At 71.9% G+C, this 51722-nt stretch carries 56 protein-coding genes, 2 pseudogenes and 1 riboswitch; of the genes and pseudogenes, 26 read left to right on the top strand and 32 right to left on the bottom strand.

All coding sequences use genetic code 11. The features are described from left to right. Window positions 1–972 (bottom strand): NAD(P)H-binding protein (locus ACXVGS_RS07640; RefSeq protein WP_458536798.1); only part of this gene is annotated, 972 nt, incomplete at its 3' end. Between the two features lie 121 nt (window positions 973–1093). On the opposite strand from ACXVGS_RS07640, the gene ACXVGS_RS07635 reads away from it, so the two are divergent. The 3 genes and pseudogenes from ACXVGS_RS07635 (at window position 1094) to ACXVGS_RS07625 (ending at window position 3299) form a co-directional block, all read left to right on the top strand. Next, window positions 1094–2383 carry a thymidine phosphorylase gene (locus ACXVGS_RS07635; RefSeq protein WP_458536797.1) on the top strand — a complete coding sequence of 430 codons (1290 nt, stop codon included), beginning with the start codon at window positions 1094–1096 and terminating at the stop codon, window positions 2381–2383. Window positions 2384–2468: 85 nt separating this feature from the next. Next, window positions 2469–2825: pseudogene (locus ACXVGS_RS07630) on the top strand (GNAT family N-acetyltransferase); the annotation flags it as partial. A gap of 123 nt (window positions 2826–2948) precedes the next feature. Further along, complete coding sequence (locus ACXVGS_RS07625) at window positions 2949–3299, top strand: hypothetical protein (protein WP_458528986.1); 351 nt, start codon at window positions 2949–2951, stop codon at window positions 3297–3299. A 67-nt stretch (window positions 3300–3366) separates the two neighbouring features. Here the strand turns inward: ACXVGS_RS07625 and ACXVGS_RS07620 are convergent, their stop codons facing one another. Genes ACXVGS_RS07620 through ACXVGS_RS07605 form a run of 4 tightly spaced genes read right to left on the bottom strand, consistent with a single transcriptional unit; the run spans window position 3367 to window position 4903 of the window. Then, entirely contained in the window at window positions 3367–3585 is a 219-nt protein-coding gene (locus tag ACXVGS_RS07620) for an NUDIX domain-containing protein (protein WP_458528987.1), read from the bottom strand. A 42-nt stretch (window positions 3586–3627) separates the two neighbouring features. Further along, entirely contained in the window at window positions 3628–4314 is a 687-nt protein-coding gene (locus ACXVGS_RS07615) for a hypothetical protein (protein ID WP_458528988.1), read from the bottom strand. A gap of 2 nt (window positions 4315–4316) precedes the next feature. Then, entirely contained in the window at window positions 4317–4631 is a 315-nt protein-coding gene (locus tag ACXVGS_RS07610; RefSeq protein WP_458528989.1) for a hypothetical protein, read from the bottom strand. Further along, a complete protein-coding gene (locus ACXVGS_RS07605) occupies window positions 4628–4903 on the bottom strand; it encodes a hypothetical protein (RefSeq protein WP_458528990.1) in 276 nt (91 codons plus the stop codon). Before ACXVGS_RS07605 ends, ACXVGS_RS07610 begins: the two co-directional genes overlap by 4 nt. Before the next feature lie 118 nt (window positions 4904–5021). Between ACXVGS_RS07605 and ACXVGS_RS07600 the strand changes: the two genes are divergently transcribed. Continuing rightward, window positions 5022–5693, top strand: coding sequence for a TetR/AcrR family transcriptional regulator (locus tag ACXVGS_RS07600; protein WP_458528991.1), 672 nt, complete (start codon window positions 5022–5024; stop codon window positions 5691–5693). Between the two features lie 126 nt (window positions 5694–5819). Here ACXVGS_RS07600 and ACXVGS_RS07595 read toward each other — a convergent pair whose 3' ends face one another. Then, window positions 5820–7091 carry a M48 family metallopeptidase gene (locus tag ACXVGS_RS07595; protein ID WP_458536796.1) on the bottom strand — a complete coding sequence of 424 codons (1272 nt, stop codon included), beginning with the start codon at window positions 7089–7091 and terminating at the stop codon, window positions 5820–5822. A gap of 393 nt (window positions 7092–7484) precedes the next feature. Between ACXVGS_RS07595 and ACXVGS_RS07590 the strand changes: the two genes are divergently transcribed. Then, window positions 7485–7859: a hypothetical protein gene (locus ACXVGS_RS07590; protein ID WP_458536795.1), complete on the top strand. Its 375-nt coding sequence runs from the start codon at window positions 7485–7487 to the stop codon at window positions 7857–7859. 91 nt (window positions 7860–7950) lie between these two features. Here ACXVGS_RS07590 and ACXVGS_RS07585 read toward each other — a convergent pair whose 3' ends face one another. Both ACXVGS_RS07585 and ACXVGS_RS07580 read right to left on the bottom strand, forming a co-directional pair. Next, window positions 7951–8154, bottom strand: a complete 204-nt coding sequence (locus ACXVGS_RS07585; protein ID WP_458528994.1) for a hypothetical protein — start codon at window positions 8152–8154, stop codon at window positions 7951–7953. A gap of 256 nt (window positions 8155–8410) precedes the next feature. Continuing rightward, a complete protein-coding gene (locus tag ACXVGS_RS07580) occupies window positions 8411–9406 on the bottom strand; it encodes a PP2C family protein-serine/threonine phosphatase (protein WP_458528995.1) in 996 nt (331 codons plus the stop codon). Between the two features lie 830 nt (window positions 9407–10236). Here ACXVGS_RS07580 and ACXVGS_RS07575 point away from each other — a divergent pair. The 4 genes from ACXVGS_RS07575 (at window position 10237) to ACXVGS_RS07560 (ending at window position 14081) form a co-directional block, all read left to right on the top strand. After that, window positions 10237–10434: a hypothetical protein gene (locus ACXVGS_RS07575; RefSeq protein ID WP_458528996.1), complete on the top strand. Its 198-nt coding sequence runs from the start codon at window positions 10237–10239 to the stop codon at window positions 10432–10434. A gap of 70 nt (window positions 10435–10504) precedes the next feature. Beyond that, window positions 10505–12277 carry a SulP family inorganic anion transporter gene (locus ACXVGS_RS07570; protein ID WP_458536794.1) on the top strand — a complete coding sequence of 591 codons (1773 nt, stop codon included), beginning with the start codon at window positions 10505–10507 and terminating at the stop codon, window positions 12275–12277. A 305-nt stretch (window positions 12278–12582) separates the two neighbouring features. After that, window positions 12583–12936 carry a cupin domain-containing protein gene (locus ACXVGS_RS07565; protein WP_458528998.1) on the top strand — a complete coding sequence of 118 codons (354 nt, stop codon included), beginning with the start codon at window positions 12583–12585 and terminating at the stop codon, window positions 12934–12936. A 5-nt stretch (window positions 12937–12941) separates the two neighbouring features. Continuing rightward, on the top strand, window positions 12942–14081 hold the full coding sequence (locus tag ACXVGS_RS07560; RefSeq protein WP_458529039.1) for an adenosine deaminase: 1140 nt from the start codon (window positions 12942–12944) through the stop codon (window positions 14079–14081). A gap of 103 nt (window positions 14082–14184) precedes the next feature. Here the strand turns inward: ACXVGS_RS07560 and ACXVGS_RS07555 are convergent, their stop codons facing one another. Both ACXVGS_RS07555 and ACXVGS_RS07550 read right to left on the bottom strand, forming a co-directional pair. Then, entirely contained in the window at window positions 14185–14694 is a 510-nt protein-coding gene (locus ACXVGS_RS07555; RefSeq protein WP_458528999.1) for a PepSY domain-containing protein, read from the bottom strand. Window positions 14695–14847: 153 nt separating this feature from the next. Continuing rightward, window positions 14848–15669, bottom strand: a complete 822-nt coding sequence (locus ACXVGS_RS07550; protein WP_458529000.1) for an RDD family protein — start codon at window positions 15667–15669, stop codon at window positions 14848–14850. 43 nt (window positions 15670–15712) lie between these two features. On the opposite strand from ACXVGS_RS07550, the gene ACXVGS_RS07545 reads away from it, so the two are divergent. The 9 genes from ACXVGS_RS07545 (at window position 15713) to ACXVGS_RS07505 (ending at window position 24545) form a co-directional block, all read left to right on the top strand. After that, window positions 15713–16708: a stage II sporulation protein M gene (locus ACXVGS_RS07545; protein ID WP_458535851.1), complete on the top strand. Its 996-nt coding sequence runs from the start codon at window positions 15713–15715 to the stop codon at window positions 16706–16708. Window positions 16709–16848: 140 nt separating this feature from the next. Beyond that, the gene (locus ACXVGS_RS07540; RefSeq protein ID WP_458529002.1) at window positions 16849–17172 is read left to right on the top strand and encodes a YciI family protein; all 324 of its coding nucleotides are present in this window, start codon (window positions 16849–16851) and stop codon (window positions 17170–17172) included. Beyond that, a complete protein-coding gene (locus tag ACXVGS_RS07535) occupies window positions 17169–18401 on the top strand; it encodes an RNA polymerase sigma factor (protein ID WP_458531736.1) in 1233 nt (410 codons plus the stop codon). Before ACXVGS_RS07540 ends, ACXVGS_RS07535 begins: the two co-directional genes overlap by 4 nt. A 136-nt stretch (window positions 18402–18537) precedes the next feature. Next, window positions 18538–18652, top strand: a riboswitch (SAM riboswitch). Between the two features lie 258 nt (window positions 18653–18910). After that, window positions 18911–19486, top strand: coding sequence for an NADPH-dependent FMN reductase (ssuE, locus tag ACXVGS_RS07530; RefSeq protein WP_458533228.1), 576 nt, complete (start codon window positions 18911–18913; stop codon window positions 19484–19486). Then, window positions 19486–20514 carry an ABC transporter substrate-binding protein gene (locus ACXVGS_RS07525; protein ID WP_458529005.1) on the top strand — a complete coding sequence of 343 codons (1029 nt, stop codon included), beginning with the start codon at window positions 19486–19488 and terminating at the stop codon, window positions 20512–20514. The genes ssuE and ACXVGS_RS07525 overlap by 1 nt, the downstream gene beginning before the upstream one ends. Next, window positions 20511–21356: an ABC transporter ATP-binding protein gene (locus ACXVGS_RS07520; protein WP_458536793.1), complete on the top strand. Its 846-nt coding sequence runs from the start codon at window positions 20511–20513 to the stop codon at window positions 21354–21356. The genes ACXVGS_RS07525 and ACXVGS_RS07520 overlap by 4 nt, the downstream gene beginning before the upstream one ends. Then, on the top strand, window positions 21356–22249 hold the full coding sequence (locus ACXVGS_RS07515; protein WP_458529007.1) for an ABC transporter permease: 894 nt from the start codon (window positions 21356–21358) through the stop codon (window positions 22247–22249). The genes ACXVGS_RS07520 and ACXVGS_RS07515 overlap by 1 nt, the downstream gene beginning before the upstream one ends. A gap of 38 nt (window positions 22250–22287) precedes the next feature. Continuing rightward, the gene (locus tag ACXVGS_RS07510) at window positions 22288–23646 is read left to right on the top strand and encodes an LLM class flavin-dependent oxidoreductase (RefSeq protein WP_458529008.1); all 1359 of its coding nucleotides are present in this window, start codon (window positions 22288–22290) and stop codon (window positions 23644–23646) included. After that, window positions 23643–24545 carry a TauD/TfdA dioxygenase family protein gene (locus ACXVGS_RS07505; RefSeq protein WP_458529009.1) on the top strand — a complete coding sequence of 301 codons (903 nt, stop codon included), beginning with the start codon at window positions 23643–23645 and terminating at the stop codon, window positions 24543–24545. The genes ACXVGS_RS07510 and ACXVGS_RS07505 overlap by 4 nt, the downstream gene beginning before the upstream one ends. Window positions 24546–24639: 94 nt before the next feature. On the opposite strand, the gene ACXVGS_RS07500 is transcribed toward ACXVGS_RS07505, so the two are convergent. Both ACXVGS_RS07500 and ACXVGS_RS07495 read right to left on the bottom strand, forming a co-directional pair. After that, window positions 24640–24849 carry a hypothetical protein gene (locus tag ACXVGS_RS07500; RefSeq protein WP_458529010.1) on the bottom strand — a complete coding sequence of 70 codons (210 nt, stop codon included), beginning with the start codon at window positions 24847–24849 and terminating at the stop codon, window positions 24640–24642. Between the two features lie 177 nt (window positions 24850–25026). Then, on the bottom strand, window positions 25027–25344 hold the full coding sequence (locus ACXVGS_RS07495) for an antibiotic biosynthesis monooxygenase (RefSeq protein WP_458529011.1): 318 nt from the start codon (window positions 25342–25344) through the stop codon (window positions 25027–25029). Between the two features lie 127 nt (window positions 25345–25471). Between ACXVGS_RS07495 and ACXVGS_RS07490 the strand changes: the two genes are divergently transcribed. Next, window positions 25472–25768, top strand: coding sequence for a helix-turn-helix transcriptional regulator (locus ACXVGS_RS07490; protein ID WP_141787313.1), 297 nt, complete (start codon window positions 25472–25474; stop codon window positions 25766–25768). 111 nt (window positions 25769–25879) lie between these two features. On the opposite strand, the gene ACXVGS_RS07485 is transcribed toward ACXVGS_RS07490, so the two are convergent. The 8 genes from ACXVGS_RS07485 to ACXVGS_RS07450 form a co-directional block, all read right to left on the bottom strand. Beyond that, window positions 25880–26503, bottom strand: a complete 624-nt coding sequence (locus tag ACXVGS_RS07485; protein ID WP_458529012.1) for a hypothetical protein — start codon at window positions 26501–26503, stop codon at window positions 25880–25882. Between the two features lie 119 nt (window positions 26504–26622). Further along, window positions 26623–27915 carry a DUF58 domain-containing protein gene (locus ACXVGS_RS07480; RefSeq protein WP_458529013.1) on the bottom strand — a complete coding sequence of 431 codons (1293 nt, stop codon included), beginning with the start codon at window positions 27913–27915 and terminating at the stop codon, window positions 26623–26625. Window positions 27916–27973: 58 nt separating this feature from the next. Beyond that, window positions 27974–28951 (bottom strand): AAA family ATPase, encoded by a 978-nt coding sequence (locus tag ACXVGS_RS07475; protein ID WP_458529014.1) that lies wholly within the window; start codon window positions 28949–28951, stop codon window positions 27974–27976. Continuing rightward, window positions 28948–30153, bottom strand: coding sequence for a DUF4350 domain-containing protein (locus ACXVGS_RS07470; protein WP_458529015.1), 1206 nt, complete (start codon window positions 30151–30153; stop codon window positions 28948–28950). Before ACXVGS_RS07470 ends, ACXVGS_RS07475 begins: the two co-directional genes overlap by 4 nt. Next, window positions 30150–30803, bottom strand: coding sequence for a DUF4129 domain-containing protein (locus ACXVGS_RS07465; RefSeq protein WP_458529016.1), 654 nt, complete (start codon window positions 30801–30803; stop codon window positions 30150–30152). The genes ACXVGS_RS07470 and ACXVGS_RS07465 overlap by 4 nt, the downstream gene beginning before the upstream one ends. A 10-nt stretch (window positions 30804–30813) precedes the next feature. Beyond that, entirely contained in the window at window positions 30814–31914 is a 1101-nt protein-coding gene (locus ACXVGS_RS07460) for a glycerophosphoryl diester phosphodiesterase membrane domain-containing protein (protein ID WP_458536792.1), read from the bottom strand. Window positions 31915–31994: 80 nt separating this feature from the next. After that, the gene (locus tag ACXVGS_RS07455; RefSeq protein ID WP_458531732.1) at window positions 31995–32744 is read right to left on the bottom strand and encodes a hypothetical protein; all 750 of its coding nucleotides are present in this window, start codon (window positions 32742–32744) and stop codon (window positions 31995–31997) included. Between the two features lie 104 nt (window positions 32745–32848). Next, window positions 32849–33514, bottom strand: a complete 666-nt coding sequence (locus ACXVGS_RS07450; protein WP_458531731.1) for a uridine kinase family protein — start codon at window positions 33512–33514, stop codon at window positions 32849–32851. 122 nt (window positions 33515–33636) lie between these two features. Between ACXVGS_RS07450 and ACXVGS_RS07445 the strand changes: the two genes are divergently transcribed. After that, window positions 33637–33978 carry a hypothetical protein gene (locus tag ACXVGS_RS07445; protein ID WP_458529020.1) on the top strand — a complete coding sequence of 114 codons (342 nt, stop codon included), beginning with the start codon at window positions 33637–33639 and terminating at the stop codon, window positions 33976–33978. Between the two features lie 76 nt (window positions 33979–34054). On the opposite strand, the gene ACXVGS_RS07440 is transcribed toward ACXVGS_RS07445, so the two are convergent. Genes ACXVGS_RS07440 through deoC form a run of 3 tightly spaced genes read right to left on the bottom strand, consistent with a single transcriptional unit; the run spans window position 34055 to window position 37438 of the window. Then, window positions 34055–34987 carry an aldehyde dehydrogenase family protein gene (locus tag ACXVGS_RS07440; RefSeq protein WP_458529021.1) on the bottom strand — a complete coding sequence of 311 codons (933 nt, stop codon included), beginning with the start codon at window positions 34985–34987 and terminating at the stop codon, window positions 34055–34057. Continuing rightward, on the bottom strand, window positions 34984–36432 hold the full coding sequence (locus ACXVGS_RS07435) for an aldehyde dehydrogenase family protein (RefSeq protein WP_458529022.1): 1449 nt from the start codon (window positions 36430–36432) through the stop codon (window positions 34984–34986). Before ACXVGS_RS07435 ends, ACXVGS_RS07440 begins: the two co-directional genes overlap by 4 nt. 19 nt (window positions 36433–36451) lie before the next feature. After that, window positions 36452–37438 carry a deoxyribose-phosphate aldolase gene (gene deoC / locus ACXVGS_RS07430; protein WP_458529023.1) on the bottom strand — a complete coding sequence of 329 codons (987 nt, stop codon included), beginning with the start codon at window positions 37436–37438 and terminating at the stop codon, window positions 36452–36454. Window positions 37439–37527: 89 nt separating this feature from the next. Here deoC and ACXVGS_RS07425 point away from each other — a divergent pair, with 89 nt between their 5' ends. Further along, a complete protein-coding gene (locus ACXVGS_RS07425; RefSeq protein ID WP_458529024.1) occupies window positions 37528–38178 on the top strand; it encodes a PH domain-containing protein in 651 nt (216 codons plus the stop codon). A 56-nt stretch (window positions 38179–38234) separates the two neighbouring features. Next, the gene (locus ACXVGS_RS07420) at window positions 38235–38567 is read left to right on the top strand and encodes a TfoX/Sxy family protein (RefSeq protein ID WP_458529025.1); all 333 of its coding nucleotides are present in this window, start codon (window positions 38235–38237) and stop codon (window positions 38565–38567) included. 78 nt (window positions 38568–38645) lie between these two features. On the opposite strand, the pseudogene ACXVGS_RS07415 reads toward ACXVGS_RS07420, so the two are convergent. Continuing rightward, window positions 38646–40379: pseudogene (locus ACXVGS_RS07415) on the bottom strand (phospho-sugar mutase). A 12-nt stretch (window positions 40380–40391) separates the two neighbouring features. Then, window positions 40392–41234, bottom strand: a complete 843-nt coding sequence (locus ACXVGS_RS07410) for a purine-nucleoside phosphorylase (RefSeq protein WP_458529027.1) — start codon at window positions 41232–41234, stop codon at window positions 40392–40394. 123 nt (window positions 41235–41357) lie between these two features. On the opposite strand from ACXVGS_RS07410, the gene ACXVGS_RS07405 reads away from it, so the two are divergent. Both ACXVGS_RS07405 and ACXVGS_RS07400 read left to right on the top strand, forming a co-directional pair. After that, complete coding sequence (locus ACXVGS_RS07405; protein WP_458529028.1) at window positions 41358–42206, top strand: polysaccharide deacetylase family protein; 849 nt, start codon at window positions 41358–41360, stop codon at window positions 42204–42206. A 53-nt stretch (window positions 42207–42259) separates the two neighbouring features. Then, window positions 42260–43534: a YncE family protein gene (locus ACXVGS_RS07400; protein WP_458529029.1), complete on the top strand. Its 1275-nt coding sequence runs from the start codon at window positions 42260–42262 to the stop codon at window positions 43532–43534. A gap of 75 nt (window positions 43535–43609) precedes the next feature. Here the strand turns inward: ACXVGS_RS07400 and ACXVGS_RS07395 are convergent, their stop codons facing one another. The 5 genes from ACXVGS_RS07395 to ACXVGS_RS07375 all read right to left on the bottom strand — a co-directional run bounded on the left by ACXVGS_RS07395 (window position 43610) and on the right by ACXVGS_RS07375 (window position 49386). Beyond that, a complete protein-coding gene (locus ACXVGS_RS07395; RefSeq protein WP_458536791.1) occupies window positions 43610–45205 on the bottom strand; it encodes an alpha/beta hydrolase in 1596 nt (531 codons plus the stop codon). 222 nt (window positions 45206–45427) lie between these two features. Beyond that, window positions 45428–46504, bottom strand: a complete 1077-nt coding sequence (locus ACXVGS_RS07390) for an ABC transporter ATP-binding protein (RefSeq protein WP_458529031.1) — start codon at window positions 46502–46504, stop codon at window positions 45428–45430. After that, the gene (locus ACXVGS_RS07385; RefSeq protein ID WP_458529032.1) at window positions 46504–47355 is read right to left on the bottom strand and encodes an ABC transporter permease; all 852 of its coding nucleotides are present in this window, start codon (window positions 47353–47355) and stop codon (window positions 46504–46506) included. The genes ACXVGS_RS07390 and ACXVGS_RS07385 overlap by 1 nt, the downstream gene beginning before the upstream one ends. Further along, window positions 47352–48179: an ABC transporter permease gene (locus ACXVGS_RS07380; protein ID WP_458529033.1), complete on the bottom strand. Its 828-nt coding sequence runs from the start codon at window positions 48177–48179 to the stop codon at window positions 47352–47354. The genes ACXVGS_RS07385 and ACXVGS_RS07380 overlap by 4 nt, the downstream gene beginning before the upstream one ends. A gap of 49 nt (window positions 48180–48228) precedes the next feature. Further along, a complete protein-coding gene (locus tag ACXVGS_RS07375; protein WP_458529034.1) occupies window positions 48229–49386 on the bottom strand; it encodes an ABC transporter substrate-binding protein in 1158 nt (385 codons plus the stop codon). Window positions 49387–49527: 141 nt separating this feature from the next. On the opposite strand from ACXVGS_RS07375, the gene ACXVGS_RS07370 reads away from it, so the two are divergent. Next, window positions 49528–50925, top strand: coding sequence for an NAD(P)H-quinone dehydrogenase (locus ACXVGS_RS07370; RefSeq protein WP_458529035.1), 1398 nt, complete (start codon window positions 49528–49530; stop codon window positions 50923–50925). A gap of 47 nt (window positions 50926–50972) precedes the next feature. On the opposite strand, the gene ACXVGS_RS07365 is transcribed toward ACXVGS_RS07370, so the two are convergent. Beyond that, window positions 50973–51194, bottom strand: coding sequence for a hypothetical protein (locus tag ACXVGS_RS07365; RefSeq protein ID WP_458531726.1), 222 nt, complete (start codon window positions 51192–51194; stop codon window positions 50973–50975). A 102-nt stretch (window positions 51195–51296) separates the two neighbouring features. Here ACXVGS_RS07365 and ACXVGS_RS07360 point away from each other — a divergent pair, with 102 nt between their 5' ends. Beyond that, window positions 51297–51503: a hypothetical protein gene (locus ACXVGS_RS07360; protein ID WP_458529037.1), complete on the top strand. Its 207-nt coding sequence runs from the start codon at window positions 51297–51299 to the stop codon at window positions 51501–51503. 54 nt (window positions 51504–51557) lie between these two features. On the opposite strand, the gene ACXVGS_RS07355 is transcribed toward ACXVGS_RS07360, so the two are convergent. Next, window positions 51558–51722, bottom strand: a 165-nt coding sequence (locus tag ACXVGS_RS07355) for a biotin/lipoyl-containing protein (RefSeq protein WP_458536799.1), incomplete at its 5' end; no start/stop codon positions are given.

Here is a 51722-nt window from a genome sequence, read left to right as displayed (position 1 = left end):
GCTCGTCAGGGCCAGGTTGCGCATGGCGGTGTCGGGCCTCGCCGTGCGCATCGCCGACCGCACGGCGGTGTCGAAGTCGATGAAGCCGCCGGGCATGTCGACGAGGTCCTGGAGGTCGTTCTCCTTGGCCACGACCTCGTGGACGAGGCTGCCGACGAGCGGCTTGGCCAGACCTGCAGAGATCGGCGTGACGAGCCCGACCCAGTGGCTCGACAGCGACGGGGTCAGCAGCGGCACGGTCTGGATCCGCCGCGGCGACAAGCCGGCCACCCGCGCATACCGCTGCATCATGTCCCGGTAGGTGAGCACGTCCGGGCCGCCGACGTCGAAGCCCCGGTTGACCTCCGCCGGCATCGCGGCCGACCCGACCAGGTAGCGCAGCACGTCGCGCACCGCGATCGGCTGGATCCGGGTGTTGAGCCACTTCGGGGTGACCATCACCGGCAGCCGCTCGGTCAGGTAGCGCAGCATCTCGAACGACGCCGACCCCGACCCGAGGATCACCGCCGCCCGCAGCACCGTCGTCGGCACGCCGCTGGCCAGCAGGATCTCGCCGACCTCGCGCCGGGAGTCCAGGTGCGGGGAGAGCTCCTCGCCCTCGGGGTAGAGCCCGCCGAGGTAGACGATGCGCCCCACCTTCGCCTCGCGCGCCGCCACCGCGAACGTGCGCGCCGTGTGCCGGTCGCGCGACTCGAACCGCCGCCCGGTGCCCAGGGCGTGGATCAGGTAGTAGGCGACGTCGACGCCCTCGAGCGCCTCGCGCACCTGCGCCGGGTCGGAGGCGTCGGCCTTGACCACCTCCACCTGGGCGCGCCACTCGCGGTCGCGCAGCCGTTCGGGGTGGCGGGCCATGGCCCGCACCCGGTATCCAGCGGCGAGCAGCTCGGGCACGAGGCGGCCACCGATGTAGCCGGTCACCCCCGTGACGAGGACGAGCGGGGCGCGGTCGGGCGATCCGTCAGGCGTCGTCATGCGCTCCAGTCTCTCCGATCCCGGCGACGCTGCCCACGGGGGAGCGGCGCGGGACGTGCGGGGCCTACGCCAGCAGCGAAAGGGTGACGACCCGGCATACGGCCTGGGGGATGATGTGCCGGTGAGTGAAGCCTTCGACGCCGTTGATGTCATCGTCGCCAAGCGCGACAAGCACGAGCTGTCCGACCCCCAGATCGACTGGGTGATCGACGCCTACACCCGCGGCGTGGTCGCCGACGAGCAGATGTCCTCGCTGGCGATGGCGATCCTGCTCAACGGCATGAACCGTCGTGAGATCAGCCGCTGGACCGACGCGATGATCCGCTCGGGGGAGCGGATGGACTTCTCCACGCTGTCCCGGCCGACGTCGGACAAGCACTCCACCGGCGGGGTCGGCGACAAGATCACCCTGCCGCTGGCGCCGCTGGTCGCCGCGTGCGGCGTCGCCGTGCCGCAGCTCTCCGGCCGCGGGCTGGGCCACACCGGCGGCACCCTGGACAAGCTGGAGTCCATCCCCGGCTGGCGCGCCGACCTGACCAACGAGCAGATGATGCGCCAGCTCGAGGAGGTCGGCGCGGTCATCTGCGCGGCCGGCGCGGCGCTGGCCCCGGCCGACAAGAAGCTCTATGCCCTGCGCGACGTCACCGGCACGGTCGAGGCGATCCCGCTCATCGCCAGCTCGATCATGAGCAAGAAGATCGCTGAGGGCACCGGCGCGCTGGTGCTCGACGTCAAGGTCGGCTCCGGGGCGTTCATGAAGGACGTCGAGCAGGCCCGCGAGCTGGCCCGCACGATGGTCGACCTCGGCACCGACGCGGGGGTTCGCACGGTCGCGCTCCTCACCAACATGCAGGTGCCGCTGGGCCTGACCGCCGGCAACGCCCTGGAGGTGCGCGAGTCGGTCGAGGTGCTCGCCGGGGGCGGCCCCGAGGACGTCGTCGAGCTGACCCTGACCCTGGCCCGCGAGATGCTCGCCGCCGCCGGGCGTTCGGATGTCGACCCCGCCGATGCGCTCAAGGATGGCCGGGCCATGGACGTGTGGCGGCGCATGATCTCAGCGCAGGGCGGCGACCCCGACGCCGAGCTGCCGGTGGCCAAGGAGTCACACGTCGTCTACGCCCCCGCCGACGGCGTGCTCACCTCCCTCGACGCGCTCCAGGTCGGTGTCGCGGCCTGGCGCCTCGGGGCCGGGCGCGCCCGCAAGGAGGACCAGGTGCAGGCCGGCGCCGGCGTCGAGATGCACGCCAAGCCGGGCGCGACCGTCCGAGCCGGCGAGCCGCTGCTGACCCTGCACACCGACACCCCGGAGAAGTTCGACCGCGCCCTCGAGGCGCTCGAGGGCGCCTACTTCATCGCCCCCGAGGGCTCGCGCCCCGACCTGCTGCCGCTGGTGATCGACCGCATCAGCTGAGGCTTCGTCGCACCGGGAATGGGGGCCAGGCCTTCACGAGGACGGGTTCGGCGTCGGTCCAGATGATGACGTCGACAGCGCTGACGGGTTCGCCAACTGGGTGAGTCGGCTGCGGTCGCTGCCTGCGCGCATGTGGTGGATCGTCGATGGTGAGGCGGTGCTGGGCGGCATTGCCCTGCGCACGGTGACCAACGAGATGGTGGTGCGGCTCGGGCACGTGGGCTACGGCATCCGCCCGTCGGCTCGGGGCCGGGGGATCGCCACCTGGGCGCTCGGTGAGGTGCTTCCCCATGCACGGGCGGCCGGCTTGAGCCGTCTGCTGCTGGTGTGCCTGGACGACAACGTGGGCTCGATCAGGACCATCGAGCGAAACGGTGGGGTCCTGGAGAGGGTGAGCAACGACGGCCACAACCTCGTGCGGCGCTACTGGATCGACCTCTGACCGAGGTGCAGGCAACCTCGTCTGAGCCTTGGTGGACTCACGCCGGCCCGGCGGTGTGTGCAGGGCCGGCCACCCCGTCCGTGCTTATGCTCGACGTGAGAGCCGAGGGCCGGGGAGGGCAACATGCGCGTGGAGGCCGTGGACGAGCGGGACAGCACCTGGGAGGACCATCGACCAGTGTTCCGCGTGTACCTCTTCCACGGCACCGGCAGTGACGAGCCGCCGTGGACCACGAGCACCTTCGACATCCGGGACGCGGACGTCATCGACGCCGTGGGTTGGGCCCAGTCCCACGTCGGCGACGGTGACCTCTATGCCGTGGCCCTTGTCGGGGCGGACGGTGAGGGCCGGCGAGGATTGACGTGGCTGGTTGGGGCCGACGCGAACGACACGCCGCGCACCGGCACCGAGGAGGCCCTGCACCGTCGGATGCGCGAGCTGCGGGACCGTCGCCTCCGGCTGGACGAGCGCTGACCGACGTCGAGGGCATTGATCTGCAGGGTGAGGTCGCCGACCTCGGGGTGGGAGCCCGCCTTGTGCCTCAGAACCCAAGCACGACGATCGGCTGCACCGTGCCGCGCCGGTAGTCATCGATAGGTGCGCTGCCGGCTGACCGGTGCATCGCGCACAGCGGCTTGAGCTCGAAGTCCTTGAAGCCGAGTTCCTCGAGCGCCTCCCGTCCGGCGGCATCGAAGACGGACTCATCCTGCTCGATGTGGCCCGCGGCAGCGGTTGGCGCATGAGCCGCCTGTGAATGCACAGGCGGCTCATGCCGGTCCCGGGTCAAGCCCATGCGCCGGGTTCAGCCGGCAGGGGCCTCTGAGCGTGGCCGCGCCGGCACCATCGCTTGCTCACTCGGTCGGGAGGTGCGGGCAAAGCGGCCGACCACCGCCCAGGCCATCACGATGGTGACGAGGATGACGGTCGGCAGGATGAACCGGTTCTGCGCCATGGGTGTGGCGCCGCCCTCACCGGCGAACATCAGGGGCAGGTTGGCCAGATTGAGGCCGATGAGTGCGGCGAGGAGCTTGCGGTCGCCGCGGTAGTAGGCCCAACACGCCAGGCACAGCGCGGTCTCGACGGCGAAGTCCCACCAGGGGTGGGCCTGCAGGTTCAGGCCCAGGGCGGGGTGGGCCAGCCACGGCAGGACCCGGATGTTCGGCTCGTGCTGAATGACATCGAGGACCAGGTGGCTGGCGAACAGCGATCCCATGACAGCGGCGACCTGCGGGCGGTGGGCCAGGTAGCGCAGCGCGGCCCACAGCACCAGCGCGCCACCCAGGCCGAACAGCAGGCTGTGGCTGTAGGGGATGTGCTCCAGGTGCAAGGTGCCGTGGGCGTCGATGGTGGGGTGCTCGATACCGGCGTAGCTCAGGGCGACCCAGGTGAGCTCGGCGGCCTGGGCGGCGGCCATGAACCCCAGCAGGGACCGGGTGGGGTGGTGGCGCTTGGCGACCAGGGCCAGGGAGGTGTGGGCGGCGGCATACATGGTCAGGCTCCTTCGTGGGGGTGAGGTGTGCTGGTGACGGGGGCGGTCCGGGTGGTGGCGAGCCGGCGATCCTCGGTCTCGATGTCGCCGGGGGTGACTGGGCCTGTGAGCACGTGGCGGAAGTGCTGGAACGACAGGGCCGTGGCCCATGCCAGGGCGGTGACCGCGGCGGTGACCGGGCCGCTGGCGCCACGCGCCACCGTGGTGGCGAGCACAACCAACCCGGCCGCGTAACCGGTCAGGTGGGCGACGAAGTCGCGCCGCCGCTGGATCCGGGTGGCCAGCTCGATCCGGTGGGTGGCGTGGTCGGTGGTCATCGAGACCACCGGCCGTCCGCACCCCGGTGTGAGCGCACGGCGTCGGCAAGCGTGCCGCCGGCTACCAGGCCCAGCACCAGGGCGACCGCGTTCCCGGCTCCCGCCAGGGAGACGCCGGCGTGCGGGGCGGCCGCGATGGCGGCGATGACGGCAGCCGCGCCGGCGATTCCAGCGAGGCCGGCAAAGGGGCCCGGCAGGAGCCGCCACGCGGTCCAGCCGGTCACGCCGACCACCGCGCCGACGACGGCTCCGTAGATGAATGCGATGACCATGCTTCCTCCTCAGGGGGTGGTGCTCCTTTCCTGAGGATGACCTTGAGTCAACGCTGTTGTCAACAGTGTTGACCACAATGTAGGTTAGGTTACGTTGAACGACGCAGGAGGAGGCTCGATGGCACCGAAGAAGCGGGCGACCCGCGCCCCGAGGGGATCGCTGTCCCGGGAGAAGGTCCTGGCCGCCGCGCTGGAGCTGGCCGCCGCCGGGCTGGATGCGGTCAGCATGCGTGCCCTGGGGACGGCCCTGGGGGTAGATCCGACCGCGGTCTACCGGTACTTCCGCACGAAGGACGAGCTCCTGACGGCCATGGCGGACGCGGTGGTCGCCAGTGACCGACCTTTCCCCGAGACGGGGGATCCGGTCCAGGATCTGGAGGAGGCGTTCGTGAACCTGCGCAGGTCGCTGCTGGAGCACCCGGCGCTCGTGCCGGTGGTGGCGCGGCGACCGCCTGCCGGCGAAGCCACGCAGGAAGGCACCGTCAGAGTCATCGGGATCCTGACGGATTTCGGGCTGGACGCGGCTACTGCAGCCGCTGCCTTCCAAGCGTTGCTGTTCTACACACTGGGGCACGCCGTGCTTGAGGCCCCGTACGCCCAGATGGACGCCAACGCCACAGAGCTGGAACGCCAGGAGGTTCGCGAAGATCTGAACAGGGGCCACCCGAAGCGGGCGGCTGTGAGGGACGCGACGGCCCAGCTGTATCGCGACATGGATCGCCAGTTCGAGTACGGCCTCAACCTCATGCTGGTCGGTCTCGGCATGCGGCCCCCACCGCGTCCCGCCTGAGTGCCTCCCCGAGCGCCATCAATCGGCACCGGCGCGGCCGGAGGGCGGCGGTTTGACTCACAACGCCGAACGCGGCCACAGGTCCACGATGGCACCCGAGCCCGATCCGGCCTCGCGGCCGGCGGGTCAGCGGCTCCGCGAGGGCCCCCGCGCTGCGGCCAAGCGGTCCACGGTGTCGGGATGGGTGGCGAACAGCAGGTACTCGATCCGGGGTGGGTGGACATCGGTGATGTTGACCTCGGCCAGGCGCAGCTGCATCGCGGCGAACTCGGCGGAGTCACCGGTCAGCCGCAGGGCATGCCGGTCGGCACGGGCCTCAACCCGACGGGAGACAAGGTTCTGTGCCGGGCCGCTGACCAGGCCTGCCACCGCCACCGCGGCGAGCACCAACCCCATCGCGGTCGGCGAGCCGATGGAGTTCACCCCGGCTCGGCGTAGCAGGGCACCCCACTGCCCCAACAGGTAGAGCGCGACCACTGCCGCCGCTGCCACGATCGCCCCCACCAGCGCGGCTAGTTCGGCGTCCCGGTCCCTGGTGTGGCCCAGCTCGTGCGCGACGACACTGCGTACCTCACCTGGAGGCGCCTCGCGCAGCAGCGTGTCGTAGACCACGATGCGCCGGGTGCGTCCCAAGCCGGACACGTACGCGTTGAGCCCGGTCGTGCGCCGCGACGCGTCCGCGACCAGCACATCGCGCACCGGTATGCCGTCCCGAGCCGCCATCATGCGCAACTCATCACGCAGCGGGCCCGCCGGCATCGGGGTGAACGTGTTGAACACCGGCTCGACCAGAACCGGGAAGACGAACGAGAGCAGGACCACCACGACGGCGGCACCCACGGCACCGAACGCCCACCACCAGTCGGGCACGAGCTGGGTCAGCGTGTAGAACCCGCCGAGCACCACAGCGCCGATCACCGCCCCGACCGCGCATCCCTTGAACAGGTCCGCCGCCCAGCCGCCCCAGTCCTGGGTGGACAGCCCGTAGTCGCGCAGCACGCTGTGGCGCCACGCACTAAACGGCAGTGCCACCAACCACAGCATCATCATGATGACCAGACCGCCCACCAGAGCCTGCGCCAGCCAGTGCCCGCCGAACGGCAGGCCCACCCAGACGACGATCCGGGCACCTGCCGGGGTCAACCCGAGCAGCAGGGGAACCACCAGTCCTACCAGCAGAGAACCGTACGAACTGGGGCGCAGCGCGGCGTGCAGCGCCCGACCTCTGGTGACCACGCCAGCCGGCACGTCGGCCAGCGCCGCCGCTCGCTCGGCGCGGGTCGGGCTGGGCACCCGCCAGGGCACCAGCGTGATCGCCGCGACGGTCAGCACGATGCCGAGCGCGACCAGCGCCACCAGAGCCCACCACGTCGGGGTCAGGCCATCCCTCCCTGTCACCGACAATGCTGGTTCAGCCGCCGCCACAATGCCGAGGTTCGGCAGGTCGACAGGCGGCAGAGTGACGCACAGCTGCCGGACGCTCAGCACGCGCCCGAAGCGCAATCGGAAGCTCAACGGGTGCCACGCTCGCGATCCTGCCATTGCGGACCCGTCAACAGGAGCCACTCTTGACACAGAGGGAGCCAGATCCGGAAGAGCGCAGGCCCGCCGGCTGGCGGCGGAAGGACGCACTCACCGCGGCGGGTCCGCCCGTGGGATGTGCGCCTCGACGGCCGGCTGCGCCGGGTCGATGAGTTGGAAGTGGGTTTTGAGGCACGCCCACGGGCACATGTTGCACACTTGGCACTGCCGGCTCGCGCCGTGAGCTGTGCCGCCGACCGGGGGGACTGCATGAAGCAGCGCGTCGTGAGTGACTCAGCCGACTCTTACCCAGCGACGTTCGTTTCGAAGCCTTGGGGACGCGAGATGATCTTCGCCGAGATTGACGATCTGTATGTGGGAAAGGTCCTGTACGTCGATGCCGGCGAGTCCCTCAGCCTGCAGGTCCACACCGAGAAGACCGAGACGATCTGCGTGATCGCGGGGCGGGGCCGTCTGGAGTTCGGTGCAGACGCCGCCGCACTGGAGTGCGCCACGTCTGGACCGGGTGAAGCCGTGCACCTCGCCGCCGGGGTTCTCCATCGACTCATCGCCGAAGAGGATCTCGTCCTGGCGGAGGTCTCCACGGCCTTCTCCGGCTGCAAAGAGGACATCGTCCGAGTTTGACGATCACTATGGACGCTCGGGGACGAGGGCGCCTTAGGCGGTAGGCCTGCTTTCGCCACCAGGTCGCACGTACTCAGCAGGAGGTCCTCGCCTACGAGGCGAGGAACAGGGCGCCGAACGCGGCCGAGGACCGGACCCGACGAGCGGCCAATCGGCGGTCCATTTCGTCCTCCAGGGCGGTTAGCCAGTGCAGCCGACCGCCTCCGGTTCCGGCATCCTCGACCGCGACCCGAGCGCGCACCAACGCGCGCAGGAGGTCGGCGTCGCTGAAGAGGGATTCGAGCGAGACGGTCATGACAGCCCCCCTGACTTTCTGACGATTCGTCAGAAGGTACTGATGAAAGCGCTACCAGCTCCGAGCCCTTCGATTCACCTTGCGCCATTCTTGAGGAATTCCCAATTTCCGGCTCCGCGGCGCCTCTCGGCGCGGTGCGGTCTTTCCCGACTGACAACGCTCTCGCAATCTCGACCAGCCCTTCTTCTGCCGCCGGGAGCGGCCGCTGGCCATCCGCGAATGACACACGCCAACGGATCCCTCTGGCGCGCGGGTGTCACCCCAACGCGTGGTGGACTGCTTGCTGTTCGACGAGGACCAGGGCCACGTCGTCGTTGATCTGGTGTCCCACGTGATCGGTCAGGTCGCTCAGCAAGCCGTCCAGGGCGTTGCCGAGCCGGCCCGTGCCCAGGGCGGTCGCCCTGTGTGCGAGGGGGAAGAAGTCGCCATCATGGTCGCGGCCTTCCATGATGCCGTCGGTGTAGAAGAGGAGCCGGGCGCCCTCAGGCAGATCGACAGTCACGGGGCACGGTGACGGACCCAGGCCAAGCGGCGGCTCGGGGGCCCCGGTGTCCACCAACCTGCCGGGGTCCTTCCCCGTGAGCAGCATGGGTGGGGGGTGGCCGCAGTTCACCAGGGTGACCGAAAGGTCCTCGTGGAACTCGGCCAGCAGTGCGGTGACGAAGTCCTCGTCCCCCGCCACGGAGGTCACCACGTGGTCCAAATCGGTGGCCACAGCGGTCAGGGACGGCTCCCTGACCGCCGCTTGGCGGAACCCTGCGAGAACGGTCGCGGCCATCTGGACTGCATCCAGCCCCTTTCCCCTTGCGTCACCCACGACCATGCGCACCCCGGCCGGGGTCTGGACCACCTCATACAGGTCGCCGCCGACGAGGGCTTCGTGCGTCGCCGAGACGTAGCGCGCGGCGAAGCCCAGCGAGCCGATCGAGGAGGGCATGGCCGGAAGGAGCGCCCGTTGCGCGGCCTCGGCGATGGCAGTCATGTGCCGCAGGCTTTGTTCGCGCCGGACCCGGACCATGGCCAGCGGGACTGCCAGGGCCCCGATGGCCAGGGTCGTGGCCAGGCGAATCCACCATTCCACCGTGCCCCAGTTGTGGTTCCACAGCGCAGATAGTGCAGCCAGGGCAAAGGCCGCCACGGCCACCGCCGCAGTACGCCTCACCGTGGTCAGGGCGCTGGCCACGATGGCCGCAATGGCGAAGGCGCCGCTGACCACCACAGTGGCTGGCAGAAGTGAGTCGATGAAGACCATGGCGGCCAGGACCCCCAGCGGGATGACCAGGTCGCGCCTCTGAAGCCACCGGCTAGTCGCCATCTCGGACCGCCTCCCGGGAAGCTGCATGTCAACGCGCCACCGCCTCCCGACCATAGCCGGAAGGCGGTGGAGCCGCCTCGGACGCCTTGCTCCTCATTCGCAACTCGCAGCGGCACCCTGGCCTGCTGAGTACCAAGTGCTCACGAGTAAGCGTGAGGTTGCGGCGTCAGTGGCCGCGAGGACACCCTGCGTGAACCTTTCGGCGATCCGTTGATGGCCGGCTGCGTTCGGGTGATCGGTGACCGGGTCAGATGTAGAGGGCAGGCCACGACGGCGGCCACGGTCGAGCAGCACGTGGGTGGATTGTCCTGGCGCATGCCCCAGGCAGGGTCGCGCGGATCGCACGCGGGACGCTGCCCGGCAGCTGGGCGGGCGCTGGTGCGGGGTGCCTGTCCTTCACGCCATCCCTCCTTCCGCGCGGCGAGGAATGCCGTGGGGCGCCGCCAAACGAATTGCAGCGGACCTCGGTCGCGTCGGTGGCGGATCACCCTGCTGGGGTGATGTGCCCGGGGCTCAACCGGATGATCGTGTGCCGGGTGTGTATCGATGGGGGCCCCAAACGAGCTGGACACGGTGATGCTTGCCATCCCATCGTGGGGGCGCGGCCTGTCGGGGCTCAGGCGCCCAGACCGAAGCCCGCCGGACCGGAACGCCGGCTGCCGGGCTTCCGTGGCCCTCTCAACTCCCAAAGGTGCCATCGCGAGAACCGGCACCCAACGCACGCGGGAGCCCTTGTATGTCGCGTCGATGCAGTTCGGAGGTAGCTGATGGGACTTTTCAGCCACGAAGGCCTCTCGCTGGGCTATCGGTTCAAGTACCGCATGAAGAAGATCGGGTTGATCTTCGGTGGCCCGGCCCAGCTGGACGAAGCGCACGACCCCAAGATGCGGCTGAAGAGGGAGAAGGAAGACCGCAGGGAGGCCTGGCACCGCGAGCACGACCCGGACTCCCCGCCCCCGCAGTAGACACCGCGGGCGGCGTGGCGCCGCCCGTCGTTGGGTTGTACGTCGGCAGGCGCAGGGAGTTGTTCCAGGGATGCGAGCTTCAGTTCCGGGTCTCGACCTGGTCCGCCATTACCGTGGCGGTTACCTGCGTGCGGACCTGGTGGCTGGGCTGATCCTCACCGCCCTCCTCGTACCCCAAGGCATGGCCTACGCCGAACTGGCAGGGCTGCCGCCCATCACCGGTCTGTACACCTCGATCATGTGCCTGCTCGGCTACGCCGTGTTCGGCCCGTCCAGGATCCTCGTCCTGGGCCCCGACTCGTCTCTCGGGCCGATGATCGCGGCCACGATCCTTCCCCTGGCCGGTGCTCAAGGCGACCCCAAACGCGCAGTGGCGCTGGCCTCGATGCTGGCCCTGCTGGTCGGCGCGGCCACCACAGTGGCCGGTCTGGGCCGCCTGGGTTTCGTGGCCGACCTGATCTCCAAGCCGACGATGATCGGCTACATGAACGGCCTGGCCCTGACCATCCTGGTGGGACAGCTGCCAAAGCTGTGCGGCTTCTCGGTCGACGGGAGCGGCTTCCTGTCCGAGCTGGCCGGGTTCGCACACGGTGTCCTCGGCGGCGAAGTCGTCGCCGCGGCCCTGATCATCGGCCTGGTCGGTCTCGGCATCATCATGGGCCTCCAACACTGGCTCCCCCGCATCCCGGGAGTCCTGGTCGCGGTCGTCCTCTCGATCGCGGCGGCGAGCCTGTTCGACCTGGCAGCCCGCGGCGTCTCCCTGGTGGGGAAGCTGCCCAGCGGGTTTCCCCCGCTCACCATCCCCAAGGTCGACCTGGCTGACGTCGCTGCCCTCCTGGCCGGCGCGTTCGGAATCGCCTTGGTCTCGCTGACCGACACCATCTCCACCGCGTCCTCCTTCGCCGCCCGAAGCGGGGAGGAGGTCGACGGCAACCGCGAGATGATCGGCATCGGGGCAGCCAATCTCGCCGCCGGCCTCTTCCAGGGGTTCCCCGTCAGCACCAGCGGCTCACGCACGGCAGTGGCGCAGACCTCCGGGGCCAGGACCCAGGTCACGGGTGTCGTGGGTGCGGTCACCATCACCGTGATGCTGCTCTTCCTGCCAGGTCTGCTGCGCAACCTCCCTCAGCCCACCCTGGCCGCGGTCGTCATCGCCGCCTCGGTCAGCCTGGCCGACCTGCCGGGCCTCACCTCCCTGTACCGCCGGCGCCGTACTGAGTTCGCACTCTCGGTCGCCGCGTTCGCCGGCGTCGTGCTCCTGGGCGTGCTCCCGGGCATCGCCATCGCGGTCGCGCTGTCCATCGGCAACGTCTTCCGCCGCGCCTGGTGGCCCTACCACACCACCTTGGGGCGGACACCCGACCTGCCCGGTTACCACGACGTGCACAGCTACCCGCAGGCACAGCAGATCCCCGGATGCGTCATCTTCCGGTTCGACGCACCCCTCTTCTTCGCCAACACCCGGGCCTTCCGCGAAGAGGTGCGGCACCTGGCTGCGTCCGAACCGCGCCCGCGCTGGATCATCATCGCCGCCGAGCCGGTGACCGATGTGGACACGACCGCCGCAGACATGCTCAAGGACCTGGACCAGGACCTGAACACCAGAGACATCAACCTCGTCTTCGCCGAGATGAAGGACCCGGTCCGAGCCAAGATCGAACGGTACGAGCTCACCGGAACCATCAACCCCCGCCACTTCTATCCCACGGTCGACGCCGCGGTCCAAGCATTCCTCGCCAGGCCCACCGACGGCGGTTCCACGCTCCCCACGGCGACCTCCACCGCCCCGGAACCGACGGACCACCCCTCGCCATCCCCAGGGCCGAGCCTTTCCCCTGACTGAGCTCGACGGTCGTCACCACGTGTTTGCGTGCCGCATGACGGACGCGGGATGGACACTGCTCCGATGACGAGGCCTTGAGGTGACTACGGCGCTTCCTGTCTCTGGGCTGTCACCAGACCGGTGCGCGTTTCGTTTGGACCATTCGGTTATCCGCACCCAGGCGAGACTCGGCCCTGCCATCGCGGCGGAAAGATTGCGCCGTTGCCGCCGAGGGGCGGACCGAGGTCCGCCGGGCCCGGACGGCAGGGGAGTGGCACGGCATGCGGCCGTCGCAGCCCCGCTGAGCAGGGAGGTACCGTGACCGGGTGCCCCGACTGATCACCACTCCCACGCGCATCCCCGTCCCCGGCGGCAAGGTCATCGACGAGCACGTCGGCCGGGTCACCACCGGCACCGACGCCGTCTCGGTCGCCCACATGATCGCCCCGCCCCACTGGGACGAGCCGTTCCAGACGCCGGCCTTCGACGAGGTGACGCTCGTGCTCAAGGGCAGCGTCATCGTCGAGCACGACGGTGGCACGACCACGGTCACCGCGGGGCAGTCGATCATCACCCACGCCGGGGAGCGGATCCGCTACTCCACCGGCGACGAGGGCGCGGAGTACGTCGCCGTCTGCACCCCCGCCTTCTCCCCGGACACCGTCGGCCGGGAGGAGTGAGCGTGCTGACCGACGACCAGATCCGGCGCGCCCCCAAGGCCCTGCTGCACGACCACCTCGACGGCGGACTGCGCCCCCAGACGATCATCGAGATCGCCGAAACCGTTGGCTACCAAGGGCTTCCGGCCACCGACGCCGAGGCGCTCGGCCAGTGGTTCCGCGACAGCGCCGACTCCGGCTCGCTCGAACGCTACCTGGAGACCTTCGACCACACCCTGGCCGTGATGCAGACCGTCGACGGCCTGCAGCGCGTGGCCCGCGAGTGCGTGGAGGACCTGGCCGGCGACGGCGTCGTCTACGCCGAGATCCGCTACGCCCCCGAGCAGCACCTGCAGGCCGGGCTGTCCCTGGAAGACGTGGTCGAGGCCGTCAATGAGGGCTTCCGCCAGGGCGAGAAGCGCGCCGCCGACGCCGGGCACCCGATCCGGGTCACCGCCCTGCTGACCGCGATGCGCCACGCCGCCAAGAGCACCGAGATCGCCGAGCTGGTCGTGCGCTACCGCGACCAGGGCGTGTCCGGGTTCGACATCGCCGGCGCCGAGGCCGGCTTCCCGCCCACCCGCCACCTCGACGCGTTCGAGTACCTCCGTCGCGAGAACGCCCACTTCACCATCCACGCCGGTGAGGCCTTCGGCCTGCCGAGCATCTGGGAGGCGATCCAGTGGTGCGGCGCCGACCGGCTCGGCCACGGCGTGCGCATCGTCGACGATCTCAGCGTCGGCGACCTGCCCTACACCGCCGACCCGGCCCGCTTCTCCGCGGCCGACCCGGCCGAGGTCACTCTGGGCCGGCTGTCCTCCTACGTGCGCGACCGGCGCATCCCGCTGGAGATGTGCCCGAGCAGCAACCTGCAGACGGCCGCGGCGGACTCGATCGCCCACCACCCGATCACCCTGCTCAAGCGGCTGAAGTTCCGGGTCACCGTCAACACCGACAACCGGCTCATGAGCGGCACGTCCATGTCCCGCGAGATGGGCCTGCTCGTCGCCGAGGCCGGCTGGACCGTCGAGGACCTGCGCTGGGTGACCATCAACGCGATGAAGTCCGCGTTCATCCCCTTCGACGAGCGGCTCGCCATCATCGAGGACGTCGTCAAGCCCGGGTATGCCGCGCTGCTCGCCGAGGCGGGCACCGCCCCGGCCTGACCGCTCCCCACGCGCACCACCCCGCCGAGCGGGCAGGTCCAGCTCGGCGGGGTCACCCGATGGTGGGGCGCGCGGTCGGTGGGCGAACACGGCGGCCGTCCCGTCAGCCGAGGTGGGTGTCGGGGGTGTCCGGCGCGTCCGGGGTGTCCGGGGCCTCGGGCTGGGTGGCCTCGGCCTGGTCGTGCTGGAACTCGGTCAGGAGCCGGCCGGTGCGGGCGATGACGTAGACCTTGACCTCCGAGCCGTCGCTGCGCACGAGCTTGACCTTCCACTCCGCCCCCGCCGGGCCGAGGTCGGAGTCGACCGAGTCGAGCCGGGCGTGGGTGCTGCGCTCGGCCAGGCTGACCGCCTGCGCGACCGTGATCGCGGCGGGCTGCGTCGCCGGCTTCGCGGCCGACGTGGTCGGGCCCGTCGAGGGGGAGGAGGTGGTCGGCGTGACCGGGGTGTCGGCCATCGCCATGCCGGCGTTGACGTCCTGGACGGTCTGCGCGGCGGTGCTGCGGGTGGGGGCCTGCTGGCCGACCATCGTGGCGGCCACGGTGCCGCCGGTGACGACGACGGCCGCGCCGGCCGCCGCCAGACCGATCCGGAGGGAGTGCTGGGTGAGGTTCATGGGTGGTTCCTTTGCGTCGGGGGCGACCCGGGTGGTCGCTTGCCGCCAACGCTCGTGCAGAACCGCCAGCCCGCAGAAGCCCACCTGGGTGTCCGAAACCCCCACCTCGCCACGACGCTGCCCGGCGTGAAGACGCGGGGAAGCCGCCCGGGGTCAGGCCAGGGTGTCGGGCTGCATGAGGCGCCGGCGCAGCTGGTCCTCGCGCTGCAGCCGCTCGGTGTCCCGGCGGCGGCGGTCGGCGAGGACCGCGGCGAGCACCGCCTCCGGGTGGCTGCCCGGGGGAGGCGGCGGCGCGGCATACCGCAGGACGTCCGTGAGCAGCTCCTGGCTGAGCTGCGTGCGGGCGGCGGGGCTCATCTGACCGGCCCGGGCGAGGAACTGGCGCGTGGCCATGGCGAGGTGGTCGGGCAGCGCCGCCAGGTCGGCGGTGGTGGCCCACGACGCGAGCGGCCACGGCATCTGCGGCGGCGCCACGAGCTGCGGGCGCACCCGCTCGCGCACGACGTAGGTGCCGGCGGCCAGGTCACCGAACCGCTTGCCCTTGCGGTTGAACAGGGCGCACGTGAACGCCGGCGCCATGAACAGCGGCGGCAACCAGATCTCGACCACCCCGATCAGCGCCCGGGTGAGCGCGTGCCGGAAGCCGATCGGGCCGGCGTCGTCGCGCACGGTGCGCAGGCCGGTGGCCGCCTTGCCGAGGCTGCGGCCCCGGGTGAGCGTCTCGACGGTGGTCGGCAGCACCACCATGGCCAGCACCGTGGCCGTCAGGAAGACCGTCGCCGCGACGGCGTCGTCGGCCCCGCTGGTGACCAGGACCGCGAGCCAGAACAGGACGAAGAGCACCACGCCGGCGACGAACAGGTCGAGGGCCCCCGAGAGCACCCGCATGCCGAGGCCGGCGGCGGGCAGGTCGAGGGCGACGGCCTCACCGGTGACGAGGTCGTCCTCGCCGACGCCCAGGGTTGCGCTGTCCACGTTCGCAGCCTAGGGCCACGGCGCTGGCCCTAGGCTGTCCGCCGTGGATCTCGACGCGTTCGTGGCGGCGCACCAGGGGGAGTGGCAGCGGCTGGACGCGCTTGCGCGGCAGCGGCGGCTCTCCGGGGCGGAGGCCGACGAGATCCTCGACCGCTACCAGCGCGTGGCCACGCACCTGTCCGTGGTGCGCTCCGCGGCGCCGGACCCCAGCCTGGTGACCTACCTGTCCTCGCTGCTGGCGCGGGCGCGGGCCCGCTCGGCCGGCACCCGGTCGGTCGCCTGGCGCGACCTCGCGATGTTCTTCACCGACACGTTCCCGGCGGCGCTCTACCGCACCCGGCGCTGGTGGATCGCCACGGCGCTGGCCAACGTGGCGGTCGCCTTCGTCATCGGCTGGTGGCTGCTGGCGCACCCCGCGGTGGAGTCCTCGCTGCTCTCGCCCGCCGAGGTCGACCAGCTCGTCCGGGTGGACTTCGCGCACTACTACAGCGAGTACGCCGCGTCGCACTTCGCGGCGAAGGTGTGGACCAACAACGCCTGGGTCTCGGCGCTGTGCATCGCCTCCGGCGTACTCGGCCTGCCGGTCATCTACCTGCTGCTGGAGAACGTCCTCAACGTCGCGATCATCGGCTCGATCATGGTCCACCACCACCGGGCGTCGGTGTTCTTCGGCCTGATCCTGCCGCACGGCATCCTCGAGCTGACCGCGGTGTTCATCGCCGGGGCGACCGGGCTGCGGCTGTTCTGGTCGTGGGTCGAGCCCGGGCCGCGCACCCGCACCCAGGCCGTGGCCCGTGAGGGGCGCTCGGCCATCGCGGTGGCGCTCGGACTGGCCGCGGTGCTCGCCGTCTCCGGCGTGATCGAGGCGTTCGTGACGCCCTCGCCGCTGCCGACGTGGGCCCGGGTCGGGATCGGCGTGCTGGCCGAGGCGGCGTTCCTGACCTACGTGTTCACCGCCGGCCGGTGGGCGGTCCGACGCGGCGCCACCGGTGACGTGAGCGCCGAGGACGCGGGGGCGCAGGCGCCGGTCGTCGGCTGAGCTGGTCCGCAACGGGCGCGGCATACCGGCTTTGCGCTTGAAGAAGTCCGGATGGCGGTGTCGGATCGGGGCAGGGCTGTTCGTAGCAGGGGTGAGCGGCGCCCGTGAGGGGCGCCCCAGACCACAGGAGATGACCTGAGATGCAGTATCTGGTTTCCGTGATCGACGACGGCACCGGCCCGGACACCGCGACCGAGCAGGCTGCGATCGATGCGTTCAACGACCGGCTCCGGGCCGAGGGGCACTGGGTCTTCGCCGGCGGCCTCGGGTCGCCCGACCCGGCCACCGTCGTCGACAACCGGGGTGGCGAGGCGATCGTCACCGACGGCCCCTTCGTGGAGTCGAAGGAGTACATGGCCGGCTTCTGGATCATCGAGGCCGCGGACCTGGACGTGGCGCTCAAGCTCGCCACCGAGGGGTCGAAGGCGTGCAACCGCAAGATCGAGGTGCGTCCGTTCCTGTGAACCGGACCGAGGTCGGCGAGGCGATCACCCGGGTCCACCACGAGCAGTGGGCGCGGGTGGTCGCCGCCCTGGCCCGGCGCTTCGGCGACCTCGACATCGCCGAGGAGGCGGCGGCCGAGGCGTTCGCGACCGCGGTCGAGCGGTGGCCGGCCGACGGCGTCCCGCCCAACCCCGGCGGCTGGCTGACCACGACCGCCACCCGCAAGGCCATCGACCGGATCCGACGCGAGCACAAGCGGGACGACAAGCAGAAGGAGGCTCAGATGGTGCTCGATGACGACCCGCCCGAGCCTCTCGGCGCCGTCGACGACGAGCGGCTGCGGCTGATCTTCACCTGCTGCCACCCGGCGCTCGCGATGGAGACCCGCGTGGCGCTGACGCTGCGCATGGTCGGCGGTCTGACCATGCCCGAGATCGCCCGCGCGTTCCTGGTGCAGGAGACGACCATGGCCCAGCGGATCACCCGGGCCAAGGCCAAGATCAAGGCCGCCCGCATCCCGTATCGCGTGCCGTCCGCGGAGGACCTCCCGGCACGCGTCTCCGGCGTCCTCGCCGTCCTCTTCCTCGTCTTCAACGAGGGCTACCTGGCGAGCGGCCCCGACACCGACCCCGTGCGTCACGACCTGACCGCCGAGGCGATCCGGCTGACGCGCCTGGTCCGTGCACTCCTGCCGGAGGACGGTGAGGTGGCCGGGCTTCTGGCGTTGATGCTCCTCACCGAGGCCCGCCGCACCGCCCGCGTCTCGTCGAGCGGCGAGCTGGTCAGCCTCGCCGAGCAGGACCGAGGTGTCTGGGACGCGGCGCTGGTCGCCGAGGGGCACCAGCTGGTGCGCGAGCGTCTGGCCATGGGGAGGCCCCCGGGCCGCTACCAGGTCCTCGCCGCGATCAACGCCGTGCACACCTCTGCCCGCGACGTGCGCGACACCGACTGGTCGCAGGTCGTCGCCCTCTACGACCAGCTCGTCCGCCTCGACCCGTCACCCATCGTCGCCCTCAACCGGGCCGTCGCGGTCGCTGAGCTCGACGGCCCGGAAGTGGCACTGGCGGCCGTCGACCGTCTCGCGGACACGCTGGCCGGCTACCACGCCTTCCATGCGACCCGCGCCGACCTGTTGCGCCGGTTGGGCCGCAGCCAGGAGTCCCGCGCGGCGTACGACGCGGCCATCGGGCTCACGGGCAACACCGCCGAGATCGCCTACCTGACCCGCCGTCGCGACCAGCTGGGGTAGTGCCCGCGCGAACCGCATGCGGGTCCTCGCCGTGCCATCGGCCCCGAGCGGGTCGTCCCCGTGCCGGCATCCCAGCATGCGAGAGACAATTCCTACTCATTTGATAGGCGATCCCTGAACGGCTAGTTTCGGGGCAGGTCACGAGCTCCAGCGCACAGCCCCGGCTTGCTGGACGGCAACCCTCTCATTCGCGGTGGGGTGCTCCGGGTGAAGACCTGGCTCCGGTCGACCGACCGGAGCAAGCGCGAGGCTCGATGCCTCCATCGAGGACGGAAACCCATGAGGGCCAAGGGATCTGGGAGCAGCGGGCCACCCTCGCTCTACCCGGCCCGGCGTCGGCACGTCGACCTCCTCCGGGTCTCCAGCGCGCTCTGTCGCCGCTGACCAGAGCAGTCCTCCTCCTCTCGCACCAGCGAGAACCCTTCCCCAGCAACGGCTCTGCGCCGGCCGGCCCTCCGCGGGCCAAGTCGCACGGCCGGCGATGCCCCCTGCCCATGAAAGGACCCCTCATGGCTGTCATAGCCACCATCTCCAGCAGTCCCTCCACCGCCTCCCGCACCGACGGGGTGCTCTCCGAGATCTCCCGGCAGCTGCAACAAGCGGGGCACCTCGTCGCCCCGATCGTCCTGCGGGACCTTCCCGCCGGGCCGCTGCTGCGCGGCGACGCCGACGACCCGGACATCGCCGCAGCGGTGGGCAGCCTCGAGGCAGCCGATGCGGTCGTCGTCTCGACCCCGGTCTACAAGGCGGCCTACGGCGGGCTGCTCAAGACCTTCCTGGACCTGCTTCCGCAGTTCGCGCTGCGCGGCAAGGTCGTCCTTCCCGTGGCCACCGGCGGCACGCCCGCACACGTCCTCGCCGTCGACTACGCCCTGCGACCGGTGCTCGCCAGTCTCGGCCCCAGCAGCATCAGCCCGGGCTGGTTCGTCCTGGCCGGCGAGGTCACCCTCTTCGAGAGCGGCGAGGTGCTGCTCGAGGAGTCGGCGGCGCGGCCGCTGCGCGAGGTGACTGCGGTCTTCCTCGACACCCTCGCCGGACGCACCCTCCTCGGCGCCCGCCCCGAGCGCCGCGAGGCGGTGGCCTGATGCGCGCGCGGACCACGACCCGGCTCCTCGTCCTGACCCTGGGCGGCGCCGCTGCCCTCACGGCGTGCTCCCTGCCCTCCACCGAGGCGGCCGGCTCGGCGAAGGGGCCGGTGACCCTGCGCTACCAGGGCTCGGCCAACAACGTCACCCTGCCCGAGCTCGCCGCCGAGCTCGGCTACTTCCCCACGATCCGGCTCAGGTGGGTCGGCAACACCACCAGCGGACCCCAGGACATCCAGTCGGCCGCGACCGGCCAGACCGACTTCGGGGGCGCCTTCTCGGGTGCCGTCGTCAAGCTGGTCGACGCCGGAGCCCCGGTCAAGGCGGTCGTCAACTACTACGGCTCGGACGCCCGGTCGTTCATCGGCTTCTACGTCAAGGACAGCAGCGGCATCCGCACGGCCCGGGACCTCATCGGCAGGAAGATCGCCGTCAACACCCTGGGCGCCCACGCCGAGGCCGTGATCGACACCTACCTGGAGAAGAACGGGCTCACCCCGGCCGAGGTCCAGAAGGTCCAGCTCGTCGTCCTGCCGCCGAACGACAGCGAGCAGGCCCTGCGGCGGGGGCAGGTCGACGCCGCCGCCCTGAGCGGGGTGCTCCAGGACCACGCGGTCGCCGCAGGCGGGCTGCGCTCGCTCTTCAGCGACTACAGCCTGTTCGGCGCCTTCAACGGCGGACAGTACGTCCTGCGCGAGGACTTCATCGCCCAGCACCCTTCAGCCGCAAGGGAGTTCGTCACCGGTGTCGCGAAGGCGATCGAGTGGGAGCGCACCACCCCACGGGACCAGGTCATCGCGAAGTTCACCTCGATCATCACGAAGCGCGGCCGCAACGAGAAGACCGACAACCTCAGGTACTGGAAGAGCGTCGGCATCCCGTCCCGGGGCGGGGCGATCAGCGACGAGGACTTCACGCGGTGGCAGGCCTGGCTCGAGCAGGCCGGGATCGTGGACAAGGGCGACCTCAAGCCGTCCCGCCTCTACACGAACGCGTTCAACGGCCTCGCGACCGGGGGTGCCCGATGACCTCCGGGATCGAGCTGCGTGGCGTCACCAAGGACTTCGTCGTCAGGCCGGGGCGCGGCGGTCCCGGGACGAGCGTCCTGCGTGCCCTCGAGGACGTCTCCCTGTGCGTGCCACCGGGCGAGTTCCTCACGCTCGTCGGGCCGAGCGGGTCCGGCAAGACCACCCTTCTCGACCTCCTCGGCGGGCTCAGCCGCCCCACCGCCGGCAGCGTGCTCGTCGACGGCCGGGAGGTCACCGGGCCCGGTCTGGACCGGGGCATCGTCTTCCAGCAGTACGCCCTGTTCCCCTGGCGCACCACCCTGGCCAACGTCACGTTCGGCCTGGAGCAGCTCGGGCTCACGCGGCGCGAGCGCACGGAGCGGGCCCGGGAGCACCTCGCCCTCGTGGGGCTCGACGGGTTCGAGGACCGCTACCCCCATGAGCTCTCCGGCGGCATGAAGCAGCGAGTGGCCATCGCGCGCAGCCTCGCCTACCGGCCCGGGATCCTGCTCATGGACGAGCCGTTCGCGGCGCTGGACGCCCAGACGCGCGACCAGCTGCAGGATGAGCTGCTGCGGATCTGGCGGGCCACGGGCACCACGGTCGTGTTCATCACCCACCGCATCGAGGAGGCGGTCTACCTCGGTCAGCGGGTCGCCGTCCTCAGCTCGAGGCCGGGGCGGCTCAAGGCCCTCGTCGACATCGACCTCGGCGACCGCCGGTCCACGAACGACCTGCGTTCCGATCCCGCGTTCGTGCGCTACCGCCACGACGTCTGGACCCTCCTGCACGACGAGGTGCGCCGCGCCCAGGAGGCCGGCCACCTCAAGGTCCAGCCCGACGGCACCGAGAGGGCAGCCTGATGAGCACCGCAACCGTCGACACGACCTCCACCACCGCCGACACCCCGGCTGGCCGCCGGAGCACCCCCGCCCCACCCGGGAGCGGTGCGGCTGCGGCACTGCCCAGACCGCACCGCTTACTGCTGGCCCTGGGCAGGGGAGCCCGGCGTTCGGCGGCCGTGGTGCTCTTCCTCCTGCTGTGGGAGCTCGGCCCGCAGTACCTGCTCGACCCCGCCAGGAAGGTGTTCCTGCCGCCCCTGCACGTGGTGCTGCAGGCGTGGTGGGGCCTGGTCGAGGATGGTCAGCTGCAGCAGCACCTGACCGCGAGCCTCGCGCGCTCGGTCACGGGCTTCGGCGTCGCGGTCGTGGCAGGAGTCGCCCTCGGGCTGGTCGTCGCCTGGTACGACGGGCTGCGCGAGCTCCTCACCCCGCTGCTGGAGCTGTTCCGCAACACCGCCGCGCTCGCCCTGCTGCCGGTCTTCGTGCTGCTCCTCGGCATCGGCGAGACCAGCAAGGTCTCGATCGTCGCCTACGCGAGCTTCTTCCCCGTCCTGCTCAACACCATCGCCGGCGTCCGCACCGTGGACCCGTTGCTCGTGCGAGCCGCGCGGTCCCTGGGCCTGAACAGCCTCCAGCTGTTCCAGAAGGTCGTGCTGCCCTCCGCGGTCCCGACGATCTTCACGGGCATCCGGATGGCCGGCACCGCGTCCATCCTCGTCCTGATCGCGGCGGAGATGGTGGGGGCCAAGGCCGGCCTGGGCTACCTCATCGTCAACGCCCAGAGCAGCTTCCAGATCCCAGACATGTATGCCGGGATCCTCACCGTCTCGCTCTTCGGGCTCGTCGTGAACACCGTCCTGGTGCGTGTCGAGCAGCGCTTCTCCCGCTGGCGCGTGGCCGCCTCCGGTCGCTGAGCGACGTCCCACACCCGTTGGAAGGAAACAGGTTTCGCATGACCAACAGGCAACTCCACCTCAACGCGTTCATCATGGCCAACGGCCACCACGAGGCCGCGTGGCGACACCCCGACGTCAACCCGACCGCGTCGCTCACGTTGCAGCACTACGTCGACATCGCCCGCACCGCCGAGCGTGGCCGCCTCGACTCGGTGTTCCTCGCCGACTCGGTCGCGCTGAACGGCAACGTCCGGCACAACACCCACAGCGCGTTCGAGCCCCTGACGCTCCTGGCCGCGCTGGCCGCCTCGACCCGTCACGTCGGGCTCATCGCGACCGCGTCGACGACCTACAACCACCCCTACTCCCTGGCGCGGGCCTTTGCCTCGCTCGACCACCTCAGCGGTGGGCGCGCCGGCTGGAACATCGTCACCAGCGCCGGACAGGACGAGGCCCGCAACTTCGGCCTGCACGGTCGCCCCGACCACGAGGCCAGGTATGCCCGCGCCACCGAGTTCGTCGAGGTGGTCAGGGCGCTGTGGGACTCCTTCGACGAATCGGCCGTCGTCGCCGACCAGGAGTCCGGTGTCTTCGCCGACACCACCCGGATCAGGACGATCGACCACCGGGGCGAGCACTACGAGGTCCGCGGGCCGCTCAACATCCGGCGTCCCGTCCAGGGCCATCCCCTGCTCGTCCAGGCCGGCTCCAGCGACACCGGCAAGGACTACGCCGCCCGCTACGCCGAGGCCGTCTTCACGGCCCAGCAGACCTTCGAGGACGGGAAGGCCTTCTACGACGACGTCAAGGGGAGGCTGCCGGCATACGGGCGCAGTCCCGACGCGCTGCTCATCCTCCCCGGGATCAGTCCCGTCCTCGGCCGCACCGAGGAGGAGGCCAGGGAGAAGGAGGCCCGCCTCAACGCGCTCATCAACCCGGAGTACGGCGTGGCCCAGCTCTCGGCGATGCTCGACACCGACCTGTCGGCCCATGACCTCGACGGGCCGCTGCCGGACGTCGGCACGACGACCGAGGGCAACCAGAGCCGGTTCACCCTCGTCACCGAGCTGGCCCGGCGTGAGGGCCTGACCATCCGGCAGCTCGTCGAGCGACTGGCCGGCGGCCGGGGCCACCGGGTCCTCGCCGGGACCCCGGTGCAGGTGGCGGACGAGATCGAGCACTGGTTCACCGAGGGTGCGGCCGACGGGTTCAACGTCATGCCGCCGACGCTGCCGGGTGGGCTCGACGACTTCGTCGACCTCGTCGTGCCCGAGCTCCAGCGCCGCGGCCTGTTCCGCACCGAGTACACCGGCACCACCCTGCGCGACCACTACGGCCTGGCCAGGCCGGCCAACAGCCACCTCACCGGCACCACCGACAGCCCCGCCACCACGCAGAAGGAGCACGCAGCATGACCATCACCGCCACCGACCGCGACATCCGGCAGATCACGGGGCGCATCGGCGCCGAGGTCGTCGGCGTCGACATCACCGCCGAGCTCGACGCCGGGACCGTCGGCTTCCTCACGCAGGCCCTGCACGAGCACAAGGCGCTCGTCTTCCGGCAGGCACCGCTCGATGACGCCCAGCAGGAGCGTTTCGCCGCGCACTTCGGGCAGCTCACCACCGCGCACCCGACCGTCGCCTCGGCACCCGGTGTCCCGCGCGTGCTGCCGGTGGACAGCGACCGGGGGGTGGCCAACCACTGGCACACCGACGTCACGTTCGTGCAGGCGCCGCCGAAGGCCACCACCCTGGCCAGCAAGACGGTGCCGCCCTACGGCGGTGAGACGCTCATCGCCAACACCGGTGCGGCATACCGGGACCTGCCCGAACCGTTGCGGCTGCTCGCGGACTCGCTGTGGGCCGTGCACACCAACGACTACGACTACGCCCAGCCGGAGGAGGACTGGGACGAGGCCACCAGGGAGCGGCGCGCCGAGTTCAACTCCATCGCCTACCGGACGGCCCACCCCGTCGTCCGCGTGCACCCGGAGACGGGGGAGAAGGGGCTGTTCCTCGGCGGGTTCGCGCAGCGGATCGTCGGGCTGTCGGTCAGCGAGAGCCGGGACGTGATCCGGCTGCTGCAGGCCTACGTCACCCGGCCGGAGAACGTGGTCCGGGTGTCCTGGGAGCCGGACCAGGTCGTCGTGTTCGACAACCGCATCACCCAGCACTACGCGATCGACAACTACGACGGGCTGCCGCGGCGCCTGCACCGGGTCACCGTGGCCGGCGACGTCCCGGTCGGACTCTCCGGCGAGCGCAGCCGGGTGATCGAGGGGGACGCGTCGCACTACACCGCGCCGGCCTAGTCAAGGTCGAGCACCACGGGGCCGCTGCCGTCTCGGTCGGCAGCGGCCCCGTGCGTCGCCGGGCAGCGGCCGGATACGCGGGGTGACCGGCGGGTCACCCGTTCTCGACCCAGGCCGTCCAGGTATCGGGCAGGTCGGCCGGTTCGAGGTCGTTGACCGTCAGGGCGTAGCGGGCCAGCTCGTCGAGGTCCTGCCCGGCGTAGGCCTGACCCCGCGTCACGACGTTTCCGGACCCGTCAAGCACCCGCCACTGCGTGTGGACGCCGTCGTTCGCGAGCCGGGACTGCTTGGTGTACTGCGCCATGGGAACTTCCTCCGCTGGTGAGCCGCGTCTGTGGTGGTGGTTCAGGCGTCCTGAGGTCGACGAGGAACAGGCCGTTTCCGCCCGCGGCATGTCACCAGCCTGCCAGTGCCCGGGCACCGGGGCGACCTGCAAAAAGTCCCGCCGCGGTTGCGGCGGGACTCGATGTGAGCGGGTGGATCAGTGGGCGAGCTCGACCGGCTTGGCAGAGCCGATGTCGATGGCAAGGTCGCCGACGTAGTTCTTCCGGAGCGCGAAACGGTCCCGGCTGTTGGCCTTCACCCAGTCAGCGGCCTTCGCCGCGGCTGCGTCGGCCTGCGCGTGGGTCTCCCACGTGCTGAGCGAGACGAAGGCCTCCTTGTCGACCTGGGCAACCCCGTAGGACACGAAGCCGTCGCTCTTCTGGAAGAGCGGCGCCATCCCGGTCCTGGCCTGGGCGGCGATCTCGTCGAAGGTGCCGGACTTGATGTCGTAGAGCGCGATGCGTGTGCAACGCATGATGTGCCTTCCTGGTGATGAAGCGGCCTGCGTAACCCGCACGCCGGTTCCACTCATGACAGTACGTCCGATCTGCAAAACTAGCAATAGATTTCCATGATCATCTTTTCAGGTATATTTCCGGGTCATGCCCTGGGGATTCCTGACCAACCACGCCCAGGCGCTGCTGTGCATCGCCCGAGACCCGGGTGTGCGCCTGCGCGAGATCGCCACCACCCTCGGCATCACCGAGCGCGCAGCCTTCGGCATCGTCACCGACCTGGTGGATGCCGGCTACGTGCTCAAGGACAAGGACGGGCGGCGCAACCGCTACCGGATCCAGGGCGACCAGCCGCTGCCCGAGGCCCTGCTCCGCCAGCGGACGGTCGGCCAGCTGATCACCCTCCTCGCCCAAACCGACGCTGGCAGCCGCGACCACGGCTGAAGCGCCGGCATACCGGCTGTGCCGTGAAAGGGTGCGCCCTGCCGCGGCTGCAACCTCGGCAGGGGGCACCCTTCCCCGGCCAAAGCGGTCGACCGGAACGGCCGCGACCGGTCAGGCCATCTCGGGCACGTGCAGGTGCGCGAGCGCGATCTCCATCTCGGCGACGTCGTCGACCGTGGCCCCGGACTCCTGGGCGGCCCGCTGCCGGATGCTCCCCATCTGCTCACGGCTGGCCTCGAGGGCTTCCGCGTTGTCGTAGGTGACCGTCCCCACGGCCCGCCCGGCCTGGCGGTTGATGAGCAGGCTGGCGCTGCAGAAGCCGAAGAGCTCCTGGACGCGGGGGAGGACGACCATCTTGAAGATGTCGGTGGCGCGGTCCGCGCTGGCCGGGTCACCGCTCAGCCAGGTGATGCGGGCACAGGCGCCGCTGGGCGTGGGGTGGTCCCGGTGGACCACCGCGACCTCCCAGGTGTCGACCTCGCTGGGGCCCGCGCCGAGGACCTGCTCGGCCCTGCTGCGCAGTGGGCGGGCCGACTCGGCCGACGCCGTCATGGCGTCCTCGGTCTGCCACGCGGTCGTGGCGATGCAGCGGCCGGACCGGCGGTCCACCAGGACTGACATCCCGACGCACCCGTCGATGCCGCTCACGGCAGGCAGGACCTCGTCGCGGACGACGGTGAGGCCGTCGTCGATCCGGGCCGGGTCCGCCTGCATGCTGCTGGTACGTGCGTGCACGACGCGCTCCTCTGCTCGAGGCAGCGCCCCGACGGCGCCGCCGTCCCCGGCCACGCTTCTCCCCGGGGATGCCCGGGTCAATAGTCACCGTGACGTAGCCCGAGGGACGCCGACGGAGCTCAGAGCAGGCCGCGCGACTTCAGCAGCAGGTAGTGGTCGGTCAGCGCCACCGGCAGGTCCGCCGGCGGGGCGTCCAGGACGTGCACCCCGAGCCGGCCCAGCACCTCGCCGGTGCGCTCGCGCAGCGCGGTCGTACGCTGCGCGGCGGCCGCGTCGTAGACCGTCTCGACGCTGTCGCGCCCGCGGCCCATGCGGGCGAGCTCGGGGTCGGCGACCGAGGCCAGCACCACCCGGTGGTGCCGGGTGAGGGTGGCGAGGGTGGGCAGCAGGCTCTCCTCGACCGCAGCCGGCTCCAGCGAGGTCAGCAGCACCACCAGGGAGCGTCGTCGGCTCAGCCCGCCCACGGCCCCGGCCAGCGCCGACCAGTCGGCCTCCAGCAGGGCCGGCTCCAGCGGCGCCATGGCGGTGACGAGGTCACCGAGCAGCTCGGTGCGCGAGGCGCCGGTCACCCGGGCCCGGACCACGCGGTCCCCGGCCAGCAGATCGACCCGGTCGCCGGCCCGGGACGCCAGCGCTGCGAGCAGCAGCGCGGCGTCCATCGAGGCGTCCAGACGCGGGCTGTCGTCGACCCGGCCGGCCGAGGTCCGGGAGGTGTCGAGCACGAGGATCACCCGCCGGTCCCGCTCGGGCTGCCACGTCCGCACGACGACCCCGCCGCGTCGGGCGGTCGCCCGCCAGTCGATGCTGCGCACGTCGTCGCCGGCGACGTAGTCGCGCAGCGAGTCGAACTCGGTCCCCTGGCCGCGCACCCGCACCGCCGAGCGTCCGTCGAGCTGGCGCAGGGTGGCCAGCCGGCTGGGCAGGTGCTTGCGGGAGGTGAACGGCGGCAGCGCCCGGATCACCCCGGGCACGTCCAACGAGCGCTGCCGGCCGGCCAGCCCGAGCGGACCGAGGCTGCGCACGGTCACGCGGTCGGCGCGCCGGTCGCCGCGCCGGGTGGGGGTCAGCCGGGTCGTGACCCGGGCGCGCTCACCGGCCCGCACCGAGACGGTATGCCGTTCGCCAGCCGCCCCGGCCGAGGGCTGCCAGGCGTCACGGACCACCGCCCGCAGGCGCCGGCGGGTCGGGTTGGTCAGCAGCAGCGTGCTCTCCCCGACCTCACCGAGGCGGACCTGGCCGCTCGGCCGGCGTTCGAGCACCAGCCGGCCGGGGCCGACCGCCAGGGCCAGGTCGAGCCCGACGGCGAGCACGACCACCGCCCACCAGGTGAGGACGGTGGACCCGGTGGGCCAGATCAGGACCGGCACGATCCCGAGCAGGATCGCCAGCGGCGCCCGACCGGTCAGCGCCACGACCGCCGCCCCCCTCCGAGCGGGAGGTGGGCACACGGCATACGGCAGGAGGGCATGGTCAGCGGGGGACGGGCACGGCGGACAGGGCGCTGGCGAGCACGGAGGCCACGTTGACCCCCTCGAGCTCGGCCTCGGGACGCAGCTGCAGGCGGTGCGCCAGCGTGGCCTGGGCGAGCGCCTTGACGTCGTCGGGGGTGACGAAGTCGCGGCCGTTGAGCCAGGCCCAGGCCCGGCTGGTGGTCATCAGGGCGGTGGCGCCACGCGGGCTGACGCCCAGGGCCAGCGACGGCGACTGACGCGTCGCCCGGGCGATGTCGACGATGTAGCCGGCCACCTCGGGGGAGACGGTCACCCGGCGCACCGCCTCCGCGCCGGCGGCCAGGTCCTGCGGCCCGGCGACCGCCTGCACACCGGCCCCGGCGAGGTCGCGCGGGTCGAAGCCCTCGGCGTGCCGGGTCAGGACGGTGACCTCGTCCTCCCGGGGCGGCAGCGGCAGCTGCACCTTGAGCAGGAACCGGTCGAGCTGGGCCTCCGGCAGCGGGTAGGTGCCTTCGTACTCCACCGGGTTCTGCGTCGCGGCCACCAGGAACGGCGACGGCAGCGGGCGGGGCAGCCCGTCGACGGAGACCTGCCGCTCCTCCATCGCCTCCAGCAGCGAGGCCTGCGTCTTGGGCGGCGTGCGGTTGATCTCGTCGGCGAGCAGCAGGTTGGTGAACACCGGGCCCTCGCGGAAGGAGAACTCGGCCGAGTGGGCGTCGTAGACCAGTGACCCGGTGATGTCGCCGGGCATCAGGTCGGGGGTGAACTGCACCCGCTTGGTCTGCACGTCCAGGGCGGCGGCCAGCGACCGCACGAGCAGGGTCTTGGCCACGCCGGGCACGCCCTCGAGCAGGATGTGCCCCCGCGCGAGCAGGGCGATGATCACGCCCGAGACGGCCGCCTCCTGGCCGACGACGGCCTTGGCGACCTCGTGCCGGACGGCCATGAGGGCCTCACGCGCTCGGGTGGACGACGCCACGGTGCTGGTCTCGGTCATGGTCGGCGGACCTCTTTCTCCAGGACGGCCAGCAGCTGGCCGAGGGCGATCAGGGACGAGTCGTCGGCGGGTGGACGGGTCAGCGCGGCGCCCACCTCATCGGTGCGCCGGCCGGTCACCGCCGCGACCGCGGCGGCGAGAGTGGCCGGGTCGGTGCCGCGCGGCAACCCGAGGTATGCCGTGAGCCGGTTCCGGGTGCCGGCCTGAAGCACGGCCGCGGCCCGGGTGCGGTCCCCGGCCTTGCGGTACATGCGGGAGCGGCTGCGGGTGGTCTCGGTCGCGCTGACGACCGCGGGCAGCGGCTCGACGACCAGGCGGCCGAGCCGACGCCCGCGCCACAGCACCAGGGCCAGCACGGCGCTGGCGCCGAGCACCAGGCCGGGCCCGAGCCACCGGGGCAGCAGGGCGTCGAGCGAGGTGGGGTCGGTGACCGGCACGTCGAGGTCGCTGGCGACGTACCACAGCACGTGGTCGGTGCCACCGGTCAGCCGCAGCGCGATCGCGGCGTTGTCCGCGCGCAGGATGCTGCGGTTGGCCAGCGCCTCGGGACTGCCCAGCAGCACGACCCTGGGGTGTGATGCGGACGCGTCCACCGAGGCCATGACGCCGCCGCCGAGGTCGGCGAAGCAGGTGCTGACGCTAGGCGGGAAGTAGTGCCGGGGCAGGTAGACCCGGTCCCCGCCGGAGATCTCCAGGCCACGACCCAGGGAGGGCTCGTCGCAGCCGGCGGGGACCGCGTCCCAGACCGGGCCGGCACGGACGTCGACCGGCAGGCCCAGCCCCTCGGTGACGTCCTGGCCGGGGTCGAGCAGCACGATCGACGACGCCCGGCGGGCGTGGCGGCCGAGGTGTGCCGTCGTGGTGCGCGACAGGCTCGCGGTGCTGGTGACCAGGACCGTGGTGCCGGCGTCGACCCCGGCGTCCAGCAGCTCGGCCTCGGAGCGGACCACGTCGACGCGCACCCCGTGCTGCTGCAGGACCTCGGCCAGCGCGCGGGCGCCGCCCGGGCCGGCGTTGTCGGGGTCCAGCGGAGCCGCGTTCTCCGCGGAGGTGCCGGTGAGCACGGTCAGCACGACCGCGGCCAGCAGGATGAGCAGCCCGATGCCGGCCGCGGCGCGGTGCCGCCGCAGGCGCGCCAGCAAGCCCCCGGGACCGGTGCCGGTGCCCGCTCCGGTCATGGTGCCGGTCTCGACGGTGGTCACGGCGCCACCGCGGGGTCGGCAGAGGTCAGCACCGGGCGGGTGCGGGTCAGCCGTGCGTCGAGCGCCACGACCTCCTCCGCGTCGGCCCGGCCGAGGTGGCGCTCGCCGTAGCGGACGGCGTCGAACAGGTCCGCGGCCCGGCGCAGGGCGTCGACCTCGTCGGGGAAGCGGGGCGCCAGGGCCAGCGCCACCTCGTGGGCGGTGCTGCCGGGGGTGTCCTCCAGCAGGGTCCGGTCGGCCGCCTCGCGGGTCAGCGCGCGGTAGGCGTCGGCCAGGGCGTCGTCGAAGCGGCCCTCGGCCAGCGCGGTGGCGACCCGCGCGCGATACATGGCGGCCGTGGTCAGGGGGTCGGTGAGCACGGCCGCGCCGTGGCCGGGGAGGCGGCGCTCCCGCCGGACCCGGGGCAGGACGAACGCCAGGAGAGCGATGGCCGCGGCGGCGACGAGAGCGGTGACCAGAGGCGACCAGCCGGCCGCGCCCTGGCTCTGCTCGAGCAGCCGGTGCCACTGCTCCTGCAGCCAGTCCGCGAGCCGCTGCAACAAGGGTGCCTGGTGGTGGTACGCCGGCCGGGCCAGCTCCTCGCGCAGCCAGTCGCGGGCCTGCCCGGGGGAGGGCTGGAGGGCACGCGGCAGCAGGACCGGTCGGCTCATGGCTCGCGTCTCAGCCCCGGCGGCCCGCGGCGTCGGCAGCAGCGGCGCGGATCAGCGTGACGTCCAGGCCTTCGAGCCGGATCCGGCGGTCGATGTAGAGCAGGCCGACCACCCCCGCGACGAACGGGGTGGTCAGCGTGCCGGACACGATCTTGCCCAGGTGGGAGGCGATCACGACCATCACCAAGCCACTTTGAAGGTTGTCGCCGGTGGCCGCCATGCCGACGAAACCCACCAGCGAGAAGGGGACCGAGAGCATCGAACCGGCTATCGCGGCGATGACCGACACGAGCAGGATGATGCCGAAGGTGCGCCAGAAGACCCCCCGGGTCAGGGCGAAGGAGCGCCGCAGCGCCGGCCGGACCCCCAGACCCTCGAGGACGATCGCCGGTGCGGCCAGGGCGGTGCGGGTGCTCAGCCAGATCGAGCCGGCCACGCAGGGGAGCCCGGCGAGGACCCCCACGAGCAGCCCCGTCCCGGCGTTGACGTTGAGGGCGAGGAGGAGGCCGACGCCGGCGACGACCACGGTCGGCACCACGATCGCCAGGTCCACCAGCAGACGGGCGCCCAGGATGGGCAGCAGCCGGCGCCGGGTGCTCGACCAGGTGCGCCCCATCGTGGTCCGCCGGCCGAGGACGGCCTCGCCGATCACATGGGACAGCAACCCGCTGAGCAGGCCGATGGCCAGCCAGGTGAAGAGCGACTGCACCAGGCTTGCGGGCAGGGTGCCGAGGCTGCCCACGGTCGAGGTGCCGTCGGGTGAGGGCAGAGACACCATCGTCACCAGGGCCGAGATGACGGCCGAGGGGATCAGGCAGGCCAGGAGGACCACCGCGGACAGCCCCAGGGTGGCCCCGGGGTTGCGCCGGATCGCCTTGATGGACCCGTCCATCACGTCGCCCAGGCCGAGTGGGCGGAGGGCGACGACGCCCGGCTTGTGCAGCACCGGCATCGCCCAGGCCGGGGGCGCGGGAGGCCCCACGGCCGGTGCCGCGCCCGGCGCGAACGCGGGCGCAGCACCGGGCATGGTGGCCGTGGGGTGGTCAGGGGCGAGCTGGCCCGGAGGCGGATAGGCCTGGCCCGGTGGCGGGTAGCCGCCGTGCTCCGTCATCTCAACCCCCGTATCCCGGTGCGTGGCTCACGCCATGATCGCCCATCCGGGGTCACGGCGCAGGCAGTAGCGTCAGTGCGTCACATGCCGGGGATCTTGGCGACCTGGCTCGCCGCGGGCGTGGTGATCGGATTGACGGCGTCCCACTCGGTGAAGTCCATGGTGCCCTTGTCCTTGCCGGTGGGCACGGACACGCGCAGCAGGTGGTGGGTCTCGTCAGCGGCGATGTAGAGCTTGGCGTCGTCGCCGCCGACCCGATCACTGAGCACCCACGCGTCCTGGCCGTTGACGGTGCCCGCCTCGACCCGGGTGGTCAGCTTGGCGAAGGCCGGCATGCTCTTGTCCTCGAACATGCTCTTGAGCAGCGAGGTCACCGTCAGGTCGTCCATGCCCTCGGCGGCGTCGGCGGGCAGCTTGACGTACTTGTCACCGATCATCTGCGCGGCCTCGGCGCCGGCGTTCTTCTTCCAGTACTCCTTGGTGGAGCGCAGGTAGACGGTGCCGCCCACGCGGCGCAGCTCGAAGGTGCCCTCGTTTCCGGCGCCCACGCTGCCGGTCACGTCGCCGGCCTTGGTGCCCGCGAGGTCGAGCAGCAGGTGCTCGCCGTCCGAGGTCATGTCGCCCTTGAGGTGCACGCTGGACGCGGCGAGGGCGCTCGCGCGGGCCTTGCTGTAGAGGACTTCAGCGGACGGCTTGCTCGGGGCCTTCGTCGTCGTGGAGGCGCTGCCCTTGGCCGAACCGGACGCGGCCGGGCCGCAGGCCGTCAGGGCGAGGACGCCGGCGAGGGCGAGGACGGGAACGGCCGGGACACGGCGCATGGACATGGGCATGGAGAGACCCCCCGGGACTCAGAGACGGAATGCGCGACCCGTCACGAATTGTCCGGATCGGGCGGAACCTATCAGTTCCCTGTGGGCGCCCTTGCCCGCAGGGATCAGCCGCTGACGGCGTGCACGGCCAGCACGCGCTCGGCCTGCGCGGGGGAGCAGGCGCGGGCGCCCAGGGACTCCTGACGGGCCACGACCCCCGGCTCCTGGCGGCACAGCAACAGGCCGCGACGCCACAGCACCAGCGGCGGCTTGCGTCGCTCGGACAGGTCGCGCAGGAACCGGCGCCAGAACGTCAGCCAGCGGTTGTGCCGCACGCAGAACGCCTCCAGCAGCAGCCCCTGGGCCGCGAGCGCCGGGATGATCTCCGCGGCGAAGATGCCCTCGGCCAGGATGACGTCGTCCGGCCCGGCGTGGACGGTGGCGTGCCCGGTCGCGCGGGAGGCGCCGATGTCGTACTGCGGCAAGCGCACCCGACCGTGCGTCACGAGCTCGGTCAGTGCGGCCACCGCCCGGTCGGCGTGCCAGGAGTCGGGGTGGTCCCAGTCGACGATGCCCATCTCGAGCACCGGCAGCCGCGGGTCGTCCCCGTCGCGGTAGAAGTCGTCGAGGCGGACGACGGGCCAGCCGTGCCGCTCGGTGAGCCGTCGCGCGAGCCGTGACTTGCCCGACCCGCTCGGCCCGGCCAGGACGACCACCCTGCGACGGGCCGGCGCGCCCGCCGGGGCGGCGGGGGAGTCGTGCACGGACACCGGGGCGGGATCAGCTGGCACGGACCCAGATTGTATGCCGTCCGCCCACCTCCTCCTTCTTCCTTCCGCCGCGAGGGGGACGGAGGTCACGGAAGGGTCGCGAGTGCTGGCGCGGCCGGTATACCGCGGCGCATGCTGGAGGCATGGGCAGCCTGCACCGGGCCACTGCGGCGACGGTGCGTGCCGTCGTGGCGATGGGGCACGCGCTGGGGGTCACTCACGTGCCGCCGCAGCCGACCGCTCCGCCGCTGCAGCGGATCTGCTCCGACCTGCACCGGCTCGACCTCGAGCGGGAGTGGCTGCTGACCAACCCGCCCGTGCCCGCGCTCTACCACCGGCTGCTCGCGGTCAGCTGGGCCTACGACCACGCGCTGCGCGACGCCTGCAGCGCCCTCGGGGTGCCCGCCCCGGAGCGGGACCCGTTCGGGCAGGCCGAGCGGCTGGCCACCGAGGCGGAGCTGAGCGCGGCCGGCCTGCGCTGGTGATCGCGGCCCCGAACGGAACGCACCGAGGGACCCCGCGCCAGGCGCGAGGTCCCTCGGTTCAGGGGCTAGGGGGTGCTCAGACGCCCTTGGGGTGCCAGACCGTCTTGGTCTCGAGGTAGGCCCGCATCCGCGACAGGTCCGGCGTGACCGTCCAGTCCGGCTCGACCGCGGACTCACCGGTGCCGGCCGGGCGCACGACCCGCTTGAGGTTGTCGGTGGCGGCCAGCTCCAGGTCGCCCCACGCGAGGCCCTCGGCGCCGGCCGCGCCGGCCAGGTCGATCGCGTTGACGTCCATGTGCGAGGCCAGCCACGGGGCCACCTCGGCGGTCCGGCCGGTGATCAGGTTGATCACGCCGCCGGGCACGTCGGAGGTGGCCAGCACCTCCGAGAGGGTGATCGCCGGCAGCGGCCGGTCCTCGCTGGCGAGGACGACGGCGGTGTTGCCGCTGACCACGATCGGCGCGAGCACCGAGACCAGGCCGAGCAGCGAGGACTTCTGCGGCGCCAGGGCGGCGACGACACCGGTGGGCTCGGGCGCCGAGATGTCGAAGTACGGACCCGCCACCGGGTTCAGGCCGCCGAGGACCTGGGCCAGCTTGTCCGGCCACCCGGCGTACCAGACCCACCGGTCGATCGCCTGCGACACCAGCGTCTCCGCCTTGGCGGCGGTGACGCCCTCGGCCGCGGCGACCTCGGCGACGAACTGCGCGCGCCGGCCCTCCATCAGCTCCGCGACGCGGTAGAGCACCTGCCCGCGGTTGTATGCCGTGGCGCCGGCCCACTTGGCGAACGCCCCCCGCGCGGCGACGACCGCGTCACGGGCGTCCTTGCGCGAGCCCATGGCCGCGTTGGCCAGGAACCGGCCGCGGGTGTCGGTCACCTCGTAGGTGCGACCGGACTCGCTGCGGGGGAACGCACCGCCGACGTAGAGCTTGTAGGTCTTGCGGATCTCGACCCGCGGCTCGGCGGCCTCGGTGGTCGCCTTCTTCCGGGTTGCGGCGGGGCTCACTTGGCGGCTCCTGTCGTGACGTAGGCCTCGAGGCCGTGGCGGCCACCCTCGCGGCCGTAGCCGGACTCCTTGTAGCCACCGAAGGGCGAGGTCGGGTCGAAGCGGTTGAAGGTGTTGGCCCAGACCACGCCGGCGCGCAGCTGGTCGGCCATCCAGAGGATGCGCGAACCCTTCTCGGTCCACACGCCGGCGGACAGGCCGTAGGGCGTGTTGTTGGCCTTGGCCACCGCCTCCTGCGGGGTGCGGAAGGTCAGCACCGACAGGACCGGGCCGAAGACCTCCTCCTGGGCGATGCGGTGGGTCTGCGAGACGCCGGTGAACACCGTGGGGGCGAACCAGAACCCGCGCTCGGGCAGGTCGCACGGGGCGGTCCAGCGCTGTGCGCCCTCGGCCTCGCCGATGTCCGACAGCTCGCGGATGCGGGCCAGCTGGGCGGCGGAGTTGATCGCGCCCACGTCGGTGTTCTTGTCCAGCGGGTCGCCGACGCGCAGGGTCTTCAGGCGGCGCTTGAGGCGGCTGATGACCTCCTCGGCCACGGACTCCTGGACCAGCAGGCGCGAGCCCGCGCAGCAGACGTGGCCCTGGTTGAAGAAGATGCCGTTGACGATGCCCTCGACGGCCTGGTCGATCGCGGCGTCGTCGAAGATGATGTTCGCCGCCTTGCCGCCGAGCTCCAGCGTGGCCCGCTTGCGAGTGCCGGCGATGGAGCGGGCGATGGCCTTGCCCACGTCGGTGGAGCCGGTGAACGCGACCTTGTCGACGCCCGGGTGCTCGATCACGGCGCGGCCGGTGTCGCCGGCGCCGGTGAGGATGTTGACCACGCCCGCCGGCAGGTCGGCCTGCTGGCAGACCTCGGCGAACAGCAGCGCGGTGAGCGGCGTGGTCTCGGCCGGCTTGAGCACCACCGTGTTGCCGGCGGCCAGGGCCGGGGCGATCTTCCACGCCAGCATCAGCAGCGGGAAGTTCCACGGGATGACCTGGCCGACGACGCCGATCGCGCGCGGGTTGTCCCCGAGGCCGGCGTAGTCCAGCTTGTCGGCCCAGCCGGCGTGGTAGAAGAAGTGCGCGGCGGCGAGCGGGACGTCGACGTCGCGCGACTCCTTGATCGGCTTGCCGTTGTCGATGCTCTCCAGGACCGCGAACTCGCGGGCGCGCTCCTGCAGGAGGCGCGCGATACGGAAGAGGTACTTGCCGCGCTCGGCGCCGGAGAGGCGACCCCAGGCGCCGTCGTAGGCGCGGCGGGCCGCGCGGACCGCGCGGTCGACGTCGGCCTCGCTGGCCTCCGTGACCTCGGCAAGGACCTCCTCGGTGGCGGGGCTGATGGTCTTGAAGGCGGAACCGCCCTCGGACTCGACGAACTCACCGCCGATGAACAGCCCGTAGGAGGGCTTGATGTTGACGATCGCCCGCGACTCAGGTGCGGGCGCGTACTCAAACTTGGACACAGTTATCGCCTCGCGGGTTTCAGTCGATCGTGACGTAGTCGGCGCCGGAGTAGTGGCCGGTGGCCAGCTTCTGGCGCTGCAGGAGGAGGTCGTTGAGCAGGCTCGAGGCGCCGAAGCGGAACCAGTCCGGGTCGATCCAGTCCTCGCCGGCGATCTCGTTGACCATGACGAGGTACTTCATCGCGTCCTTGGTGGTCTTGATCCCGCCGGCCGGCTTGACGCCGACCATCTGGCCGGTGAGCTCGCGCCAGTCGCGGACGGCCTCGAGCATGATCATGGTGACGGGCAGGGTCGCCGCGGGGGAGACCTTGCCGGTCGAGGTCTTGATGAAGTCGCCGCCGGCCAGCATCGACAGCCAGGACGCGCGACGGACGTTGTCGTAGGTGACCAGCTCGCCGGTCTCCATGATGACCTTCAAATGAACGTCGGACCCGTTCGCCCTGTTCTCGTCGCAGACCGCCTTGATCGCCGCGATCTCCTCGAACACCTGCAGGTAGCGGCCGGAAAGGAACGCGCCACGGTCGATGACCATGTCGATCTCGTCGGCGCCGTTCTTGATGGCGTCGCGCGTGTCGGCCAGCTTGACCTCCATCGACGCGCGCCCGGAGGGGAAGGCGGTGGCGACGGCGGCGACGTGGATCCCGGTGCCCTGCAACGCATCCACGGCCACGGGGACCAGGTCGTTGTAGACGCAGACGGCGGCGACGCGCGGCGTCGACTGGTCCGACGGGTCGGGGTTCCTGGCCTTGGCGCACAGCGAGCGCACCTTGCCCTCGGTGTCCGCGCCCTCGAGCGTGGTCAGGTCGATCATGCCGATGGCGGTGTCGATCGCCCACGCCTTGGCGGTGGTCTTGATCGAGCGGGTGCCCAGGCCGGCGGCGCGCGCCTCGGCGCCCACCTGGTCGACGCCGGGGAGGCCGTGGAGCCACGTCGTCAGCGCGGCGTTGGTCAGGGTGCCGACACCAAGCAGGTCGGCTGCTCTCTCGGCTGCGGGGGAAGAACTCACCCGGCGAGTCTATCGGCCTATGCTCGTGGCTCTAGACGCCCCGAACGGCGCCCGCCGCGTGCGACGCCACAGCCGAAGAACCCGAGGTCATGACCCCTCCCGCCACCGCCACCACCAGCCGGACCTACCGCCAGCGTTCGTCCCAGCTGGTCGCGTTGCTGTTCATCGCCGCCGCCGCGGTGCTCATCGGATCGATGCTCCTCTCCTGGAGCACCGACGCCTCGCCCTTGTTCCTGAGCATCCTGCTGCTGGGCATCGCCGGCTCGTGGGCGATGTTCCTGCGCCCGGCGGTGGTCGTGGACAGCGACGGGGTGACGCTGCGCAACGTCGTGCGCGACGTGCACGTGCCGTGGCAGCTGCTCACCGACGTCGAGGCGCGGTGGAACGTGCGCGTCTTCGTCGGCGAGCGCGGCTACACCGCCTGGGCGGTCTCCTCCCAGATCGACCGGCCCAAGGGCGCGACCGGCGGCCTGCTCGGCGCCGGCTTCGGTGCCTCCTCGACGCTGCAGCGCATCAGCAAGGAGGACACCGCCGGTGCCCCCGAGCCCGGCGGGCGCAAGGTGACCTCGCGCTCGGTTGCCGACATCATCGAGGACACCAAGGCGGCGTATGCCGCGGCCGTCGCCCGCGGCGAGATCACCCCGCCGGCCGAGCCGCGCGTGACCGTGCGGTGGGTGCCGCTCGTGCTGGCCGTCCTCGCGGTGCCGGCGCTCGGCGTACTCCTCTTCGCCGTCCTCTGAGCGACCCGTCCTCCCGCGCCCGCGCACTGTCGGTGGGTCGCGCGACACTGACGGACATGGCCTATGACGAGGAACTCGCCAACCGGATCCGCGAAGCGGTGCAGGACGAGCCGGGCATCCGCGAGAAGCGCATGTTCGGCGGCCTCGGGTTCCTGGTCGGCGGCAACCTGGCCGTCTCGGCGAGCGGGCAGGGTGGCCTCATGGTTCGCGTGGACCCCGCCGACACCGGGGCGCTCGTCGACGGCCGCGCAGTCCGGCGGATGGTGATGCGCGGGCGCGCGATGGATGGCTGGCTGCAGGTGGACCTCCACGCGGTCGAGGACGACGAGCAGCTCCAGGGCTGGGTCGACCGCGGCCTGGCCTACGCGCGCTCCCTGCCGCCGAAGTAGGGGCGCCTTGCGCAAGTTGGGGCTGCCGGGAGGGCCAATACCGGCCCCTCCCGCAGCCCTGACTTGCGCACAGTGGGGTCAGACGGAGGTGAGCTGCTCCATCGCGGCCCGGACCTCCGCCAGTCGTCGGCCGGCCTCGGACCGCGCGGACGCCAGGTCCGAGCCCGCCACCGGCACGACCGCCTCGAGGTAGACCTTGAGCTTGGGCTCGGTCCCGCTGGGCCGGACGATCACCCGGCTGCCGTCGGCCAGGTAGTAGCGCAACCCGTCGGTGGGCGGCAGCTGCTCCGAGCCTGCGGCCAGGTCGTCCGCGCGCTCGACCGCGACCCCGGCGACCTCAGCCGGCGGGGCCTCGCGCAGCCGCTGCATCACGGTGCCGATGAGGGACAAGTCGGCCACCCGCACCGAGAACGAGTCGGTGGCGTGCACGCCGTGCGTGACCGCCAGGTCGTCCAGCACGTCGAGCAGGGTGCGGCCCTGGGCCTTGAGCATCGCCGCCATCTCGGCCACCATCAGCGCGGCGCTGACCCCGTCCTTGTCGCGCACGGTCTCCGGGTCGACGCAGTAGCCGAGGGCCTCCTCGTAGCCGTAGCGCAGCCCCGGCACCCGGGAGATCCACTTGAACCCGGTGAGCGTCTCCTCGTGCCGCAGCCCGGCCGCGTGGGCCATGGCCGCGAGCAGCCGCGAGGACACGATCGAGTTGGCGAACACCGCGTCCGCACCGACCCCGCGCTAGAGGACGTGGGCGCCCAGCAGGGCACCCACCTCGTCGCCGCGCAGCATCCGCCAGCCCGTGGGGTTCTCGTCGGTGGCCGCGGCAGGGTCGGGCACGGCGACCGCGCACCGGTCGGCGTCCGGGTCGTTGGCCAGCACCACGTCCGGGTGCACCCGGCGGGCCAGCTCGAGGGCGGCGTCGATCGCGCCGGGCTCCTCGGGGTTGGGGAAGGAGATGGTCGGGAACGCCGGGTCCGGCGCCGCCTGGCTGCCCACCACGTGAGGGGCGCGGAAGCCGGCCCGCTCGAACGCGGCGAGCACCACGTCGCTTCCCACCCCGTGCAGGGCGGTGTGGACCACGTCGACGTCACGCGGGCTGTCCGCGGCGACGACGGCGGCGGTCGCGTCGAGGTAGGCCTCGAGCACCTCGTCCCCGAGCGTGGTCCAGCCGGACTCGGCGCGCGGCACCGAGGCCACCGTGTCGACCCGGGCGATCTGGGTGGCGATGTCGGCGTCGGCCGGCGGCACGATCTGGCTGCCGTCACCGAGGTAGACCTTGTAGCCGTTGTCCTGCGGCGGGTTGTGGCTGGCGGTGACCATGACCCCGGCCGCGGCGCCGAGGTGGCGCACCGCGAACGCGAGCACCGGGGTCGGCAGCGGCCGCGGCAGCACCATCGCCCGCCCGCCGGCCGCGGTCACCACGGCCGCGGTGTCGGCCGCGAACACGTCGGAGTTGTGACGCGCGTCGAAACCCACGACCACCAGCGGGCTCTCCTCGCGCTGCTGCAGGTATGCCGTGAGTCCGGCTGCCGCGCGGATCACCACGCTGCGGTTCATCCGGTTGGGCCCGGCGCCGAGGGCGCCGCGCAGCCCGGCGGTGCCGAACTCCAGCATCCCGGCGAACCGGTCGGCCAGGTCGGCGGCCGCGGCGGCGTCGCCGTCGCGGACCGCGGCAAGCACGCCGTCGAGCTCGGTGCGGGTGGCTGTGTCGGGGTCGTCGTCACGCCACGCCGTGGCGGCCTCGACGAGCTCGGCGACCTCCCTCCCCGGGGTCACCGGGGTGCTGTCCCCGCGGCCGTGCCGCGCGAGATACGTCATCTCGGGTCCCTTTCAGATCTTCGCGACCACGGCGGCGAGGAGGTGGCCGCAGCGCTCGGCGGCGGCCTTGCCGGCCTCGAGCACCTCGGCGTGGTCCAGCGGCTGGTCGGAGATGCCGGCAGCAAGGTTGGTGACCAGGGAGATGCCAAGCACCTCCAGGCCGGCCTGGCGCGCGGCGATCGCCTCCAGGGTCGTGGACATGCCGACCAGGTCACCGCCGATGACCTTGGCCATCTGCACCTCGGCCGGGGTCTCGTAGTGCGGGCCGCGGAACTGCACGTAGACGCCCTCGTCGAGGTCGGCGTCGACCTCGCGGGCCAGGTCGCGCAGGCGCGGGGAGTACAGGTCGGTCAGGTCGACGAAGTTCGCGCCCTCGATGGGGGAGTGCGCGGTCAGGTTGATGTGGTCGCGGATGAGCACCGGGGTGCCCGGGCCCCAGGCGGGGTTGAGCCCGCCACAGCCGTTGGTCAGCACGATCGTGCGGCAGCCGGCCGCGGCGGCGGTGCGCACCGCGTGGACGACCGAGCGCACGCCCTTGCCCTCGTAGAAGTGGGTGCGGGTGCCGTAGACCAGGGCCCGGCGGCCGGTGCCACCGATGGCCACCGAGCGCATGACGCCGGAGTGGCCGGCCACCGCGGCCTTGGCGAAGCCCGGCACGTCGGCGTTGTCGATCGTCGTCAGCGTCTCGCCGATGAGGTCGCCGGTCTGGCCCCAGCCCGAGCCGAGCACCAGCGCCACGTCGTGCTGGGCCACCCCCGTGCGCTCGGCGATGACCGCCGCAGCAGCCCGGGCCACCTCGAAGGGGTCGGTGGCGGGATCGGACAGGTCGAGGGCGGGGGGTGCGGTCTCAGTCACGGGCGCAGCCTACCCAGCAGGCAGCGCCCCGGCCTCCGCCCCGGCCGCCGCTGGCCTCGGCCTTGTCAGGCGTTGGAGGCCCGCGCGCAGGCTGCTCTGAGGTTGGGCTGCGACACTGCCGCCGTGACCGACGACCAGCAGCCGAGCCAGACCCCGACCGGCCCGGACCGCCGCACCGCCCTGGTGTCCCTCGCGGCAGTGCTGGGGGCCGCAGCCTGCGCCCCCGCCCGCCAGGACCGCTCGACCGCGCCGACGGCCCCGGCGTCCCCGTCGACGTCGACGGCGCCCCCGGCCAGCCCGTCCTCGACGGCATCGACCAGTGCGGCCAGCGGGCCGGCTCCGCAGCCGGCCATCGCCCGCACGAGCGGACCCGACATCGTCCATGGTCCGCGCAGCCGGCAGGAGGTGGCGCTGACCTTCCATGGCGCCGGTGACCCGGCCATCGCGCGCCAGCTGCTGCAGGTGCTCAGGACCCACCAGGCCCGCGTCACTGTCTTCGCCGTCGGACAGTGGCTGCAGGCCGAGCCGCACATGGCCGCCGAGGTCCTGGCCGGGGGCCACGAGCTCGGCAACCACACCTGGAGCCACCAGCAGATGAAGCAGCTGACGGCGGACCAGGCCCGCACCGAAGCGGTGCGGGGCGCCGAGGCGCTGCGCGCGGCCACGGGCACGGCCGGCTGGTGGTTCCGTCCCTCCGGCACGCTGCACAGCACGGCGACGATCCGGGCGGCAGCCAAGGCCGCGGGATACCACCGGTGCGTCTCCTACGACGTCGACCCGGAGGACTTCCGTGACCCGGGCGCCGCGCTCGTGCGCTCGCGCACGCTCGCGGCGGTGCAGCCCGGCTCGATCGTCAGCCTGCACTTCGGCCACCAGGGCACGCTCACAGCGCTGCCGGCGATCCTCGACGGGCTCAAGGCCAAGGGGCTCGAACCGGTCACGTTGTCCCGACTGCTCCGCGACGGCGCCTGACCTCTGCCACCATGTCGAGGACTCCCTCACCCACCCCTCGAAAGGGACGCTCAGTGCTGACCCCGCACCGCCCCGGCCACCGCACCGCGGCCGCGCTCGCCGTCTCCGTTGCCGTGCTCCTGTCGGGCTGCGCCGCCACCGGCGGGGGCTCCAGCGCGGCTACGACCCGGGCGACGTCCGCCCCGGGCACCGGCGCCCCGTCGAGCACCAGCGCGACGCCCTCGTCCGGCCCGTCCTCGGCGACGACGTCGGTCGCCGACGCGGTCTACGCGCACACCGGGGCCGGCGCCCTGACCGGTGCGGCGACGAGCGCGAAGCCGCTGGTCTACGTGCCCAACACCGTGTCCAACACCGTCCAGGTCATCGACCCCACGACCTACAAGGTCATCGGGCGGTTCCCGACCGGGCGCGAGCCCCAGCACGTCGTGCCCAGCTGGGACCTGAAGACCCTCTGGGTCAACGACGACCTGGGCAACGACCTCATCCCGATCGACCCGCGCACCGGCAAGGCCGGCCGCCGGGTCGCCGTCGAGGACCCCTACAACCTCTACTTCACCCCCGACGGCAAGTACGCCCTGGTCATGGCCGAGCGGCTGCGCCGCATCGACGTGCGCGACCCGCACACGATGAAGCTCATCCGGTCGCTGCCGGTGCCCTGCTACGGCGTCAACCACGCCGACTACTCCGCCGACCTGTCCTTCTTCGTCGCGAGCTGCGAGTTCAGCGGCAAGCTGCTGGTCATCGACAAGGACGCCACGAAGCTGCGCAAGGTCATCGACCTCAACGCCGTGCCGACCAAGGGCGCCACCTCGCCGCAGCACGCGCACAGCATGGGCGGCCCCAAGAGCAACCTGCGCCCCGGCGCCTCGGCGATGCCGCAGGACGTGCGGCTGACCCCCGACGGCACCCGGTTCCTCGCCGCCGACATGCTCCGCAACGGCGTGTGGGTCATCGACGCCAGGACCCTGAAGATCCAGCGCTTCATCCACACCGCGCTCGGGACGCACGGCATCTACCCCTCGCGCGACGCCACCCGGCTCTACGTCAGCAACCGCGACGCCGGCTCGGTCTCGGTGCTCGACGCCGCGACGCTGAAGATCGTGGCCACGTGGACCATCCCCGGCGGCGGCTCCCCGGACATGGGCGGGGTCAGCGCCGACGGCACCAAGCTGTGGCTCTCCGGGCGCTACCACGGCGTGGTCTACGTCTTCGACACCCGCACCGGCAAGGTGCTGCGCCGGATCCCGGTCGACGCCGGCCCGCACGGTTTGGCCGTCTGGCCCCAGCCGGGGCGCTACTCCCTGGGCCACACCGGCAACATGCGCTGACGCTTCGCGGGACCCGCGCACGGTGAGGGACCCCGGTATGCCGCGTGGCGGCATACCGGGGTCCCGTCCTTCACGTCAGTGCAGGACGGCGAGCCGGGCCCGCATCGGGGACCGGGTCGCGCCGCCGGTCGAGGTCGACGCGGAGGCCGACGACGGGACCGGCTGCGGCAGTGGCGCGCAGGTGGCGTCGGCCCGCGAGCCGGACTTGCGCTCCGGCAGCGTCCCGTCGGCCAGGTAGGCCGCGATCTTGCTGTCCAGGCAGGTGTTGCCCGACAGCGAGAACGCGTGGTTGGTCCCGCCGGGCAGCGCGATCAGCGACGCCTCCGGGAAGCGCCGGCGCACCTCGAGGCTGCCCGGGTACGGCGTGGCCGCGTCGAGCGTCTCGTCGACGAGCAGGATCGGCGGCGCGTCACGCCCGTCGACGTGCACCGGGTCGTGGGCGGCGGCCGGCCAGACCCGGCATGGCTCGTTGAACCACGCGTTGCTCCAGGTCAGGAACGGCGCGGCCTTCGCCACCCGGGTGTTGTCGCGCTTCCAGGTCGACCACTTCTGCGGCCACGGCGCGTCGACGCACTGCACGCCGAGGTACATCGCGTAGCCGTTGTCGTCGCCCACGGAGGCCGAGCCGTTGTAGGCGTCGACCAGCGTCTTGCTGTTCGGGGTGTGCACCCAGCCGCTGAACAGCGAGGCCAGGTCCGGCCACAGGAACTGCACGTAGCCGGCGCCGGTGAAGATGTCGGTCCACTCGGCCGCGCCGACGACCCCGCCGGCCGGGTCGGTCTGGAGCTTGTCCTTGGCGTCGTACCACTGCTGCTCGACCGCGTGCTCGGTGGCGCCGAGGTGGTAGGTCGAGTCGTACTTCGCGATCCAGCCGAAGAACTTGGTCAGCACGACCTCGAAGGCGTAGTCCTGGTCGAGGTTGTCCTGGTACCAGACCCCGCGCGGGTCGACGTTGGAGTCGAGCACGAAGCGGCGGACCTTGTCGGGGTAGAGCGTGGCGTAGACCTGCCCGAGGTAGGTGCCGTAGCTGAAGCCGTAGAAGTTGAGCTTGCTGGCGCCGAGGGCCGAGCGGATGCTGTCCATGTCCTTGGCCGAGTCGACCGTGGTCAGGTGCTCGAGCAGCGCGCCGCCCGCGCGACCGCACGCCTGGGCGTAGCCGGCGGCCTTGGTGAGCCAGGCGCTGACCGACCCGTGCACCGGGTCGTACGGCGGGCGCGGCCCCGCGGTGTAGTTGGGGTCGCAGGACAGGGCGGGCTGGCTGGAGCCGACGCCGCGGGGGTCGAAGCCGATCCAGTCGTAGGCCTTGCCCGCGTTGCCGGGCACGAAGCCGCCGAGGATCGAGTAGATGAGGCCGGAGCCGCCCGGCCCGCCGGGGTTGACCAGCATGACGCCCTGGTACTGGCTGTCCGGGACGGTGTGCAGCACCCGCGAGATCGCGAGCTTGACCTTCGCGCCGCCGGGGTCGGCGTAGTCCATCGGCACCGTCACCGTGCCGCACTGCGCGTGGGCCTGTTGCAGCGTCGGGTCCGAGCAGCTCCCCCAGGCCACCGACGTGGCCGTCGCGGCGGTGGTCGTCCGGGTCCCCGGCGACGCCGCCGCCAGCCCCACTGGCGTCGCGGCCAGCGTCCCCACCGCCACCGCGGCGGTGACCACGATGGTGAGTCGCTTCATGACGTTTCTCCCCTCCGGCGGTCGTGCGTCGAGCGCCTCGTGCAGGTCTACGCCGGGCGGTGGCCGGGTGGCTCCGCAGAAGGGACGACAGCGGCTACGCCGCCTGCCGGTATGCCGTGTGCCAGCCAACGGGGGTTGTCAAACACGACCGAACGCACCAAATCCGTCGAATCCCGGGCCCGGGAGGGTCGATTCGACGGATTCAGTGCGTTCGGTGGGGTCCTAGTCCGCGACGGCGAGGGACGGGGTCTGCCGGGGGGTGAGCGTGACCCGGTCGCCGGGGGAGAAGCGGGCGACCGCGTCGTTGTCGACCTGGCACATGAGCTCCAGCCCGTCGTCGGTGCGCGCGGTCACCCGGCCCCACGACCCCAGGAAGCTGGACGTCAGCACCGTCGCGCTGCCCTGCGGGTCGGCGGCGACGGTGAGGCTCTCCGGTCGCAGCAGCACGGTGGCGGGGCCGGAGCCGGCGGAGCCGGGCAGCAGCGGCACGCTGGCCCCCAGCACGCGCGCGTGGCCGTCGGCGACGGTCGCGGGGACCCGGTTGGTCAGTCCGACGAAGTCCGCGACGAATGCCGACGCCGGTCGGGAGTAGAGCTCCTGCGGTGCGGCGAGCTGCTCGAGGTTGCCGGCGCGCATGACCCCGACCCGGTCGGCGACGGCGAGCGCCTCCTCCTGGTCGTGGGTGACGAACAACGTGGTCGTGCCGACCTCGAGCTGGATCCGGCGGATCTCGTCACGCAGCTGGACACGCACCTTGGCGTCGAGGGCGGACAGGGGCTCGTCGAGCAGCAGCACCTGCGGCTCGATGGCCAGGGCGCGCGCCAGGGCCACGCGCTGCTGCTGGCCGCCGGACATCTGGTGGGCGTAGCGGTCGGCCTGCTCGGAGAGCCCGACCAGGTCCAGCATCAGCGCGGCCCGCTCGCGCCGCTGCGCCGCGGAACGGCCCCGCATCTGCAGCCCGAACTCGATGTTCTGCCGTGCGGTCATGTGCGGGAACAGGCTGTAGGCCTGGAAGACCATGCCCATGTCGCGCTTGTTGGTCGGCACCCGGGTCAGGTCCCTCCCCCCGACCTCGACCCGGCCGGAGTCGGCGTCCTCCAGCCCGGCGAGCACGCGCAGCGCGGTGGTCTTGCCGCAACCGGAGGGGCCGAGCAGCGCGACGAACTCGCCGGGCGCGATCTCCAGGGTTAGCCCGTCGAGGGCGTGGATGCTGCCGTAGAACCGCCGCAGCTCGGTGAGCCGGACCCCGACGCCCTTGACGGCGGCGTCGGCGGAGGTCGTCGTGGTGGTCGTGGACATCAGCTCTCCTTGGCGCGGCGGCGGCCGCGACGGGTGAAGGGGGACCGGGCCTCGCGGCGGGTGACGCCCACGAAGGACAGGGCGAACAGCACGGCGAAGGCGAACGCCAGGGCAGCCAGGGCCACCGCGACCGAGACCTGGGCATCGCTCTTGCCCAGGCGGAAGATCGCGACCTGCAGGTTCACCCGGCTGTAGAGGTTGGCGATGGTGAACTCGCCCAGCACCAGGGCCACGGCCAGGAACGACGCGGACAGCACCGCGGTGCGCAGGTTCGGCAGGATGATGCGGGTCATGATCGTGAACCACGACGCCCCGAGCGAGCGCCCCGCCTCCGAGAGGGTCTTGACGTCGATGGCCCCGAGCCCGGCGTCCAGCGCGCGGTAGGCGTAGGGCAGCACCAGGACGACGTAGGCGAAGCAGAGCCAGATCGTGTCCTCGCTGAGCAGGTAGGTCACCCACGCGTAGACCGGGGTCAGGCCGACGACCAGCACGATGGCCGGGATGGTCAGCGGCAGCAGGCAGATGAACTCCACCGTGCGGCGCAGCCCCGGCAGCCGCAGCCGCACCCACGTCATGGTCGGCACGAGCAGCACCAGCATGATCACCACGGTGAGTACGGCCAGCCCGGCGGAGGCGATCAGGCCTTCCTTGAGGTCGGGGTAGTTGGCGTCGATCGTGCCGAAGTCGACCAGCTTGCCCCAGGTGTCCAGGCTGCGGCCGGAGCCGCCGGCGCCGCGGGTCGTGAACTCCAGCATGCCGAACAGCGGCAGGGCGAAGAAGGTGAGCACCAGCCCCACGACGACCCAGCGGAAGATCGCCTGCTTGCGGCGTCGCGCCGCCTGCAGGCTCATCGGCCCAGCCACTTCGACGTGCGCCGCTCGAGCAGCGCGTAGAGCGTCATGACCACCGCGACCACCGCGACCATGGCCAGTGCCATCGCCTTGCCGATGTTCTCCTGGCCGAGGATGACCTCGGAGCTGAAGGTGCCGGCGATGTTGAGCGGCAGGATCGGCGAGCCCTGCGAGACCAGGGCGGCAGCGGTGGCATAGGCGCTGAAGGCGTTGGTGAACAGCAGCAGGGTCGCGCCGATGAAGGACGGCGCCAGGATCGGCCCGCCGACGCGGCGCCAGTAGTCCCAGGCGCTGCCGCCCAGGGTCTCGGCGGCCTCGCGCCACTGCGGGCGCAGGCCCTCCACGGCGGGCAGGAAGACGATGAGCATGAGCGGGATCTGGAAGTACGTGTAGACGAGCATCAGGCCCTTGTTCCACTCGAACAGCCAGGTGCTGTTGCCCAGGTCGACGCCGATCGACTGCAGCCGCAGGGTGAGGAAGCCCTGCAGGCCCACGGTGGCGATGAAGGCGAAGGCCAGGGTCACGCCGCCGAACTGGGCCAGCACCCCGCACAGGGAGGTGACCAGCCGGCGCAGGGTCCCACCCTCGCGGGCGGTGGTCACGGCGTACGCGAGGAGGCCGCCGACCACCGCGCCGACGACCGACGTCACCGCGGAGAGGATGACCGAGTGCTCCAGCGAGGAGACGATCGCCGGCTGGGACAGGGCCCGGACGTTGCTGGTGGTGAAGGTGTTGTCCTTGCCCAGGAAGGCCCCGATGGCGACGACCAGCGTGGGGATGAGCAGGAAGATCGTGGTGTAGGCGAAGAACGGGAGCACGCCCATGAGGGCGCCCACCGGCATTCCGCCGGTGAGCGCCCCCGGGCGACGTCGGTCAGCCAACGGCGTTGGCCCAGTTCGCGGCCAGGTAGTTCTTGGCCTTCGTCTCCTGCTCCGGCGTCAGGAACACCGGCGTGCCCTGCGTCGGGGGCAGTGCGGAGTGGGCGGCGGCGTCGATGGTGCCGGCCTTGGTCATGGCGTCCTCACGGACCGGGCGGGCGCCGCCCTTGAGCCAGAGGTTCTGGCCCTCGTCGGAATAGAGGAACTCCTGCCACAGCCGGGCCGCCGCCGGGTGAGGGGCGTCCTTGTTGATCGCCTGCACGTAGTAGCCGCCGACGACCGCGTTGGCCGGCACGGCGGTCTTCCAGGCGAGCTTGCCCTTGAGCTTGGCGCCCTGGGCGACATTGAGGTAGTCCCAGTCGATGACGACCGGCGTCTGCCCGGACTCGATCGTCGCCGGCGTCGGGTCGACCGGCAGGAAGTTGCCGGCGTTCTTGAGCTGCTTGAAGAAGTCGACGCCCTTGCTGATGTCGTCGGCGCTGCCGCCGTTGCCGAGGGCGGCCATGACGACGCCGCTGAACGCCGCACCGGCCTTGGTCGGGTCACCGTTGAGCGCGACCTTGCCCTTGTAGGCCGGCTTGAGCAGGTCGGTCACCGACGCGGGGGCGGGGACCTTGCCCGCGTCGTAGCCGATGCTCATGTAGCCGCCGTAGTCGTTGACCCAGGTCCCGTTGGCGTCCTTGAGCTTGTCCGGCACCTGGCCGAACGTCGTCACCTTGTACGGCGCGAACATCGAGGTGTTGGCGCTGGCGACGGCCGCGCTGAGGTCGAAGACGTCGGGGGCCTTGGACTGGCCGCTGAGGTTCTTGGCGGCGGTGATCTCGTCGGCGCTGGAGGCGTCGGGCTGGGCGCTGTCGACCTTGATGCCGTACTTGGCGGTGAACGCCTTGATGATCTCGCCGTAGTTGGCCCAGTCCGGCGGCAGGGCGATGACGTTGAGCGTGCCCTCCTTCTTGGCCGCGGCGACGAGGGCGTCCATGCCGCCGAGGGCCTGCGCCGACGTGGCCGAGGCGGCCTTGTCGCCGGAGGCGGAGGAGCTGCCGGACTTCGCGGGCGGTGAGCAGGCCGCGATACCGACGGCCGCGAGGGCGGCCACCATCGCGACTCCGGCGGGGCGGGCAAAGGTCTTCACGTCAGCCTCCTGGGGTGACATCAGCCGGTCGGCGCGAGGGGAGCCCCCGCGCTGTGGGGGACTGCACCGAACACTGACCACAGCGGGTAAACGGATCATGACGCCTCGGCGTCGATCTGGCCACAGTCCGGAGGGCGCACCCCGGATGGTTGGATAGCGGGCGTGACTGAACGGAAGACGTCTGTTGTCGTGCTCGGTGGGGGTCCCGGCGGCTACGAGGCGGCCCTGGTGGCTGCCCACCTGGGGGCGTCGGTCACCGTCGTGGACCGTGACGGCCTCGGTGGCGCCGCCGTGCTGACCGACTGCGTCCCGTCCAAGACCCTGATCTCGGTCGGCGACTTCATGCAGCGGTTCGAGGCGGCCACCGAGCTCGGGGTGGGCTTCGAGGCCGCGCACGCCGGCGAGGAGGCCACCGCCGACGCCTCGCGGGTCAACGCGCGCATCCTGGCGCTCGCGGCGGCCCAGTCCCACGACATCGAGCAGCGCCTCCTCACCGAGGGGGTGCGCGTATGCCGGGGCGTGGGTCGCGTGCTCGCCCCCGGCCGGGTGCGCATCGAGTCGGAGTCCGGCACCGAGGATGTCGACGCCGAGGTGGTGCTGGTCGCCACCGGCGCCACCCCGCGGGTGATGGACAGCGCCCGCCCCGACGGCGAGCGGATCCTGACCTGGCAGCAGATCTACGCCCTGAAGGAGCTGCCCGAGCGCCTCGTGGTCGTCGGCTCCGGCGTGACCGGCGCCGAGCTGGCCCACGCCTACCTGGGCCTGGGCAGCGACGTCACGCTGGTGTCCTCCCGCGACCGGGTGCTGCCCGGCGAGGACGCCGACGCCGCCGAGGTGATCGAGAACGTCTTCCGCCGCCGCGGCATGACCGTGCTCAACCGCTCCCGGATGGCCTCGGTCGAGCGGACCGGCGACGGGGTCGTCGTGACCCTGGAGGACGGGCGCACGGTCGAGGGCAGCCACTGCCTGCTCGCGGTCGGCTCGGTGCCGCAGACCGCCGGTCTGGGGCTGGAGGAGGCCGGGGTCGAGCTGACCGCCTCGGGCCACATCCAGGTCGACCGGGTCTCACGCACGTCGGCCCGGGGCATCTACGCCGCCGGTGACTGCACCGGGGTGCTGCCGCTGGCCTCGGTCGCGGCGATGCAGGGCCGGATCGCCATGGCCCACGCGCTCGGCGACGCCGTGGCCCCGCTCAACCTGCGCGGGGTCAGCGCCAACATCTTCACCGACCCCGAGATCGCCACGGTCGGCTACTCCCAGAAGGACATCGACGAGGGCAAGGTCGACGCCCACACGGTGATGCTGCCCCTGGCGACCAACCCGCGGGCCAAGATGCAGAACGTGCACGACGGGTTCGTCAAGCTCTTCGCCCGCAAGGGCATCGGCACCGTGGTCGGCGGCGTCGTGGTGGCGCCGCGGGCCTCGGAGCTGATCTACCCGGTCACCCTGGCCGTGCAGCACCGGCTCACCGTCGACCAGCTGGCGGGCACGTTCACGGTCTACCCGTCGATGTCGGGCTCGATCGCCGAGGCAGCCCGCCGCCTGCACACCACCGAATGACGCCGACCTCGCTGCTCCCGGGCGTACCGGGCTCAGGTGGGCGGACCTCAGGCGTCGTGCTGGGGCTTCTGGGGCTGCTGCGGGTGCTGGGACTGCTGCGCCTGACGCTCCTCCTCGGCCCAGCGGGCACGCCGGCGCTCGGAGGTTGCCCGGCGCAGCCGGTTGACCACCGGCACCAGCACCGCGAGCACGACGACCAGGATGATCAGGTTCGTGACGTTGAAACCCGTCGTCGTGGCATGGCCGGCGGTCGCGAGGTGGGGCAGCATGCCCGGCAGTCTAGGCAGCAGCCCACGCCCTGCCGAGGGGTGCACCGGGTCCGTGGCCGGGTAGTGTCCGAACTGTTGCCGGCCAGCACGGGAGGCGAGCGCATGAGCCAGCCAGACGGCGTACCGCACCGGCGGCCCACCGGGTCCGAGCCGCCGATCGAGCCGGAGCAGCCTCCGCCGCCGGAGCGCCCCGTGCCGGTCCCGGAGCCCGAGCCGCTGCCGGGGCAGGAGCCGCCGCAGCAGCCGACCCCGGCCGACCCGGACGCCGACCCGCACCGCCCCGGCTGGGGCGTGCCGACGCCGGAGTGAGACGACGAAGGCCCCGACCAGGTGGTCGGGGCCTTCGCGTGTGCCTGCTGCGGGTCAGTCCTTGATCTCGGCGATGACCGCGCCGTTGGTGACCGTGTCGCCGACCGAGGCCACGATGCCGGTGATCGTCCCGGCTTTGTGGGCGTTGATGGGCTGCTCCATCTTCATCGCCTCGAGCACGACCACCAGCTCGCCCTCGGCGACGGTCTGGCCCTCCTC

Source organism: Oryzihumus sp., from assembly GCF_054325275.1.
This window is presented reverse-complemented; position numbering and strand designations above follow the sequence as displayed.

Excerpts from the sequence above, each read along its gene's own strand:
- ACXVGS_RS07625 (WP_458528986.1), top strand. The coding sequence starts at position 2,949 with ATGCGCGTGGAGGCCGTGGACGAGCGGGACAGCACCTGGGAGGACCAT.
- ACXVGS_RS07615 (WP_458528988.1), bottom strand. The coding sequence starts at position 4,314 with ATGTATGCCGCCGCCCACACCTCCCTGGCCCTGGTCGCCAAGCGCCAC.
- ACXVGS_RS07610 (WP_458528989.1), bottom strand. The coding sequence starts at position 4,631 with ATGACCACCGACCACGCCACCCACCGGATCGAGCTGGCCACCCGGATC.
- ACXVGS_RS07605 (WP_458528990.1), bottom strand. The coding sequence starts at position 4,903 with ATGGTCATCGCATTCATCTACGGAGCCGTCGTCGGCGCGGTGGTCGGC.
- ACXVGS_RS07600 (WP_458528991.1), top strand. The coding sequence starts at position 5,022 with ATGGCACCGAAGAAGCGGGCGACCCGCGCCCCGAGGGGATCGCTGTCC.
- ACXVGS_RS07590 (WP_458536795.1), top strand. The coding sequence starts at position 7,485 with ATGAAGCAGCGCGTCGTGAGTGACTCAGCCGACTCTTACCCAGCGACG.
- ACXVGS_RS07585 (WP_458528994.1), bottom strand. The coding sequence starts at position 8,154 with ATGACCGTCTCGCTCGAATCCCTCTTCAGCGACGCCGACCTCCTGCGC.
- ACXVGS_RS07580 (WP_458528995.1), bottom strand. The coding sequence starts at position 9,406 with ATGGTCTTCATCGACTCACTTCTGCCAGCCACTGTGGTGGTCAGCGGC.
- ACXVGS_RS07575 (WP_458528996.1), top strand. The coding sequence starts at position 10,237 with ATGGGACTTTTCAGCCACGAAGGCCTCTCGCTGGGCTATCGGTTCAAG.
- ACXVGS_RS07570 (WP_458536794.1), top strand. The coding sequence starts at position 10,505 with ATGCGAGCTTCAGTTCCGGGTCTCGACCTGGTCCGCCATTACCGTGGC.
- ACXVGS_RS07555 (WP_458528999.1), bottom strand. The coding sequence starts at position 14,694 with ATGAACCTCACCCAGCACTCCCTCCGGATCGGTCTGGCGGCGGCCGGC.
- ACXVGS_RS07540 (WP_458529002.1), top strand. The coding sequence starts at position 16,849 with ATGCAGTATCTGGTTTCCGTGATCGACGACGGCACCGGCCCGGACACC.
- ssuE (WP_458533228.1), top strand. The coding sequence starts at position 18,911 with ATGGCTGTCATAGCCACCATCTCCAGCAGTCCCTCCACCGCCTCCCGC.
- ACXVGS_RS07525 (WP_458529005.1), top strand. The coding sequence starts at position 19,486 with ATGCGCGCGCGGACCACGACCCGGCTCCTCGTCCTGACCCTGGGCGGC.
- ACXVGS_RS07520 (WP_458536793.1), top strand. The coding sequence starts at position 20,511 with ATGACCTCCGGGATCGAGCTGCGTGGCGTCACCAAGGACTTCGTCGTC.
- ACXVGS_RS07515 (WP_458529007.1), top strand. The coding sequence starts at position 21,356 with ATGAGCACCGCAACCGTCGACACGACCTCCACCACCGCCGACACCCCG.
- ACXVGS_RS07510 (WP_458529008.1), top strand. The coding sequence starts at position 22,288 with ATGACCAACAGGCAACTCCACCTCAACGCGTTCATCATGGCCAACGGC.
- ACXVGS_RS07505 (WP_458529009.1), top strand. The coding sequence starts at position 23,643 with ATGACCATCACCGCCACCGACCGCGACATCCGGCAGATCACGGGGCGC.
- ACXVGS_RS07500 (WP_458529010.1), bottom strand. The coding sequence starts at position 24,849 with ATGGCGCAGTACACCAAGCAGTCCCGGCTCGCGAACGACGGCGTCCAC.
- ACXVGS_RS07495 (WP_458529011.1), bottom strand. The coding sequence starts at position 25,344 with ATGCGTTGCACACGCATCGCGCTCTACGACATCAAGTCCGGCACCTTC.
- ACXVGS_RS07490 (WP_141787313.1), top strand. The coding sequence starts at position 25,472 with ATGCCCTGGGGATTCCTGACCAACCACGCCCAGGCGCTGCTGTGCATC.
- ACXVGS_RS07475 (WP_458529014.1), bottom strand. The coding sequence starts at position 28,951 with ATGACCGAGACCAGCACCGTGGCGTCGTCCACCCGAGCGCGTGAGGCC.
- ACXVGS_RS07465 (WP_458529016.1), bottom strand. The coding sequence starts at position 30,803 with ATGAGCCGACCGGTCCTGCTGCCGCGTGCCCTCCAGCCCTCCCCCGGG.
- ACXVGS_RS07460 (WP_458536792.1), bottom strand. The coding sequence starts at position 31,914 with ATGACGGAGCACGGCGGCTACCCGCCACCGGGCCAGGCCTATCCGCCT.
- ACXVGS_RS07455 (WP_458531732.1), bottom strand. The coding sequence starts at position 32,744 with ATGCCCATGTCCATGCGCCGTGTCCCGGCCGTTCCCGTCCTCGCCCTC.
- ACXVGS_RS07445 (WP_458529020.1), top strand. The coding sequence starts at position 33,637 with ATGGGCAGCCTGCACCGGGCCACTGCGGCGACGGTGCGTGCCGTCGTG.
- ACXVGS_RS07425 (WP_458529024.1), top strand. The coding sequence starts at position 37,528 with ATGACCCCTCCCGCCACCGCCACCACCAGCCGGACCTACCGCCAGCGT.
- ACXVGS_RS07420 (WP_458529025.1), top strand. The coding sequence starts at position 38,235 with ATGGCCTATGACGAGGAACTCGCCAACCGGATCCGCGAAGCGGTGCAG.
- ACXVGS_RS07395 (WP_458536791.1), bottom strand. The coding sequence starts at position 45,205 with ATGAAGCGACTCACCATCGTGGTCACCGCCGCGGTGGCGGTGGGGACG.
- ACXVGS_RS07390 (WP_458529031.1), bottom strand. The coding sequence starts at position 46,504 with ATGTCCACGACCACCACGACGACCTCCGCCGACGCCGCCGTCAAGGGC.
- ACXVGS_RS07385 (WP_458529032.1), bottom strand. The coding sequence starts at position 47,355 with ATGAGCCTGCAGGCGGCGCGACGCCGCAAGCAGGCGATCTTCCGCTGG.
- ACXVGS_RS07380 (WP_458529033.1), bottom strand. The coding sequence starts at position 48,179 with ATGGGCGTGCTCCCGTTCTTCGCCTACACCACGATCTTCCTGCTCATC.
- ACXVGS_RS07375 (WP_458529034.1), bottom strand. The coding sequence starts at position 49,386 with ATGTCACCCCAGGAGGCTGACGTGAAGACCTTTGCCCGCCCCGCCGGA.
- ACXVGS_RS07365 (WP_458531726.1), bottom strand. The coding sequence starts at position 51,194 with ATGCTGCCCCACCTCGCGACCGCCGGCCATGCCACGACGACGGGTTTC.
- ACXVGS_RS07360 (WP_458529037.1), top strand. The coding sequence starts at position 51,297 with ATGAGCCAGCCAGACGGCGTACCGCACCGGCGGCCCACCGGGTCCGAG.